Annotated in this window: 46 protein-coding genes (1 of these 46 running past the window's edge); 15 read left to right on the top strand and 31 right to left on the bottom strand. The window is 62.5% G+C overall.

Annotated features, from left to right (window positions below):
- Positions 1-47 precede the first annotated feature (47 nt).
- Complete coding sequence (locus HYE77_RS19225) at positions 48-578, bottom strand: bacterioferritin (RefSeq protein WP_003217418.1); 531 nt, start codon at positions 576-578, stop codon at positions 48-50.
- Between the two features lie 98 nt (positions 579-676).
- Positions 677-1,588 (bottom strand): LysR substrate-binding domain-containing protein, encoded by a 912-nt coding sequence (locus tag HYE77_RS19230; protein WP_177069136.1) that lies wholly within the window; start codon positions 1,586-1,588, stop codon positions 677-679.
- Between the two features lie 124 nt (positions 1,589-1,712).
- Here HYE77_RS19230 and HYE77_RS19235 point away from each other — a divergent pair, with 124 nt between their 5' ends.
- Both HYE77_RS19235 and HYE77_RS19240 read left to right on the top strand, forming a co-directional pair.
- Positions 1,713-2,354, top strand: coding sequence for an FMN-dependent NADH-azoreductase (locus HYE77_RS19235; RefSeq protein WP_087693121.1), 642 nt, complete (start codon positions 1,713-1,715; stop codon positions 2,352-2,354).
- A gap of 1 nt (position 2,355) precedes the next feature.
- The gene (locus HYE77_RS19240) at positions 2,356-2,661 is read left to right on the top strand and encodes a multidrug efflux SMR transporter (protein WP_003217412.1); all 306 of its coding nucleotides are present in this window, start codon (positions 2,356-2,358) and stop codon (positions 2,659-2,661) included.
- On the opposite strand, the gene HYE77_RS19245 is transcribed toward HYE77_RS19240, so the two are convergent.
- The gene (locus tag HYE77_RS19245) at positions 2,654-3,550 is read right to left on the bottom strand and encodes a DMT family transporter (protein ID WP_087693122.1); all 897 of its coding nucleotides are present in this window, start codon (positions 3,548-3,550) and stop codon (positions 2,654-2,656) included. The two genes, HYE77_RS19240 and HYE77_RS19245, sit on opposite strands and share 8 nt — an antisense overlap.
- Before the next feature lie 97 nt (positions 3,551-3,647).
- Here HYE77_RS19245 and HYE77_RS19250 point away from each other — a divergent pair, with 97 nt between their 5' ends.
- From HYE77_RS19250 to HYE77_RS19260, 3 genes are all read left to right on the top strand, one after another.
- On the top strand, positions 3,648-4,442 hold the full coding sequence (locus HYE77_RS19250; protein WP_177069137.1) for a helix-turn-helix transcriptional regulator: 795 nt from the start codon (positions 3,648-3,650) through the stop codon (positions 4,440-4,442).
- 63 nt (positions 4,443-4,505) lie between these two features.
- Positions 4,506-4,820, top strand: a complete 315-nt coding sequence (locus HYE77_RS19255) for a PsiF family protein (protein ID WP_177069138.1) — start codon at positions 4,506-4,508, stop codon at positions 4,818-4,820.
- 186 nt (positions 4,821-5,006) lie between these two features.
- Positions 5,007-6,020, top strand: coding sequence for an AI-2E family transporter (locus tag HYE77_RS19260; RefSeq protein ID WP_003217402.1), 1,014 nt, complete (start codon positions 5,007-5,009; stop codon positions 6,018-6,020).
- A 134-nt stretch (positions 6,021-6,154) separates the two neighbouring features.
- On the opposite strand, the gene HYE77_RS19265 is transcribed toward HYE77_RS19260, so the two are convergent.
- The gene (locus tag HYE77_RS19265; RefSeq protein ID WP_102605727.1) at positions 6,155-7,423 is read right to left on the bottom strand and encodes an Hsp70 family protein; all 1,269 of its coding nucleotides are present in this window, start codon (positions 7,421-7,423) and stop codon (positions 6,155-6,157) included.
- A 288-nt stretch (positions 7,424-7,711) separates the two neighbouring features.
- Here HYE77_RS19265 and HYE77_RS19270 point away from each other — a divergent pair, with 288 nt between their 5' ends.
- A complete protein-coding gene (locus tag HYE77_RS19270) occupies positions 7,712-8,659 on the top strand; it encodes a DnaJ C-terminal domain-containing protein (protein ID WP_003217399.1) in 948 nt (315 codons plus the stop codon).
- Positions 8,660-8,661: 2 nt separating this feature from the next.
- Positions 8,662-8,970, top strand: coding sequence for a chaperone modulator CbpM (locus HYE77_RS19275; RefSeq protein WP_003217397.1), 309 nt, complete (start codon positions 8,662-8,664; stop codon positions 8,968-8,970).
- 5 nt (positions 8,971-8,975) lie between these two features.
- On the opposite strand, the gene HYE77_RS19280 is transcribed toward HYE77_RS19275, so the two are convergent.
- On the bottom strand, positions 8,976-14,891 hold the full coding sequence (locus tag HYE77_RS19280) for an NEL-type E3 ubiquitin ligase domain-containing protein (RefSeq protein ID WP_177069139.1): 5,916 nt from the start codon (positions 14,889-14,891) through the stop codon (positions 8,976-8,978).
- 284 nt (positions 14,892-15,175) lie between these two features.
- On the opposite strand from HYE77_RS19280, the gene HYE77_RS19285 reads away from it, so the two are divergent.
- Entirely contained in the window at positions 15,176-20,335 is a 5,160-nt protein-coding gene (locus HYE77_RS19285) for a dermonecrotic toxin domain-containing protein (protein ID WP_177069140.1), read from the top strand.
- On the opposite strand, the gene ureC is transcribed toward HYE77_RS19285, so the two are convergent.
- From ureC to urtA, 11 genes are all read right to left on the bottom strand, one after another.
- Positions 20,332-22,032, bottom strand: a complete 1,701-nt coding sequence (gene ureC / locus HYE77_RS19290) for an urease subunit alpha (protein WP_003217391.1) — start codon at positions 22,030-22,032, stop codon at positions 20,332-20,334. The genes HYE77_RS19285 and ureC overlap by 4 nt on opposite strands.
- Before the next feature lie 128 nt (positions 22,033-22,160).
- Complete coding sequence (locus HYE77_RS19295; protein ID WP_003217389.1) at positions 22,161-22,469, bottom strand: urease subunit beta; 309 nt, start codon at positions 22,467-22,469, stop codon at positions 22,161-22,163.
- Positions 22,466-22,996 (bottom strand): N-acetyltransferase, encoded by a 531-nt coding sequence (locus HYE77_RS19300; RefSeq protein WP_063033356.1) that lies wholly within the window; start codon positions 22,994-22,996, stop codon positions 22,466-22,468. The genes HYE77_RS19295 and HYE77_RS19300 overlap by 4 nt, the downstream gene beginning before the upstream one ends.
- Positions 22,997-23,001: 5 nt before the next feature.
- A complete protein-coding gene (locus tag HYE77_RS19305) occupies positions 23,002-23,523 on the bottom strand; it encodes a GNAT family N-acetyltransferase (RefSeq protein ID WP_003217385.1) in 522 nt (173 codons plus the stop codon).
- 9 nt (positions 23,524-23,532) lie between these two features.
- On the bottom strand, positions 23,533-23,835 hold the full coding sequence (gene ureA, locus HYE77_RS19310; protein WP_003217383.1) for an urease subunit gamma: 303 nt from the start codon (positions 23,833-23,835) through the stop codon (positions 23,533-23,535).
- Between the two features lie 148 nt (positions 23,836-23,983).
- A complete protein-coding gene (locus tag HYE77_RS19315) occupies positions 23,984-24,823 on the bottom strand; it encodes an urease accessory protein UreD (RefSeq protein WP_177036418.1) in 840 nt (279 codons plus the stop codon).
- 30 nt (positions 24,824-24,853) lie between these two features.
- The gene (gene urtE, locus HYE77_RS19320) at positions 24,854-25,552 is read right to left on the bottom strand and encodes an urea ABC transporter ATP-binding subunit UrtE (RefSeq protein WP_003217380.1); all 699 of its coding nucleotides are present in this window, start codon (positions 25,550-25,552) and stop codon (positions 24,854-24,856) included.
- Between the two features lie 125 nt (positions 25,553-25,677).
- On the bottom strand, positions 25,678-26,538 hold the full coding sequence (urtD, locus tag HYE77_RS19325) for an urea ABC transporter ATP-binding protein UrtD (protein ID WP_003217378.1): 861 nt from the start codon (positions 26,536-26,538) through the stop codon (positions 25,678-25,680).
- Positions 26,535-27,614 (bottom strand): urea ABC transporter permease subunit UrtC, encoded by a 1,080-nt coding sequence (gene urtC / locus HYE77_RS19330; RefSeq protein WP_177069141.1) that lies wholly within the window; start codon positions 27,612-27,614, stop codon positions 26,535-26,537. The genes urtD and urtC overlap by 4 nt, the downstream gene beginning before the upstream one ends.
- Positions 27,614-29,116: an urea ABC transporter permease subunit UrtB gene (gene urtB, locus HYE77_RS19335; RefSeq protein WP_003217374.1), complete on the bottom strand. Its 1,503-nt coding sequence runs from the start codon at positions 29,114-29,116 to the stop codon at positions 27,614-27,616. The genes urtC and urtB overlap by 1 nt, the downstream gene beginning before the upstream one ends.
- Positions 29,117-29,250: 134 nt before the next feature.
- Positions 29,251-30,516: an urea ABC transporter substrate-binding protein gene (gene urtA / locus HYE77_RS19340; RefSeq protein ID WP_003217372.1), complete on the bottom strand. Its 1,266-nt coding sequence runs from the start codon at positions 30,514-30,516 to the stop codon at positions 29,251-29,253.
- Positions 30,517-30,813: 297 nt separating this feature from the next.
- Between urtA and HYE77_RS19345 the strand changes: the two genes are divergently transcribed.
- On the top strand, positions 30,814-36,735 hold the full coding sequence (locus HYE77_RS19345) for a hypothetical protein (protein ID WP_177069142.1): 5,922 nt from the start codon (positions 30,814-30,816) through the stop codon (positions 36,733-36,735).
- Here HYE77_RS19345 and HYE77_RS19350 read toward each other — a convergent pair.
- The 11 genes from HYE77_RS19350 to HYE77_RS19400 form a co-directional block, all read right to left on the bottom strand.
- On the bottom strand, positions 36,732-37,742 hold the full coding sequence (locus tag HYE77_RS19350; protein ID WP_102368000.1) for an iron ABC transporter permease: 1,011 nt from the start codon (positions 37,740-37,742) through the stop codon (positions 36,732-36,734). The two genes, HYE77_RS19345 and HYE77_RS19350, sit on opposite strands and share 4 nt — an antisense overlap.
- Positions 37,739-38,686, bottom strand: coding sequence for an ABC transporter substrate-binding protein (locus HYE77_RS19355; protein ID WP_177022480.1), 948 nt, complete (start codon positions 38,684-38,686; stop codon positions 37,739-37,741). The genes HYE77_RS19350 and HYE77_RS19355 overlap by 4 nt, the downstream gene beginning before the upstream one ends.
- Complete coding sequence (locus tag HYE77_RS19360) at positions 38,683-39,471, bottom strand: ABC transporter ATP-binding protein (RefSeq protein ID WP_003217364.1); 789 nt, start codon at positions 39,469-39,471, stop codon at positions 38,683-38,685. Before HYE77_RS19360 ends, HYE77_RS19355 begins: the two co-directional genes overlap by 4 nt.
- Before the next feature lie 139 nt (positions 39,472-39,610).
- Positions 39,611-41,716: a TonB-dependent siderophore receptor gene (locus tag HYE77_RS19365; protein WP_177069143.1), complete on the bottom strand. Its 2,106-nt coding sequence runs from the start codon at positions 41,714-41,716 to the stop codon at positions 39,611-39,613.
- A gap of 152 nt (positions 41,717-41,868) precedes the next feature.
- Positions 41,869-43,251: a PepSY domain-containing protein gene (locus tag HYE77_RS19370; protein WP_177039721.1), complete on the bottom strand. Its 1,383-nt coding sequence runs from the start codon at positions 43,249-43,251 to the stop codon at positions 41,869-41,871.
- Positions 43,252-43,367: 116 nt separating this feature from the next.
- Complete coding sequence (locus HYE77_RS19375; RefSeq protein ID WP_177069144.1) at positions 43,368-45,440, bottom strand: TonB-dependent copper receptor; 2,073 nt, start codon at positions 45,438-45,440, stop codon at positions 43,368-43,370.
- 93 nt (positions 45,441-45,533) lie between these two features.
- Complete coding sequence (locus HYE77_RS19380) at positions 45,534-45,905, bottom strand: DUF2946 domain-containing protein (RefSeq protein ID WP_003217356.1); 372 nt, start codon at positions 45,903-45,905, stop codon at positions 45,534-45,536.
- Between the two features lie 64 nt (positions 45,906-45,969).
- On the bottom strand, positions 45,970-46,452 hold the full coding sequence (locus tag HYE77_RS19385) for a copper chaperone PCu(A)C (protein ID WP_102606170.1): 483 nt from the start codon (positions 46,450-46,452) through the stop codon (positions 45,970-45,972).
- A gap of 46 nt (positions 46,453-46,498) precedes the next feature.
- Positions 46,499-46,894: a DUF2946 domain-containing protein gene (locus tag HYE77_RS19390; protein ID WP_102368005.1), complete on the bottom strand. Its 396-nt coding sequence runs from the start codon at positions 46,892-46,894 to the stop codon at positions 46,499-46,501.
- A gap of 97 nt (positions 46,895-46,991) precedes the next feature.
- Complete coding sequence (locus tag HYE77_RS19395; RefSeq protein WP_008439033.1) at positions 46,992-47,279, bottom strand: addiction module antidote protein; 288 nt, start codon at positions 47,277-47,279, stop codon at positions 46,992-46,994.
- On the bottom strand, positions 47,272-47,586 hold the full coding sequence (locus HYE77_RS19400; RefSeq protein WP_102368006.1) for a type II toxin-antitoxin system RelE/ParE family toxin: 315 nt from the start codon (positions 47,584-47,586) through the stop codon (positions 47,272-47,274). The genes HYE77_RS19395 and HYE77_RS19400 overlap by 8 nt, the downstream gene beginning before the upstream one ends.
- A gap of 644 nt (positions 47,587-48,230) precedes the next feature.
- Here HYE77_RS19400 and HYE77_RS19410 point away from each other — a divergent pair.
- Positions 48,231-48,482 carry a DUF6124 family protein gene (locus HYE77_RS19410; protein WP_087693137.1) on the top strand — a complete coding sequence of 84 codons (252 nt, stop codon included), beginning with the start codon at positions 48,231-48,233 and terminating at the stop codon, positions 48,480-48,482.
- 121 nt (positions 48,483-48,603) lie between these two features.
- Here the strand turns inward: HYE77_RS19410 and HYE77_RS19415 are convergent, their stop codons facing one another.
- Entirely contained in the window at positions 48,604-49,323 is a 720-nt protein-coding gene (locus HYE77_RS19415; RefSeq protein ID WP_177028632.1) for a cobalt-precorrin-6A reductase, read from the bottom strand.
- Positions 49,320-50,525 carry a precorrin-6y C5,15-methyltransferase (decarboxylating) subunit CbiE gene (gene cbiE, locus HYE77_RS19420; protein ID WP_177028631.1) on the bottom strand — a complete coding sequence of 402 codons (1,206 nt, stop codon included), beginning with the start codon at positions 50,523-50,525 and terminating at the stop codon, positions 49,320-49,322. Before cbiE ends, HYE77_RS19415 begins: the two co-directional genes overlap by 4 nt.
- A 95-nt stretch (positions 50,526-50,620) precedes the next feature.
- Here cbiE and cobG point away from each other — a divergent pair, with 95 nt between their 5' ends.
- The 5 genes from cobG (at position 50,621) to HYE77_RS19445 (ending at position 56,006) form a co-directional block, all read left to right on the top strand.
- Entirely contained in the window at positions 50,621-51,922 is a 1,302-nt protein-coding gene (gene cobG, locus HYE77_RS19425) for a precorrin-3B synthase (protein WP_023659365.1), read from the top strand.
- On the top strand, positions 51,915-52,541 hold the full coding sequence (locus HYE77_RS19430; protein ID WP_003217338.1) for a precorrin-8X methylmutase: 627 nt from the start codon (positions 51,915-51,917) through the stop codon (positions 52,539-52,541). The genes cobG and HYE77_RS19430 overlap by 8 nt, the downstream gene beginning before the upstream one ends.
- On the top strand, positions 52,541-53,272 hold the full coding sequence (locus HYE77_RS19435; RefSeq protein WP_003217336.1) for a precorrin-2 C(20)-methyltransferase: 732 nt from the start codon (positions 52,541-52,543) through the stop codon (positions 53,270-53,272). Before HYE77_RS19430 ends, HYE77_RS19435 begins: the two co-directional genes overlap by 1 nt.
- A complete protein-coding gene (cobJ, locus tag HYE77_RS19440) occupies positions 53,272-54,912 on the top strand; it encodes a precorrin-3B C(17)-methyltransferase (protein ID WP_134325665.1) in 1,641 nt (546 codons plus the stop codon). Before HYE77_RS19435 ends, cobJ begins: the two co-directional genes overlap by 1 nt.
- 302 nt (positions 54,913-55,214) lie before the next feature.
- Entirely contained in the window at positions 55,215-56,006 is a 792-nt protein-coding gene (locus HYE77_RS19445; protein ID WP_102606174.1) for a hypothetical protein, read from the top strand.
- 1 nt (position 56,007) lies between these two features.
- Here the strand turns inward: HYE77_RS19445 and HYE77_RS19450 are convergent, their stop codons facing one another.
- On the bottom strand, positions 56,008-56,604 hold the full coding sequence (locus tag HYE77_RS19450) for a MarC family protein (protein ID WP_177028630.1): 597 nt from the start codon (positions 56,602-56,604) through the stop codon (positions 56,008-56,010).
- A gap of 163 nt (positions 56,605-56,767) precedes the next feature.
- A protein-coding gene (locus HYE77_RS19455; RefSeq protein WP_177028629.1) for a hybrid sensor histidine kinase/response regulator crosses the window boundary here: on the bottom strand, positions 56,768-57,671 show its final stretch. The gene runs 1,871 nt beyond the window's last position; only the last 904 of its 2,775 coding nucleotides appear in the window; the start codon falls outside the window, past its right edge — the gene reads right to left on this strand; its stop codon occupies positions 56,768-56,770.

A 57,671-nucleotide genomic window follows, 5' to 3' on the forward strand; every position in this document is an offset into this window, starting at 1 on the left:
CGAGCAAGCCCGCTACCACATGGGTTTTGCGGTGTTAGCTGTGTTAGTTACAGGTCCTTCAGAATATCCGCCATGTCGTCGGCGTGTTCTTCTTCCTGGGCCAGGATGTCTTCGAAGATCCGGCGAGTGGTCGGGTCTTTGTCACCGATGTACTGGATGATTTCGCGATAGCTGTCTACCGCGATGCGCTCGGCCACCAGGTCTTCGTAGACCATCTCCTTCAGCGTATTGCCGGCCACGTACTGCGCGTGGGAATTCTTCGACAGCAGGTCGGGGTTGAACTCCGGCTCGCCACCCAACTGCACGATACGCTCGGCCAACTTGTCGGCGTGTTCGGCTTCCTGGGTGGCGTGCTCGAGGAACTCCTCGGCGGCGACATGCGCCTTGACGCCATTGGCCATGAAGTAGTGGCGCTTGTAGCGCAGCACGCACACCAGCTCGGTGGCCAGCGATTCGTTGAGCAGACGCAGGATTTCCTGGCGGTCGGCGTCATAACCTTCGGTCACGGCACCGTTTTCGACGTTCTTGCGGGCGCGGTCACGTAAAGTGGCTACGTCAGACAAATGTGAGTCAGTCATCTCATTCTCCTGGTACTAATCCGGTTTTGCGCCACGCTCTGCCGGCGTGATCGCTCCAAGTTGTGAGTCCCAGGCAACGCAAAAAGTTTTATCGGATTTTACAGAGCGTGCCCCGACAGCCGCGCTTCCTCCTGCAACCACTCAAAAAACGCCCGGACCGGCGGGTGCCGTTCCCGTCCCGGTACGCACAGGGCGCTGTAGCCGGCGCCGTTGACGCGGACCTGTGGCCGGTAAGGCACCAGCAACCCGCTGGCGACGCTTTCCGAGACCAGGATATTGCTCGCCAGCACCAGGCCCTGGCCGGCGATGGCCGCTTGCAGGGCGTAGTGTTCTTCGTCGTATTCGCGCAGCGGCGAAGCGGATTGCAACCAGTCTTCCCCGGCCTTTTCGCACCAGGCCTTCCAGCCCAGGGCGTACAGCCTGGAGTTATGCCAGCGCACGCTGATCAGGGTCGGGGTGCGCTCGCGCGCCAGGGCGACTTGTTCGGGGGAGCCATACACGGCGAAACATTCGTCGAACAGGCACAAACCGTAGAGGTTCGTGTAGTCGTCGATGCTGTAGCGGATCACCAGGTCGACGCTGGCATCCTGCTGTAAATCGACCACGGCGCAGTTGGTGTCCAGGCGCAGGCTGATATCCGGATGGGCGGCATAGAAGCGCCCGAGTCGCGGCACCAGCCACAGAGCGGCAAACGCCGGCGTAGTGGAGAGCGTGAGATTGCCGGCGCTGCGTTGCGGGCGCAGGGTGTCGACGCTTTGCGCGACGTCCAGCAAGGCGCCGTGCAGGCTGTGGAACAGGCGCTCGCCGCGTTCCGTCAGGCGCACCTGGCGCGGAAGGCGCTCGAACAGTGGCACGCCGAGCCAGGTTTCCAGGGAGCGAATCTGGTGGGATACCGCCGTCGGCGTGACCGACAACTCCTGGGCGGCGGCCTTGAAGCTCAACAGGCGCGAGGCCGATTCAAAGGCGCGCAGGGCGGTCAGGGGCAGCGAAGCAAACATGTGAGACTCCATGGATGAATTCAGTTCATCCAAAACAACTATTGCTCATTTGTGAGGGTGGCCGCTCGGCTCTAGATTTATGCGCAACAGAGGCAGCCATTCAGGTTGCCTGAGTCTAGCGTGTGAAGGCCTACAGATGAAAAAAATGCTTGCGATCCATTCCAGCCCCCGCGGCGAACGTTCCCACTCCCGGCGCCTTGCCGAGGTGTTCCTGGCTGCCTGGCACACCGCCAATCCCGACGCGCAGCTGACCCGCCGCGAAGTGGGCCGGGCGTCTATCCCCCACGTCAGCGAAGCGTTCATTGCCGCCAGCTTCCACCCGGAGCCGCAGGCGATGCCGTTGTCCATGCACGCCGATTTGCAACTGAGCAATGAGCTGGTAGCCGAGCTCGTCGAGCACGAACTGCTGGTGATTTCCGTACCGATGTACAACTTCGGGATTCCCAGCGGCCTCAAGGCCTGGATCGACCAGATCGTGCGCATGGGCCATACCGTGGACATCACCCAGGACAGCCAGGGCATCGCCCAGTACCAGCCGTTATTGTTGGGCAAAAAGGCCTTGATCATCACCAGTCGCGGCGGCAGCGGCTTTGGCCCGGGCGGGGAAAACGAGGCGATGAACCACGCCGATCCGCACTTGCGGACCGCGTTGGGGTTCATCGGCATTGAAGACGTCACGGTGATCGCCGCAGAAGGCGAAGAGTCCGACCCGAGCGTTTTCCGCCGTTCCTGCGATGCAGTCGAAGGGCAACTGCGCGACCTGGCCGGGAGCTTCTGAAGTGTCGTGGCTTTTCCTGCTGATCGCCGCCGGCTTTGAGGTGACCTTCGCCATGGGCATGAAGTACGCCGACGGCTTCACCCGGCTGTGGCCGTCGCTGGTCACCGTCGTCGCGGCCGTGGGCGGGATCTACTTCCTGACCCTGGCCATGCGTGAGTTGCCGGTGAGCGTGGCCTACCCGATCTGGACCGCCATTGGCTCACTGGGCACTGTGTTTCTCGGGTTCGCGTTGCTGGGGGAGAGCCTGACGCTGATCAAGCTGGTGTCGGTGGGCTTGATCGTCGCCGGAGTGGTGGGGCTCAAGTAGCTTCCTGCGCGCTGACATTGCTGCGAACCGGCGTCGTCCAGCGCTCCGACAAAATCACCCCGCCCAGGGTCAGCAAGCCGCCCACCAGGTGATACATCGCCAGTTGCTCTTTCAACACCACTGCGGCAATCAACGCGGTGATCAGCGGCAGCAGGTTGAAAAACAGCGTGGTGCGGCTTGGGCCGAGGGTCTTCACCGAATGCATCCAGGCCAGCGGCGCGAGCATCGAGGCCAGCAGGCAGGCGTACAGCACCAGCGGGATATTCGACCAGCCAAGGCCGGCCTTGTCGGAGAGCAGGAACAGCGGAAACAACACCACCACCGCCACCAGCACCTGCAGGTACAGCAACACCAGTGGCGGCAAGCGCAGCTGCCATTTTTTCAGCAGGGTGCTGTAGACCGCGTAGGCGAGGGTGGCCACCAGCATCATCGCGTCACCCATATTCAGCCCGTGTTGCAGCAGGGCGCTGAGACTACCGGCGGAAACCACCACTACCACGCCGGCAAACGACAGCACGGCACCGGTCAGGGCGCCGAAGGTCAGGCGCTGGCCAAGGCTGATGATTGCGGCAGTAAGAGCCATCAGTGGCATCAGCGAGAGGATGATGCCCATATTGGTGGCCGAGGTCAGGTTCGCGGCGTAATACGCCAGGCTCTGGTACACCGCCATGCCCAGCACGCCGAGGATGAAGATCTTGCCCAGGTTGGGACGAATCAGCGGCCAGTTGGCGATGACGGGTTTGAGCATGAACGGGGTAAACAGCAGGCCGGCCAGCAGCCAGCGGTAAAAACCGATCTCGGCAGGGAAAATCGTCCCCACCGCGAGTTTGTTGACCACGGTATTGCCGGCCCAGATAAAAATGGCCAGTAACGGATAAGCGTATTGCATCGAAAGGAACCAATTGCGTCTATGAGCGGTGATTATCCTTTGTCTGTATCGAAGCCTATACTTCGATCCAGCCATCCGACCTTTGTATCCAGACAACATGCTCAAGAAGTACATCAACCTTCCCGATTTTGACCAGTTGCCGGCCCCGGTGTATTTCCGTTATTCGGAATTCGAGGCTGACACCCATGCCAGTGCGCACCAGCATGCCTGGGGTTCCCTGGACTACTCGGCCCGTGGCGTGATGCGCTTTGAAGTGGCCGGCAGTCGCTTTATGTCGCCGCCGCAATATGCGGTATGGATCCCACCCAACACCCAGCACAGTTCCTACAACGCCCAGGCGATCGTTTACCGCTCGGTGTACCTGGCGCCCACGCTGTGCGAACAATTGCCGGCGCAGCCGTGCACCCTGACCATCAGCGATATCCTCAAGGCGATCCTCAGTGATTTCGCCGAGCGTGATGTCAACATTCCCGAGAACGACGCCGACGTGCGCCTGGCCCAGGTGCTGGTAGACCAGCTCAGGCAGGCGCCGGTGCACGATTGTTTCCTGCCGTATGCCAGCCATCCCGGGTTGCTCAGTGTGCTGGAGGGCATGCAGGCCGACCCTGGCGATAACCGCGCGCTGGCCCAGTGGGCGCAGCAGGTGCATGTCAGTGAGCGCACCCTGGCGCGGCTATTTGTGCGTGAGCTGGGGATGAGCTTCGGCGAATGGCGCCAACGCCTGCGGTTCCTGGCGTCGATCGAGGCGCTGGACAGCGCGCGCAGCGTCCAGGAAGTCGCGTTTGACCTGGGCTACAGCACGGCCTCGGCGTTTATCGCGATGTTCCAGCGCCAGGCCGGCTGCACGCCGGAGCAGTATCGCCGGACCCATATACGCGGCAGGAAGGTGTAACAGGGTTTGACTACACTGCTGGGGAGGCCGTGCCCCTCGGCACGGTAACAGGGAGAAAACTCCATGAAGATGCTGCGTATTCCGCTGTTGATGATGGGCCTGCTGCTGTGTTCCCAAGGCTTTGCCGCGACTGCCGCACAGACGGCTCAGCAACAAAAAATGACTACTTGCAACGCCGAAGCCAAGACCAGTGGCAAGACCGGAGATGATCGCAAGGCGTTCATGAGCAACTGCCTCAAGGCGGCCCCGGCGGCCAACGACGCCAAGACCCTGACCCCCCAGCAACAGAAGATGAAAGATTGCAACGCCACCGCGAAAAACCAGGCGCTGACCGGCGATGCGCGTAAAACCTTTATGAGCACCTGCCTGAAGAAATAATGATGCAGAACTCTGTGGGCGCTGGCTTGCCTAAGATTGCGACCTGACAGTCGATGCCTTTGTTGGCTGACCCACCGCCATCGCAGGCAAGCCAGCTCCCACATTGGACCGCGTTTAGACTTCTCGCTTGATTCACCCAACGCTGGCAGACTGCCCATCCTTTAACGCCGTTCGTTTTGAGGCTGTATGCCAACGTTTTCTCAGCGTCACGTGTTGTTGTTGGTCAGTTGCGTGCTGATTTTTGGCGGGCTGCTGCTGGTTTTGCCATTGAAGTTGCTGCCGAGCCTGCTGGCCGGGCTGCTGGTGTATGAGCTGGTCAACATGCTCACCCCGCAGTTGCAGCGGTTGATCGAAGGCCGGCGTGCGCGCTGGTTGGCGGTAGCCTTGCTGGGAACCTTAATCGTCAGCATCCTGACCCTGATCTTTGCCGGGGCCATCAGCTTCCTGCTGCACGAAGCGGAAAACCCGGGGGCCTCCCTCGATAAGTTCATGGGCGTGGTCGACCGTGCCCGCGGCCAGTTGCCGCCGTTCCTCGACGCCTACCTGCCGGCCAGCGCCGCCGAGTTCCGCGTGGCCATCGGCGAATGGCTGAGCAAACACCTCAGCGAACTGCAACTGGTGGGCAAAGACGCCGCGCACATGTTCGTGACCTTGTTGATCGGCATGGTGCTGGGGGCGATCATCGCCCTGCAACGGGTGCCGGACCTGACCAAGCGCAAACCCCTGGCGGCCGCGCTGTTTGATCGCCTGCACCTGCTGGTCCAGGCCTTTCGCAACATCGTTTTCGCGCAGATCAAGATCGCCGCGCTGAACACCGCGTTCACCGCGATCTTCCTCGCGGTGGTGCTGCCGCTGTGCGGGATCCACCTGCCGCTGACCAAGACCCTGATCGTGCTGACGTTCCTGCTGGGCCTGCTACCGGTGATCGGCAACCTGATGTCCAACACCCTGATCACCATCGTGGCCTTGTCGCTGTCGATCTGGGTGGCGGTGGCGGCGTTGGGCTACCTGATCGTGATCCACAAGGTCGAGTACTTCCTCAACGCGCGGATTGTCGGTGGGCAGATCAGTGCCAAGTCGTGGGAATTGTTGTTGGCGATGCTGGTGTTCGAAGCCGCGTTCGGCCTGCCGGGGGTGGTGGCGGGGCCGATTTATTATGCGTACTTGAAGAGTGAGTTGAAGCTGGCGGGGATGGTTTAGGCATTGATGTTGCCTGGACTGGCCCCTTCGCGAGCAAGCCCGCTCCCACATTTGACCGAGTTCCAACTTTGGAATGCAGCCGAATGTGGGAGCGGGCTTGCTCGCGAAGGGCGCGCCACGGTTTCAGCTAAAACTCAGTAGCCGTAGCGCTTGCTGGCCTCAATCGCCAGACCACTGCCAATACTGCCAAAGATGTTCCCTTCCACATGCTGCGCATTCGGCAGCATCGCCGAGATGCTGTGGCGCAGCGCCGGAATCCCGCTGGAACCCCCGGTAAAGAACACCGTGTCCACCTGGGCCACGTCCACCGAGGCGTCGTTGAGCAGTTGCGTCACCGCATTGCGCACCCGCTCCAGCAAGCCATCGATGGCCGACTCGAACAACGCCCGGCTCAATTCCACGCTCAACCCCGGCTCGACCCGGTCCAGCAGCACATGGCGGCTGTCCTGTTGGGTCAGCTGGATCTTGGTTTCTTCCACTTCCATCGCCAGCCAGTGCCCGGCGCGCTGCTCGATCAGGTTGAACAGGCGGTCGATGCCACCCGTGTCCTCGATGTCGTAGCGCATGCTGCCCAGCGCCAGCTTGGATTTCTGCGAGTACACCGAGTTGATGGTGTGCCAGGTCGCCAGGTTCATGTGGTGGCTGGTGGGCATATAAGCGCCGCTCTTCATGCGGCTGCCGTAGCCGAACAGCGGCATCATGCCGGCCAGCGAGAGCTGCTTGTCGAAGTCGGTACCGCCGATGTGCACACCGCCGGTGGCGAGGATGTCGTCGTGGCGGTTGTCGATCTGGCGGCGCTCGGGCGACAGGCGCACCAGGGAGAAGTCGGAGGTACCCCCGCCGATGTCGACAATCAGCACCAGCTCTTCTTTCTCGATGGTGGACTCGTAGTCGAAGGCCGCGGCAATCGGTTCGTACTGGAACGAGATGTCCTTGAAGCCGATCTTGCGGGCCACGTCCACCAGAGTGTTCTCGGCTTCCTGGTCGGCCATCGGGTCGTCGTCGACGAAAAATACCGGACGGCCCAGCACCACTTCTTCGAACTCACGCCCGGCGGTGGTCTCGGCGCGGCTCTTGAGTTGGCCGATAAACAGCGCCAGCAGGTCGGTGAACGGCATGGCCGTGCCCAATACACTGGTGTCGTGCTTGATCAGCTTGGAACCCAGCAGGCTCTTGAGCGAGCGCATCAGCCGGCCTTCGTAGTTTTCCAGGTACTCGTGCAGGGCCAGGCGACCGTAGACCGGGCGGCGTTCTTCGAAGTTGAAGAACACCACCGACGGCAGCGTGATCTTGTCGTCCTCCAGCGCGATAAGCGTTTCCATGCCGGGACGAATCCAGCCGACGGTGGAGTTGGACGTGCCGAAGTCGATACCGCAGGCACGGGCTGGGGATGGGTTTTTCATGTCAATCGGGTTCCGGTTGAAAAACGGCCGCGCAGTGTATGCCACCCGCGTGCAGATGCGTAGGCCGACTATCCGCTAAATACAACGCACTTGTTACCTTGAAAGCCCGGCCTTTGCCCCCAAATCCTCCCCATACGGTTGGTGGTTGCAGGATTCTGCCCGCAGCGCCGATAAACTTCTGACGCACCCTTCGGTCACAAGATTGAGATCGGTCAATCCAGACGCCGCAAACAGGCGCATGCTGTGACGCTGGCAGTGCGATATCGATAACGGACGGTGATACTCCCGATGGACTTCAAAGACTATTACAAGATTCTCGGCGTCGAGCCGACTGCCGACGACAAAACGATCAAGGCCGCCTATCGCAAGCTGGCGCGCAAATATCACCCGGACGTGAGCAAGGAAAAGGACGCCGAAGCCAAGTTCAAGGACGCGTCCGAAGCCTATGAAGCGCTGAAAAGCGCCGACAAACGCGCCGAATACGACGATCTGCGCAAATACGGCCAGCATGGCCAGCCGTTCCAGGGCCCGCCAGGCTGGCAGAGCCGTGGCGGCTACGGTGGCGGTGGCCAGGACACCGGCGACTTCTCGGACTTCTTCAGCTCGATCTTCGGTTCGCGCGGCAATGGTTTTGGTGGTGCCCAGGGCCGCAGTGCCGGGCGTCGAGGGCAAGATGTGGAAATGGAACTGCCGGTCTTCCTCGAAGAGACCCTGTCCAACGAGTCCAAGCAGGTCAACTTCCAGGTGCCGCAATACAACGCGGCCGGCCAACACGTCAGCAACACCACCAAGAGCCTGAACGTGAAGATCCCGGCCGGTGTGGCCGACGGCGAGCGCATCCGCCTCAAGGGCCAGGGCGCGCCGGGGATTGGCGGTGGTGCCAATGGTGATCTGTACTTGATCATCAAGTTCGCGCCACACCCTAAATTCGATGTGGAAGGTGAGAACCTGATCATCACCCTGCCACTGGCCCCGTGGGAGCTGGCGTTGGGCACGGAAGTGGCGGTGCCGACCCTCACCGGCAAGATCAACCTCAAGGTGCCGGCCGGCAGCCAGAACGGCCAGCGCATGCGCGCCAAGGGCCATGGCTTGTTGAACAAGGCCGGGCAGCGCGGTTACCTGTTTGTGCAACTCAAGGCGGTGATGCCGAAAAACACCGACGACGAGGTCAAGGCGTTGTGGCAGGAACTGGCACAAAAAGCCGCCTTCGATCCAAGAGAATCATGGAGTAGCTAACGATGAGCAGTCCCCGTTTGGTTCAAGTGAACATGGCAGAATTCTGTGAGGCCACCGACCTGTCGGTGGCCTACGTGATCGAAATCGTCGAGCACGGCATCGTTGAACCGGTGGGGACCAGTCCCGAGTCCTGGCGCTTCACCGATTATGAACTGGCCTTGGCCAAGCGCGCCTCGGCGCTGCAAAAGGACCTGGAGCTGGAATGGGAAGGCGTCGCCCTGGCGCTCGACCTGCTGGAGGAAGTCCAGCAACTGCGGGCCGAGAACCAGATGCTCAAGCAACGGCTGGGGCGGTTGGTGCAAACGCCCTGAATCCATCAGGTGATGCTGCAGCGCGCCTTGCACGGCACCCAGTCGCGCAGGGTCAGCGAGCGAATCAGTTGCGCCTCGTCCACGGCCAGTTGCAGTTGCACATTTTCAGCCTGGGTTGCGTATGCCTCATCACTGAGGGCGCCCGCATCGTGTTCCTCGGATAACGCATTCAAGCGCACGTCATGGGGCTCCCTCAGGACTCTGAACTCATCGTCATAATGGTTGCGAATAAAGGCCTGCCAGAATTCGCGGCCCAGCAGCGACTGTACGAGCTTCTTGGAGTTGTCCAGTTTTTCTATTGTGATGGCGGCATTATTCAGGATCTGCGGCGCTACCTGTCCCGTTGCGAGGTAGCGGGCATCGTTGGGCTGACCGGGCAGGCCGAGGCGGCGGGCCAGGCCCATGCGATAGGCCAGGCGAATTTCAATATCTTCCAGTTTTTCCAGGGCGGCGACTTTTTGTTCAGGGGTCATGGTCGACGTGCGAATCATGCCTTCTCGAACCCGAATGTCTGCGCTGGCTAATTTTTCCACCTCGTCCAGGCGAAAAAGACCTTTGGCCAAGGTGTAGAGTGCCGGTCCCGCCTCGCCATCGGCGGCATAGCGCGTGGCTTGCCACGTCAGCACCTTGGTCTCCATGTCACTGAACACCAGGGCCGACCGATCGCCGCAGCGCGGGTCACCCGCCAGGTTGAACAGCTCTTCACGCAAGCCATCGTCCCGGGCCGCATAGAGCAATTGCCACAGGCGCGATTGCAGGTCGGTATAGCGGCTGCGGTACTCCGCCGATTCTTTGAGGTTGTCGAGGATGTCGAGGAAGATCTGCGAACCGGGTTTCTCGGCAATCGACTCCCACAGGCTGCGTCGTGCGTCGATTTCCTCGGGTGACAGACCATCCATCCAGTGCTGGTATGCCGGCTCCGGTGTGTCGTCCACGATCTGTTCTTGAGGCGCGTGAACCTCGACTGTAGCGGGCTGTGGCGCCCGATAACGCATCGCGCCGGGCTGCCGGCCCGCTGCTGCCTCGCGGTGGAGCAAGGTTGCATTGCTCCAATACTCGACCAACTGCCTGCGGGCTTCGGTGCTCAGCGGGTTGCCGTCGATAAAGGTGACGTTGTTGACGTAGATGAATGCCTCGGCCTCCTCGGGCAGCGGGTTGACCAGGGACTCGGGCAACTGCGTGATGCGGTTCTGCGCCAGGTTAACGATGTCCAACGCCTGATGTGGCCCCAAGCCCTGCGGCCACTCGGTGATCCCGGTGTTTTTCAAATTCACCCTACGCAGGTTCGGCAGGGTTGCGAAGTTGGGGGTACGCGCCAGGGGGTTGCGGCTCAGATTGATGATCTTGAGTGAGGTGAGCCCCTCCAGCAGATCCACGTCGGCCTCGCTCAGGGAAAGTTGGTTGCTCCTGAGGTCCAGGCGGGTAAGCCGAGTCATCCGGGCAACGCTGGGCGGGATTGAACGCAACTCTCCGTACGACAGGTCGAGCCAACGGGTGTGACTGAAGTGGCCGAGAAACTCATCCAGGCCGTAAACGGATTGCATGCCCTGAAGCTTGATTGACCCAACGTGGCTGAAATCTGCTTCCAGCGCAGGCAAGTCGCCGACTCTCAAACCGAGTGCTTCAAGGGTGTAGCCGGCGGGAGAACCATCTTGGGCCAGCACTTTGGGAGTCATGCGCCGCCAGCACGCCTTGAGGTCTCGAGCGAATTGCTGGCGATGATTGGCATCCCCTGCACGCAGGTTTTCGCTGTCGGCAGCCACCAGGAACCGTTGTGTGGCCCAGGCGTTCAGTTGGGTGCTCAAGGTTTGCCACTCGCCTTCCAGGCGCGTCAGTTCAGCCGGCGCCCCGTCGCCTGCGTGCAATACGAATTGCTCGTTTTCCTCCTCGCTGTAGCCGGGAAACAGGTCCCTTATCCGCCGCATTTCGTCGGTGTGGCTCAAGGGTACTTCGAAGGCGCCAGGCTGGCCGCCGTTGCGCCAGCCCGGGCGAGTTTGTGCCAGGCGAGCGATGTACGCCCGCATCTGCTGATTGGCTTGTGGGGTGAATGGGTTGTCACGCAGGCGGGTCATGCGGTTGAAACGGATGCTGGCTTCCACTTTTTCGGGGGCTGGGTTGAGCAGGCTGTCGGGCACCGCGCTCAGGTGATTGCCGGACAGGTCGACTTCTCTCAGCTCCGGCAGTTCCAGCAGGCCTGCGGGCCACTGATTGATCCGGGTGTCACGCAGCTCCAGCTTTCGCAGTCGTAGCAGCGGGCTGAAATCCGGCAGGGTGCCCAAGGGGTTGTCGTTCAGGCACAGTTCTTCCAGGCGGCTCAGGCCGGCCAGTTGGCCGGCGCTGATTTCGCTCAGGCGGATGGCATTTTTCGACAGGTCCAGGTGCGTCAGCGCCTTTATGGCCGTGATTGCTTCGGGCAGTTCGGTCAGCGTGTGGCGTCCGATACCGCCGACTTGTTTGAGGGTCAAACGTTTCAGATTGGGGAAGTTGCCAAGGAACTGCCCGGGGCCGTCGCTGAAGCTCACGTAGTCGAGAACCAACTCCTCGACATGGCCAAAATCGGCGTTGAGTTTGGGCAGGTTCACCTGGGCGCTGATTTCCAGTCGGCGCCCGGTGTAGGCCCCGGCACGATCCACGGTCTGTCGGCGCCAGCAATCTCTCAACGCATCGGCCACTGACTGCTCCCGGCCTCCCGGGTTTACCTCAAATGGACGCCGGCTCGTATCTTCTCGGGCACTGCGATTCACCCAGTCCTTGAGTGCGCGTTTGAGGGCGGCGTATTGGTCTTCCCGGCGCGTCAACTCAGTGCGCGCATCGCTCCCGAGGGTCTCGATGAAGGCTGAGGCCTGCTCGTCGCTGAACCCCGGATACAGCTTGCGCACCCGCGTATGGGTGCTGCGCAATTGAGTAAGTTTGTGCAGCGGGGAGCCGCCCCGCAGGCGCAGGTCTCCTGCCAAGGGTTTGCGCAGCACCGGGTATTCCAGCAGCACCGAGCGCAGCTCGTCCCGGGCCAATGGCGTTTGCCGCACCCGTTGCTTCAAGGTGCCGGCGTCCCGTGCCGCCTCGCCAAGTGCTCGACGCTGGCCCTGTTCAAGGCGTGCCAGAACGGCGCCATACAGGTCGGTGGCGCCGAACGCTCCGTCTTCACCCATCGCCAGCACCAGCGGCGGTGCGTCGGCCTCTGGACCGACGGCGTCGATCAGTGGCCCCTGTTCGCTGCCCAAGCGGATTTCCACCCGCAGGCTCGGGTCCCAACCCGGCAAGCTGGGCAGGGTATGCAGGGCCAAGCGCAGGCTGTCCTGGCTCTGCAGGGTGTCGAGGAACAAGCCTTCATAGGCCCGTGCCATGCGCACTTGCTGCTGGCTTTCGCGCGCCAGGGCGGTGAGCCTTGGTGACAACTGCTGATGGCCACTCAGCGTGGTTAAATCCGCGTCCGTGGCGGTTTCCAGCAACTGCCTGGCAACCTCCGCCGGCAGGCCGGAAAACCTGTCCATGAGCTGCTGTACCGGGGGCGAGCGGTTCAGGTTATGGGCGCGATAATCCGCGTCGAACAGCGAGGTCCGACTGTCCCGGGCGGCCTGGGCAACTTCCCGGCGCCACAGCATCGTCTGTTCGTCCAGCACCCGGGGAGTCGGGTCGAGGACCGCCGGATAGGTCAAGCCTCGGTGCGCCACCACGCGCTCGGTGATCGCCGGGTCGGCCAGCGCATAATCCAGCGGGTCGTCACTGCCCATCTTCTCGATAAACGTCTCGATCCGCTGATGGATGCCAAAGCGCGCCAGGCTGTCGCTCAACAGGGCGGGCGGCGGTTGCAGGTCCACATGCAGTTGGCGCAGTTGATCGGCGCGAGTGCCACTGGCCAGGCGTGCCTGTTCCAGTTGTGCGTCGCTCAAGCCCCGGGTGCGACAACCCAGGCGGCGCATCAGCGCCGGGCCGTCCCAGGTCAGTGGTTCTTCGCCTTCATGCAGCCAGGCACCTGCGCCGTTATGCGCCACCTGCGGGGCATAAGCGTCGGAGCGTGTGGGGTGTTGTATGCGATAGGTGTCGCCGTCGGGCTCGGGTTTGACGGCATACAGTTGATCGTCGAGGGGCAGCAGCGGCTGCTGGTCGTGGCTGTGCAAGCCCAGGTCATCAAACGTGGCGTCCTTGGGCAATACGACGGGGCTGCGATAAGGCGTAAGGTCCGGCTTCCATAGCCGTAGCTCGCCACCTGGCAAACGAACCGGCTTGAGCCCTTGTACCAACGCGGGTGTAGGCGGTGCAGCGAGCTTTTGCAGGCCTTTCCCCGCGCCGGCCAGCAGCGCCATGGCGGCCAGGTTTTGGGCGACGTCGAACCAGTGCGCCTTGGCCGTATCACGGTCGCCTTCGCCCCAGTCGATCACACCTTCGAAGGTTTCGTAGAGCAATTGGCCCGCCATGGCGGCCAGCATGATTTCGCCGAGCACCGGGACGAACGCCAGTCCCAGGCCGAGCACGGTAGCGCCGGCCTCCAGCCAACGGGCGATTTTTTGCGCGCGCACCCGGGCGTCGACATCGGCGGTGGGCACTGCCTGGTCGCGCGCATCGCCGAGGGCCTTGTCGCGGCCATGCTCAAACAGGTTGGCCCACAGGTCGACGTTGTCAGCCCACAGGCCCTGTCTTGAGACCACCATCAGGTACAGGTCGGGAGCGCCCGTCTTCACCACCCTGCAGCCGGCTTTCGGGGGCGGAAGCGACTGGGGCATGACCGTCGTAGTCAATACCGGGAAGGCCAGTTGCAGCATCGTCTGGGTCACCGGCGAACGCGCTACTGCGTCGACGGCGGCGGTGGAGTCCGCAGCGGGTTCGGTAAACCGGTTGAAGAACGCCGGCTTGTCATGCTCATTGAGAAACTGGCTGAAAAAATGCTGGTAGCTCGTGGGCGTCGGGCGGTTGTTATTGCCGGATTCGCTTGGCGCTTTGTCGCGCGCCACCCACTGGCGGTTCAGTTCGGTTTTCAGCGCATCAAGGCTGTTGTAGCGCTTGAGCGGGTGCTCCGGATCGTGGGGCAGGTAGACGATGAAGTCGGTGGCATAGCGATATTTTTCCACCGGTGTAAACACCACGCTCCCCATGAGCGCGCGGTCCATCACGCTCAGGCAACTGAACCACACCGGCTTGCCGCCCAGCGTCGGGTTGCGTTCGCCGTCGACCACCTTGAGCACCATGGTGAAGTCATCCGGGAGAATGTCCTGCTTGAGCAGCGCCAGGTACGCCGCAGCCCTGAGGGCATCCTTCTGGCTGGTGATCACGGCGTCGCGCAACCGGGTGGCGGCCGTCTCGTCGGTGGGCAGTAATGTTTCCTTGAGGTGCGCCTGGTAGCGGGCACCCACGTCCAGCGTACGGCACAGCCTGATAAAGGCGGGTACGGTCAGCGCCGGGCTGATCCTGGGAGAGGCGCCTTCCCGGCCCGGGTATTGGGTGAACCCGGAGGCAGGATCGAATGCGCCGTCTTCACCTTCACTGGCTTCAAAGTTATGCAGGGCAGCCTGCACCAGCGACACCTCCAGTACTTTGTATTCGCCGGCCTTGATCCCCAGGGTGCCGAGCCTCAGCGGCTCATACAAACGAAGAGAGGTGCCTTCGACATCCACGGTGAGGTTGAATTGTTCTTTCAGCGCGCCGTTGAGCAGGCCTATGGCGAAGGGCTTGAGTGCCTGGACGTTGGCCAGGTGTTTATCCACCGCGTGTTGGGATTTGAAACTGGTTTCATTGAACGCCTTCAAGGTTCTTCGCTGCAGCGGCGACAAGCTGTCCATCCACTGCGCCTGTTCGAGCCTGGCCTGTTTCAACGCTTCTATGCGGTGGGCCGGCGCCTGTACCAGCCAGTCCGGAATGGCCTGGCGAATGAACGCACTGTTGTCGTCGGAAGATGAGAGGGGAGTAACGGAGGGGGCATCCTGCATGGGGGCATTCCTTTGGGTAAGCAAAGGAAAAAGGCTACTGAAAACCGCTGTGGATTAATAAGTCGAAAAGCCGCTGGATAGCACGCAATAGTTAACGCATCGGCCCCGGATTACCTATGGATCGACGACTTAATTACCCCATGGAAATCCCCCCGTGTGCATCAAGCCTGTCAGCGCTTTTTGAGTGTTCGTCCATGGGGGGCAATCCGTTCAAATAGCTACCGCCGAGTGCCGGGGGCGACTGATTAAGGTCATTGCCTTAATTTCCCTATCGGTACTCGTTTATGCCAGCACCTCAAGCCTCCACCTCGCTCCTGCCGGGCGGCGAAGGGCGTCACTATGCACAGATCAAAGCCGCCATCCCCGAAAGCCTGGTCAGCGCATCTCCTGCCCTGCGTGCAGCCATCACGCAGGCCAAGCCAGAGATCCCCGCCTGGTATGCGGCCACCACCCCGGCACAGAAGGCTGCGCTGCAAAACCTGTTGGAGGCGAGCATCAAGTCTCACACTGCACTGGAGCAAGCGACCGGCAAGGTGCAAGAGGTCAACGCCTTCGCCCGGCCATTGCTTGAAGCCACGTTGAAGGCCGCCGGGTTTGAGCTGGACGTCAACCAGGTGCATCTGCGCCTCTATGTACCGGTCGAAGGACTAGCGACAGGCTACCGGACCAAGACTTTGTCCCTGTTGCAAGCGGCCTTGAACAATTTTGAAGCGCGCGAGACCCGCGCCGGGTTCTTCGACAGTGCTTCAGGCTTTATCACCGCTCCCGGCGCGGATGGCCGTTTCGAGCGCCATACCACGACCCTGACGATCGAGACCTTCGCCCGGTTATGCCGCGACCTGGACCTGGGCAGGCTGTACCAGGAACACCTCACCACCTACCTGCTGCCCGTGCAAACCGTGTCCAGGAACCTGCTGCGTGAACGCTTTATCACCCGGCAAAAGGACGCCTTCAGAGCCGCCGCCTACGTGGCGTTGCTCAAAGGTGATATTCGCAGCGACGACTACGCGCTACTGCAGCGCATCGCCAATGGCGAGCGACGCATCAAGCACGAAGGCAAGCAGGTCTGGCACCGCTGGCCCAGTATCATGGAACTGCAAATGCACGGCTGCCTCATGATCGACCCGAGCGTGGAGCATGGGTATGGCACCTGGCTTATCGTCTACATCCCCGACCACCCCGAGCACCCCATCAAGCGCTACAAAACCTTTGCCGACTATGCAGAGGAAACGACCCGTGAGCTGACCGCTTACAGACCCGAGGACTATTGGGACAGCAGGGGTGTTCAGGTCACGGCCCACCAACAGTTTTTCTCACGGTTCATCGGGAAAAAATACCTGGCTTACTACTACGGGCGGTTCACCGAGAAACGCGTCGATGAACCGCAAAGGCGCGTGGCCCTGGGCCCTGATCCAGCGTGGCGACAGTACTACGCAAGAAAATCCCTTACCGAACTCCAGGCGATCAACGCCGTCATAAAGTCCCCGCGACATATCAGCCGCACGCCGCAGGACCAGCCAAACCTGAACCTCAACGCCCACCCGATCAAGGGGCTGTGGATCGACGTCGACCCTTGGGACGAGCTGTACGCCGACATGCGCAAGCGCGCACTCGACGATGGGTTGAGCATGGCGATACCCACCGCTCACACCGACGCGGCTGGCCACGACCGGCGGATGGCGCATCTGATGAACATCGGCCTGTTCACCTTGAACCTGGTGTCGATGTTCATTCCGCCCTTGGGTGCACTGATGGCGGTGGTCACGGCCGGGCAACTGCTGTACGAAGTACTGGAGGGCGTGGTTGAACTCGGCCAGGGTGACCGCGAGGCCGGCTGGGCGCATATCGCTGACGTGCTGGAAAATCTCGCGCAACTGGCGGTGGGCGGCGCTGCGTTGCATATCAGCCTGTCGCCGTTTATCGAAGGACTCAAGGCGGTCAGGCTGCCGTCGGGCAAGGCCCGCTTATGGAAGCCGGACCTTGCGCCCTATGCGCAGGACATCCGACTGCCGGCAGGCTCGGTTCCCGACCAGGCGGGACTACATACCGTCAATGGGCGCCAGGTCGTGTCGGTGGACGGCAATCGCTACGCCGTGACCGCGCAAGACGAACCGGGCGTGTACCGGGTCCAGCACCCCAGCAGGCCCGAGGCGTATGAGCCTCAGATCGTCAACAACGGTTCTGGCGCCTGGACCCATGAGGCCGATGAGCCCCTGACGTGGCAAGGTGCTCCGCTGATGCGGCGACTGAGCCATGTAATGGAAGGCCTGAGCGATACGCAGTTGGAGCAGGTGCGCAAGATCAGTGACACCGATGAAAGCGTGCTGCGCCGGCTGTACGTGGAAAGCGAGCCGACGCCGGCAATCACACTCGACACGGCGGTGCGCATGCGGGCTTACGGGCGTGCCGAAAGCTTGAGTGGGCAGATCCTTGCGGGGTCGATGTCGATGGACCTGGGTAGCTACGCCGCGTCGTTGATGGTGGAAATGACCGGCTGGCCGCCCGGCAGGACCATCGAAGTATTTGACGGCCAGGGCACCAGCAGGACAGCTGCGTTGTATGGCCAACCTCATGCGCCCGGGACGGAACTGATCAGCATCAGCCGCATCGACCTGTTCGGCGGCAAGCTGCCGGCGTTGATCGTCGAGAGTTTGCCCGAGGAGCAGCTTAAAAACCTGCTCGGCCAACACATGCCTTACGGGGCCGCGCTGCGTAGCCAGGCGTTGCAGGAGCGGCTGGGGATCTATGCCAAACAGTCCCTGCGGCGGGTGTTCGACAGCCTTTACCTCGGGCGGTCATCGCCTGGCAGCGCCGAACTGCAACTGTTCGCGCGCGACTTCAAAAGCCTGCCACCGGTCATGGTCGAGGAACTGCTGGAAGGTGCCAGCCCCTCGCAGAGGGCGAGCCTGGTCAACAATCGCAAGATTCCCCTGGAGCTGGCGCAGCAAGCGCGCCGGCAACTTGGGCATCTGCGCCTGGCCCGGGCCTACGAAGGGCTTTATCTGGACGAGTTGGCCAATGTTGACACCGAAGCGCTGGCGCTCAACACGCTGGAGCGCCTTCCTGGCTGGCGAAACGACTTGCGCATTGAGGTTCGCGAAGGCTCCCTGGCCGGAAGCCTGCGTGCCGGCTACGGCCCACCCGAGTCCGCGCACCGCAAGGTATTGGTGCACAGGGGCGATGGACGCTACGAGGCGTTTGACGCACGAGGGCAAAGCCTGCATGTCGTCGACAATCTGTACGGCGCCTTGCAACATGCCCTGCCAGACACCCACCGCCAGTCTCTGGGATTGCCAGGCATTGGGCAGGGGCCGGAGTTAAGAGGCAAAATCCAGGAACATGCCCTGTCGCGCGGTGCCTTGCGCAAGGTGCTGCAGATGCAACCCGCCCAACCGTTCTTCAAACCGCTATCGCAGTTGTCGGGCGGCAGGCGTGGGTACCCCTTGAGCGGGCGCGGCGGTTGGGCGTTTGAGCGGAGCCTGCAGGCACGCATTCGCAACTTGTACCCGGACATCACCGCCAACGAAATTGCCGAGTTGCGACCTCTCGGCGATCCACTCGATCTCACCTGGGTACAGGAACTCGAAAGCGAATTCAGCAACCTGACTCAGACGTTGCGAACCTGGCAGATTAGCGCTCGCGCAGGCGCGTCGACCAGTGGCCAGGCGGCAGATCGGATTTATCGGGCCAGGGGCCGGATCGTCAAGGCCATTGAGGCGGCCTGGCGCAGAACCGGGGTGCGGGATATCGACGGCAATGGTCGATACCTCGGCCAGGCCATCAAGTGGGATGGGGTCGAATTGCGCCAGCAGTTGCGCACCCTGCCGCCATTGCCGGCCGACTTTGATCACGTCAGTAAGCTGACCCTGCGCAGCATGGCCTTGACGAGTGACGACGTCGACGGGTTTGTTTCCAACTTTCGCAGCCTGCGCAGCTTGTCCGTGCAAGCCTGCCGGTTGACGCGGCTGCCGCCGGCCATTGCCGCCATGCCGCACCTGACCGAGTTGTATCTGGGAGGCAATGAAATAGTCCTGAGTCAGGAGAGCGTCATGGTCTTGGGCAAACTGAAACAGCTCAAGGAGCTGTCGCTTGAAAGCAATCCATTGGGTCTGGCGCCGGACGTGAGTCGCATGCCTGATTTGCGCCAGCTGTGGCTGGCTGAAACAGATTTGGAGGAGTGGCCTGCCAGCGTGTTTCGCCTGCCGCGCCCACGGCATTTCATTCTGGATTTGCGTGAGAACGCGCTTATCCGCGTACCGGTATTTGCGCCGGGTTCTGATAACGCCCGGATCATCGCGCGCACGACGCTCTCCCGAGAGCTACTGAGTACTAAAGCCGTGAGCGATTTCAGGTTATATATCGAGGCAGCCGGTAATGATCCGGATCGTCAGCTTCCACCCAAAGGCCGGGCCGATAGCAAACTCTGGAAAACGGGATTGACCGACGAGGAATGGGAATCCAAGCAGCAATTGTGGCAAAGGCTGGAGGATGCCTTCGGTTCTGAAGCTTTTTTCAACGAAATTCGCTACCTGTCCAAATCAGGGGATGCCGTAGTCGAGGGCAAGCGCTACCTGCCGGAGCTGACTGCGAAAGTATGGCGCATGCTGGAGGCCATGGGCGAAGACGCCGAGTTGCGAGAGGAGCTGTTCCGCATGGCACAGTTCCCCACGGCTTGCGTGGATGCGGGGGCGCAGTTGTTCAATGCCATGGGGGTTGAAGTGTTGTTGCGCTCGGCCTATGCCAATGAAGACGCGAATGCGGTGAGAAGCAGCGTGCTCAAGTTGGCCAGGGGCAAGTGGCGATTGGAGGAGTTGGGGCGGATCGCTCATGCGCGCGTGGCAGAATTGATCAGTCAAGGCGCCAGGTATACGGAGTATGACCAGGAGGGCATGTTGGTCTCTCATTACGACAACGCAGGCAATGAGATCCCGCCTATTGATGAGGTCGAGATCTACCTGGCCTACACCTCGCAGCTTTCCGCCCGCCTGGACTTGCCGTGGCAGGCCAGAACCATGCTGTACCGCGAAGAGTATGTGACGCCGGCCATGGTAGAGGCGGCGTACGAGCAGGTGACAGCGCTGGACCAGGGTGAGCAGTTGCGCAAGAACCTGATCGAGCAGCCGATGTGGAAGGAGTTTCTGGAGCGGGCCCACAAGGTGGAATACTTGAGAATCTTCCGGAAATCTGACGCGTTGCTCGACTACGAGGACGCGCAAGCGCAATGGGCCAGGGATGGCGGCTTGTCTGCCGAGGCCAAGAAGGACCTGAGCGACACCATCGCCAGGACCGCCGATATCCTCGGTCGGCCGCGCGGTAACAGCCTGCCGGGAACCGTCATGAGTCGGGCTGAATACGACACTTCGCTTGCCAGCATCACCAGCGAACTCAACTCATTGAACACGACACTGACCGACCAGGCGATCAGTGCCGTATTTGGGGCTTAGAACAAGAAGTACCGCTGCGCCATCGGCAACACATCCGCAGGCTCACACCACAGCAATACTCCATCGGCCTTGACCTGGTAGGTCTGCGGGTCAACCTCGATATCCGGCAGGTAATCGTTGTGGATCAAGTCGGTTTTCTGCACCGCGCGGCAACCCTTGACCACGGCGATCTGCTTCTTCAACCCCAACTGCTCCGGCAGGCCTGCCGCCAACGCCGCCTGGCTGATAAAGGTCAGGCTGGTGGCGTGCAGCGAGCTGCCGAAGCTGGCGAACATCGGGCGGTAGTGCACCGGTTGCGGCGTCGGGATCGAGGCGTTGGCGTCGCCCATCAGGCTTGAGGCAATCGCGCCGCCCTTGAGAATCAGCGTCGGCTTGATCCCGAAAAACGCCGGGCGCCACAGCACCAGGTCGGCCCACTTGCCCACTTCAATCGAGCCCACTTCGTGGCTGATGCCGTGGGTAATCGCCGGGTTGATGGTGTACTTGGCGATGTAGCGTTTGGCGCGGAAGTTGTCATTGCCTTCGCCGTCGCCAGGCAATCGCCCGCGCTGTTTTTTCATCTTGTCGGCGGTCTGCCAGGTACGTGTGATCACCTCGCCAACCCGCCCCATGGCCTGGCTGTCGGAGCTGATCATCGAGAACGCGCCGAGGTCATGAAGGATGTCTTCGGCGGCAATCGTTTCGCGGCGGATGCGGCTTTCGGCAAAGGCCACGTCTTCGGCAATGCTCGGGTCCAGGTGATGGCAGACCATCAACATGTCCAGGTGTTCGTCGATGGTGTTGCGGGTGAACGGCCGGGTTGGGTTGGTGGAGCTGGGCAGCACGTTGGGGAAGCCACAGGCCTTGATGATGTCTGGCGCGTGACCGCCACCGGCACCTTCGGTGTGGTAGGTGTGGATGGTGCGGCCCTTGAAGGCGGCGAGGGTGGTTTCGACAAAGCCGGATTCGTTGAGGGTGTCGCTGTGGATCGCCACCTGCACGTCGTACTCGTCGGCGACGCTCAGGCAGTTGTCGATGCTCGCCGGCGTGGTGCCCCAGTCCTCGTGCAGCTTCAAGCCAATGGCACCGGCCTTCACTTGTTCGATCAACGGCTCCGGCAGGCTGGCGTTGCCCTTGCCGGTGAAGCCGATGTTCATCGGGAACGAGTCAGAGGCCTGGAGCATGCGCGCCAGGTGCCATGGGCCGGAGGTGCAGGTGGTGGCGTTGGTGCCGGTGGCCGGCCCGGTGCCGCCGCCGATCATGGTGGTGACGCCGCTGGTCAGTGCTTCTTCGATTTGCTGCGGGCAAATGAAGTGGATGTGGGTATCGATGCCGCCGGCGGTGAGGATCATGCCCTCACCGGCAATCACTTCGGTGCTGGCGCCGACACAGATGGTCACGCCGGGCTGGATGTCCGGGTTGCCGGCCTTGCCGATGGCGGCGATGCGGCCGTTTTTCAGGCCGACGTCAGCCTTGACGATGCCCCAGTGGTCGATGATCAGCGCGTTGGTGATCAGGGTGTCGACCACCTCATGGGCGAGCAGTTGGCTCTGGCCCTGGCCATCACGGATCACCTTGCCGCCGCCGAACTTCACTTCTTCGCCGTAGACGGTGAAATCCTGTTCGACTTCGACGAACAGCTCGGTGTCGGCCAGGCGGACCTTGTCACCAACGGTGGGGCCGTACATGTCGGCGTAGGCTTGTCTGGAAATCTTCATGTGTTTAGTTCCTGATCGTTCCCACGCTCTGCGTGGGAATGTCGCCCTGGACGCTCTGCGTCCGCTCTTGAAGGTCGTGACGCGGAGCGTCACAGGATGCATGCCCACGCAGAGCGTGGGAACGATCATTAATCCAGGTCGCCCATGATGCGCCCGGCAAACCCGAACACCCGGCGTTTGCCACTCAGCTCAACCAGTTCCACTTCACGACTCTGCCCTGGCTCAAAGCGCACGGCGGTGCCGGCCGGGATGTTCAGGCGCATGCCACGGCTGGCGGCACGGTCGAACGTCAGTGCGTCGTTGGTCTCGAAAAAGTGATAGTGGGAGCCAACCTGGATCGGCCGGTCGCCGCTGTTGGCTACGCTCAGGGTGGCGGTGCGCCGGCCCACGTTGAGTTCGATGTCGCCAGGCTGGATCTGAAATTCGCCAGGAATCATGCAGGTTGCCCCAGGGTCTTGAAGTAGATGGCGGTCGGGGTGTAGCGCCCGTCCGGGCTTTGGCAGTAGTCGGGCAATTCACCGATCTTGGTATAACGCAGCGACTGGTAGAAGGCTTCGGCGCCGGAGCCGGCTTCGGTGTCCAGGTACAGCAGCCCGCGTTTGTACTGGCGGGCGCTCAGTTCCAGGGCGCTCATCAGTTGCTGGCCAAGGCCACGGCGCCGGGCCTCGCTGTGCACCAGCAGCTTCTGCACTTCGGCGCGGTTCAGGCCGTTGGCTTTCATGCACAGCGCCAATTGCACGCTGGCGATGACGTGTTCATCACGCACCACCACCCACAGCAGCAGGCTGCCATCGTTAAGACTGGCCTGCACGCCGTTGAGATAAGTGCCGGCCTGGGCTTCATCGAAGTCGGCCATGAAGCCCACCGATGCGCCGTGCTTCACGGCGTCCAGCAACAGCTCAATCAAACCCGGGCGGTAATGGGCAAAACTTTCGGCATTGACTCGACGCAGTTGGGCGTTCATCAGTGTCACTCCTTGGGCGGCACAGCGCCTGGGTTGAGCGTCAGTTGCATGAAGGTCAGGTCCAGCCAGCGGCCGAACTTGGTGCCGACCTGGGGCATCTGCCCGGTGGTGATGAAACCCAGGCGCTCATGCAGGCGGATCGAGGCCTGGTTGCCGCTTTCGATGGCGGCGACCATCACGTGTTTGTCGCAGGTTTTCGCCCGCTCGATCAGCACCTGCATCAGCTGGGGGCCGAGGCCTTTGCCGCGCTGGTCGTTGCGCACGTACACCGAGTGTTCGACGGTGTGGCGAAAGCCCTCAAAGGGCCGCCAGTCACCGAACGAGGCATAGCCGATGACCTGCTCGTCTTCGACGGCCACCAGGACCGGATAAAACTGCGACTGACGAGCGCTGAACCAGGCCTGGCGGTTGCCCAGGTCTACCGGTTGTTCGTTCCAGATCGCCGTGGTGTTGAGCACCGCGTCGTTGTAGATATCGCGAATCCCTGGCAAATCGGCGTGCACCGCATCACGAATCAAAAAGGACATGGTCGGGCCTCAGGCGATGGGTTGGTGGACGGTGACCAGCTTGGTGCCGTCGGGGAAGGTGGCTTCCACCTGGATGTCCGGGATCATTTCCGGGATGCCTTCCATCACCTGTTCGCGGGTGAGCAGGGTGGTGCCGAAGTGCATCAGCTCGGCCACGGTGCGGCCATCGCGGGCGCCTTCCATCAACGCGGCGGAGATGTAGGCGATGGTTTCCGGGTAGTTGAGCTTCACACCGCGCGCCAACCGCCGCTCGGCCACCAGGCCGGCGGTGAAGATCAGCAGTTTGTCTTTTTCCCGTGGGGTCAGGTCCATCGTTCAAGGTCCACTATGAAATACATTCGTAAAAACACCGGAGATCCAATGTGGGAGCGGGCTTGCTCGCGAATGCGGTGTGTCAGTGAATGCATCTTTGCCTGACCCACTGCATTCGCGAGCAAGCCCGCTCCCACATTTTTAATCTTCATGTGCTCCAGATTCTCGGTGATACAGCCTCGCGGCCCAGCACGGCCGGGCGCAGCAGGCGCCACAGTGCGATCAGCCAGGCTCGCGCCAGCAGCGCTTCACTGGCCAGGCAGCGGGCCACCAGCAGGCCGGGCAATTGGGTCAGGTCGCCGCGTACCGGGTGGGGCAGGGAGCGACATTGTTCGAGCAGTTCAGGGTCGATTTCGCCGGTCACCAGCAAGGTCGCAAACACCGGTTGCCCGTCCAGCCCGATGGGTGAGTCGAGCAAACCGTCGGCGCCCACAATGCGCTGGCGCTCATGCCAAATCAACTGGCCGTCGCGGCGGATATCCAGGTGCGACTGGAAGTGCCCGAGGTCGAAACGCTCGCCGCTGGCGGGGCGCCCGAGGGCGACCACGTCCCAGTAAAACAGCCGGGCATCGCCTTGCAGGTCGATGCGGGTGGTGAGTTCGGCTTGGGCGGCGCTGAACACGATGGTCTCCTGCGGCAGCCATTCCAGCGTCGCGCCCGCCTCAATCGTCAGCTCCAGTTTCTGATACGCCGGCCCGCCGGCGCGGTACCACTTGGCCGCGCCGGGGCTGGTCAGTTGCGCCCACGCACCTTCGGCGACATGGGCGCTGATATCGAGACGATCACCGCCGGCAATCCCGCCCGGCGGGTGCACGATGATGTGCTGGCACACCTCGGGGCCTTCGGCGTACAGATGCTTTTGCACCCGCAGCGGCCCGAGGTGGCGGCGCATCACCGGGCGCGTGGTGTCGCCGAAACGCGCGTAGCCGAGTTCCAGCTCGGCGTGCCAGCTTGGGGTGAACAGCGCGGTGGGGGCAGGTAGGGTCATGGTCAGTGCTTATCGTTAGGACGCTACAGATTAGATCGTAACGAGCCCGCGCACACCCTCGCTTTCCATATTTTCTCCACGCCCCTGCTGGACGATTTCGCCCCGGGACATCACCAGGTACTGGTCGGCCAGTTCCGCGGCAAAATCATAGAACTGCTCCACCAGCAGAATCGCCATGTCGCCGCGTGCCGCGAGCTTCTTGATCACCGCGCCGATCTCCTTGATCACCGACGGCTGGATGCCTTCGGTGGGTTCATCGAGGATCAACAGGCGCGGGCGGCTGGCCAGGGCCCGACCGATAGCCAGCTGCTGTTGCTGGCCGCCGGACAAGTCACCACCCCGGCGTTGCTTCATTTGCAGCAGCACCGGGAACAGCTCGTAGATGAAAGCGGGCACTTCCTTGGCTTCGGAGCCGGGGAAGCGTGACAGGCCCATCAGCAGGTTTTCTTCCACTGTCAGGCGGCCAAAAATCTCCCGGCCCTGGGGCACGTAAGCGATACCGGCGTGCACCCGCTGGTGCGGCTTGAAGCCGGTAATGGCGCGGCCTTCCCAGTTCACCGCACCTTCCTTGGCCGGCAGCAAACCCATCAGGCACTTGAGCAAGGTGGTCTTGCCCACGCCGTTGCGGCCCAGCAGGCAGGTGACTTCGCCGACTTTTACCTCAAAGGAAAGCCCGCGCAGGATGTGGCTACCGCCGTAGTACTGGTGCAGCTTGTCGACTTGCAGCATGTTCAGTTCCCCTTAATGATCGTTCCCACGCTGCGTGGGAATGCCGCAATGGACGCTCCGCGTCCGCCGTGTGACGCAGAGCGTCACCGGATGCGTTCCCACGCGGAGCGTGGGAACGATCAGGTTCAGCGGCCGAGGTAAACCTCGATCACCCGCTCATTTTCCTGCACCTGTTCCAGCGACCCTTCGGCCAGCACGCTGCCCTGGTGCAACACCGTCACGTGGTCGGCAATCGAGCCGACAAAGCCCATGTCGTGTTCCACCACCATCAGCGAATGCTTGCCCGCCAGGCGCTTGAACAGCTCGGCGGTGAACTCGGTTTCGGCATCGGTCATGCCCGCCACCGGTTCATCCAGCAGCAACAGTTGCGGGTCTTGCATCAGCAGCATGCCGATTTCCAGGAACTGTTTCTGGCCGTGGGACAGCAAGCCGGCCGGGCGATTGACTGAAGCGGTGAGTCGGATGGTGTCGAGCACTTCGCTGATGCGATCTTTCTGCTCACCACTCAAGCGTGCCCGCAGGCTGGCCCACACCGATTTGTCGGTCTTCTGCGCCAGCTCCAGGTTTTCAAACACGCTGAGGGCTTCGAATACCGTGGGCTTCTGGAACTTGCGACCGATGCCGGCCTGGGCGATCTGCACTTCGCTCATGCTCGTCAGGTCGAGGGTTTCGCCGAACCAGGCCTTGCCGTGGCTGGGCCGGGTCTTGCCGGTGATCACGTCCATCAGCGTGGTCTTGCCCGCGCCGTTGGGGCCGATGATGCAGCGCAATTCGCCGACGCCGATGTACAGGTTCAAGTCGTTCAACGCCTTGAAGCCGTCGAAGCTGACGCTGATGTCTTCCAGGGTCAGGATCGTGCCGTGGCGGGTGTTCAGGCCTTTGCCGGCGGCCTGACCGAGGCCAATGGCATCGCGGGCGCTGCCTTGGTCTTTGTTCGGTTCAAGAATGGGCTCGAGCATGAATTCCGCCGTCGCTGTAATTCTCATTGGTCGCCCCTCTTCTTCAGCAGGCCAATCACACCCTTGGGCAAATACAGGGTGACGATAATGAACAGCGCACCGAGGAAGAACAGCCAATACTCAGGAAACGCCACGGTGAACCAGCTCTTCATGCCGTTGACCACACCGGCGCCCAGCAGCGGGCCGATCAAGGTTCCACGCCCGCCGAGGGCCACCCACACAGCGGCCTCGATGGAGTTGGTCGGCGACATTTCGCTGGGGTTGATGATGCCCACTTGCGGCACATACAACGCGCCCGCCAAACCACACAGTACCGCGCTCAACACCCACACGAACAGCTTGAAGCCACGCGGGTCGTAACCGCAGAACATCAGGCGATTTTCCGCATCCCGCAGTGCCGTCAGCACCCGGCCGAACTTGCTCTGGGCCAGGCGCCAGCCGATGTACAGGCTCGCCACCAACAACACCACGGTGGCCACAAACAGCGCCGCTCGCGTGCCCGGCTCGGTGATGCCAAACCCGAGGATGCTGCGGAAATTGGTAAAGCCGTTATTGCCGCCAAACCCGGTCTCGTTGCGGAAGAACAACAGCATCCCGGCGAAGGTCAGGGCCTGGGTCATGATCGAGAAGTACACGCCCTTGATCCGTGAGCGGAAGGCGAAGAACCCGAACACCAGCGCCAGCAATCCCGGCGCCAACACCACCAGGCACATTGCCCAGAGGAAGTGGCTGGTGCCGGTCCAGTACCACGGCAACTCGGTCCACGACAAAAAGGTCATGAACGCCGGCAGCTCATCGACGGACGCCTGGCGCATCAGGTACATGCCCATGGCATAACCGCCCAGCGCAAAGAACAGGCCGTGCCCGAGGGACAACATCCCGGCATAACCCCACACCAGGTCCAGCGCCAGGGCGACGATGGCGTAGCACAGAATCTTGCCCACCAACGTCAGGGTATAGGCGGAAACGTGCAGCGGATTTTCCGGTGACAACAGCGAGAACAACGGCAGCGCCAGCAGCAGGATCAGTACCACTGCACCGACCGCGACGGTCACCTTGGGGCCGGCCTTTTGCGCGGCCGTAAGCATCAATGGCTGGTTCATCAGTCGATCACCCGTCCTTTCAGTGCGAAGAGTCCTTGCGGGCGTTTCTGGATGAACAGAATGATCAGCGCGAGGATCAGGATCTTGCCGAGCACGGCACCGATCTGCGGTTCAAGAATCTTGTTGGCTATCCCCAGGCCGAAGGCGGCCATGACGCTACCGGCCAACTGGCCGACACCGCCGAGTACCACCACCAGGAACGAGTCGATGATGTAGCTCTGGCCGAGGTCCGGGCCGACGTTGCCGATCTGGCTCAGGGCCACGCCACCGAGGCCCGCTATGCCGGAGCCGAGGCCAAAGGCGAGCATGTCCACGCGTCCGGTGGGCACGCCGCAGCAGGCGGCCATGTTGCGGTTCTGGGTGACGGCCCGCACGTTGAGGCCCAGGCGCGTCTTGTTCAGCAGCAGCCAAGTCAGCACCACCACGAACAGCGCGAAGGCGATGATCACGATGCGGTTGTACGGCAGCACCAGGTTGGGCAGCACCTGGATTCCCCCGGACAGCCACTCGGGGTTGGCCACTTCAACGTTCTGCGCACCGAACACCAGGCGCACCAGCTGGATCAGCATCAGGCTGATGCCCCAGGTGGCGAGCAGGGTTTCCAGCGGGCGGCCGTAGAGGTGACGAATCACCGTGCGCTCCAGGGCCATGCCGATGGCGGCGGTGACAAAAAACGCCACCGGCAGCGCGATCAGCGGGTAGAACTCGATGGCCTGGGGCACGTAGCGCTGCATCAGCAACTGCACCACATAGGTGGAGTAGGCGCCGAGCATCAGCATCTCGCCGTGGGCCATGTTGATCACCCCGAGCAGGCCGAAGGTGATCGCCAGGCCGAGCGCCGCCAGCAGCAGGATCGAGCCCAGGGACATGCCGCTGAAGGCCTGGCCGAGAATCTCGCCCACCATCAGTTTGCGTTTGACCTGGGCCAGGCTGGTCTCGGCGGCGGTGTGCACCGTGGCGTCGGCTTCGACGCCGGGAGCGAGCAGGGCTTCCAGGCGAGTGCGGGCCAGCGGGTCGCCGGTGCCGCCGAGCAAGCGCACGGCGGCCAGGCGCACGGCCGGGTCGGGGTCTACCAGTTGCAGGTTGGCCAGGGCGAGACTGAGGGCTGTGTGTACGTCATCATTGGTTTCGCCGGCGAGTTGCTGGTCGAGGAATTTCAGCTGCGCAGGTTGTGCACTTTTTTGCAGAGTCTGGGCGGCGGCAAGGCGCACCTTGGGGTCGGCAGCGAGCAATTCCTGGCTGGCTTGCACGTTGTCGATCAGGCCGCGCAGGCGGTTGTTCAGGCGTACGGTCTTGGTTTCCCCGTTGACGCTGATCTGGCCTTGTTGCAGGGCGTCCACCAGCTCGATGCGCGCCGGGTCAGGCTGGGCGGCCCAGTCCTGGAGCAGCTTGGCTTGTTGCATCGGGTTGGCGTTGATGAAGTCTTCGGCGTCGCTGGCGTGTGCGGCGAGGGGCAGCAACAGCAGGGCGGCGAGGATGAAGCGGTATAGGGCAGTGGGCATACAAAATGTCCTGATCATGCACGGACAATGTGGGAGCGGGCTTGCTCGCGAAAGCGCTGGCTCAGTTTCGGATGCGTCGACTGACACACCGCTTTCGCGAGCAAGCCCGCTCCCACATTTAGACCGAGTCGGTCTTAGTTGCTCTTGACGGCGTAATCCGGCTTTTTGTCATTGCCAGGGATATACGGGCTCCACGGCTGGGCACGAATCGGCTCCTGGGTCTGCCACACCACCGAGAACTGCCCGTCAGACTGGATCTCGCCGATCATCACCGGCTTGTGCAGGTGGTGGTTGGTCTTGTCCATGGTCAGGGTGAAACCGGACGGCGCGGCAAAGGTCTGCCCGGCCATGGCTTCACGCACTTTGTCGACGTCGGTGGACTTGGCTTTCTCCACCGCCTGCGCCCACATGTGGATGCCCACGTAGGTGGCTTCCATCGGGTCGTTGGTCACGGCTTTGTCCGCGCCCGGCAGGTTGTGGGCCTTGGCGTAGGCTTTCCAGTCTGCGACGAATTTCTTGTTCACCGGGTTCTCCACCGACTGGAAGTAGTTCCAGGCGGCGAGGTTGCCCACCAGCGGCTTGGTGTCGATGCCGCGCAGTTCTTCTTCACCCACGGAGAAGGCGACGACCGGTACGTCGGTAGCCTTCAGGCCCTGGTTGGCCAGCTCTTTGTAGAACGGCACGTTGGAGTCGCCGTTCACGGTGGAGATCACTGCGGTCTTGCCACCGGCGGAGAATTTTTTGATGTTGGCCACGATGGTCTGGTAATCGCTGTGGCCGAACGGGGTGTAGACCTCTTCGATGTCTTTATCCGCTACGCCTTTGGAGTGCAGGAACGAACGCAGAATCTTGTTGGTGGTGCGCGGGTACACGTAGTCGGTGCCCAGCAGGAAGAAGCGCTTGGCGCCGCCGCCTTCTTCGCTCATCAGGTATTCCACCGCCGGGATCGCCTGCTGGTTCGGCGCCGCACCGGTATAGAACACGTTCGGCGACATCTCTTCGCCTTCGTATTGCACCGGGTAGAACAGCAGGCCGTTGAGTTCTTCGAACACCGGCAATACCGATTTACGCGACACCGAGGTCCAGCAACCGAACACCACGGCGACCTTGTCCTGGGTCAGCAACTGGCGGCCCTTCTCAGCGAACAGCGGCCAGTTGGAAGCCGGGTCCACCACTACCGGTTCGAGCATCTTGCCGTTCACGCCGCCCTTGGCGTTGATCTCGTCGATGGTCATCAGCGCCATGTCTTTGAGCGAGGTCTCGGAGATCGCCATGGTCCCGGACAGCGAGTGCAGGATGCCGACCTTGATGGTCTCGGCGGCCTGTACCGTCCAGGTCATGCCCATCGCGGCGATGGATGCCGACAGTGTGAAAGCCTTGATCAAGCTGCGACGCTTCATTGTGCAATCTCCATGACTCAATGATGTGATGAGGGAGTGATTGCAAAGGCTGTGCCGGGGCGCGCAATCGTGGTGCGCGCGAGCCGTGACCGGGCTGTGGGGGTGGGCGATGCACCAATGCGGCGCCAATCAACGCAGGCTGTGCGTGCAGGCGCACCCTGATGGTGCCTGGCGCCCCGAGCCTTAACTATCTAATGCCTGCGTCCGGCCAAACCCTTGAAAGTGAAGCCCGCCTGGTGCCCCCGGCAACCCAGGGGCAGCGCCAGTTTTCTTAACTTCACTCAAGTGACGATGAACATGGACAGTACTCACATTCAAGACGATCAAGCGGCGAGCACGCGCAGGCCGGTTCCCCATCTGGGGCCGGCGTTCGTTACCGATCACGATGCCGCCCATTGGGCGCATCAACAGATCGGCAACCGGCGCGAGACGGTATTTGGCGGGCTGGTTTTCAAGCGTGATGACGGGATGTACCTGCCAAGCGTGCCGGTGGCCGGCACCGCCACTGCATTCGACTTCCAGAGCGACCTGCTCAAGGTCGATGCCAACAGGAATTTCCTGGCGTACGAGGGCCACAGCGTTCACGCCCTGTACAGTTCGCGCGGCGAGGATGGCACCCGACGCTCCGCGCAGATACAGCACTGGACAGGCGCGCAGCGCCGCCTGGATCGCAGCTTTTTCCCCATCAATATCCTGCGCATCATCATCCAGGTGCGCATGCTGTGCACCCGTTACTACCTGTCCGGGTTCTATGGCTCGCTCATCCAGTATGAAAGCAGCGGCTCTGCGACTGAGGCCAGCTTCTTGAACCAGTTGATGGCGGCCAAGCCTGCGGCCGATTTCGACGACTACATCGCCTTTATCAATGAGACGGCCAGGGCCGGCTACCTGCGGGTCATCGTTGCCAACGCCGAGCTGGGTGGAAAGCCTGGCCAACTGCTGGCGCCGTGGACCCTCAATCAAACCCTGTCGCAAATCGGGCAGGACGCACTGGTGCCTCTCGCCAGCCAAGTCAGCCGCCGGTGGCAGGACGCGGTGCGATCAGTCTTGCCGCCGCTGGGGTTTGCACGGCAGGAGAGTCTCTTTGGCTACCTGTACAAAAGCGCGTCGAACCAGTACGTGGCCGAATTTCCGTCGGATGAACTCAAGGCAGCGTTTGCGCTGACCAGTGGCAAGTTGTCACTGCCAAAAGTGCACAAGGCGGACAGTGAGTTTTTGACCTTCGGTATTTACTGCTCCCTATCACCGCAAGCGAAACCGACCGTGGCGAAAGAGTCGTGGCTGGCGGAAAACTTCTTCACGGCTTCTGCGTTGGCTGCCGTGGTGATGATGGCGGGGACCGACGACCTGGGCTTGCACTTTTACTTGCGCGCCAACGACGGCGCGCTGCTGATGTACCACTGCACCGGCTCGCAGGCGCAGTCCCAGCTGTTCGCCAATCGCGGCGCGGATCTCGACGGACGCTTGAAGGACGCTACCTTGAGCCCTTCCGAGTTTGTCCGGCAAGTGGCTGCCGTGGGCACGCTGACGGTGGTTGAGCCCGGACGGATATGGGACAAGGCCGGAGTGGTAGGACCGCAATGGAGGGCCTTCGCGAAAGTCCATGCGTCGCTGAGCCCTGCCTTCGTCACTGCCGATGATGTCGCACGCTACCTGCATTACAAGGTGGGTTCACCCCACGGCTCTTTTCTCCAGGCTTACATCTTCAAGCGCAGCGATGGGCTGTTTGTGGCCTCCAGGCTGTCAGACCCTGACAGGTGGCTGTCGTTGTGGGGCGGGGCATTGCCCACCGACAACGCTCTGACGCGGGTCGAGCTTGAAGGGCACCAAATGGTTGGCGAGTTCAATCGACCTGTCTACGACCTGGCCGAGGTGCGTGCCAACTATCCTCAAAAAACCTCGCGACAGCTGGCGTTCCTGATCAGTACACCGTCGACTCAAGCAATCGACATGACGCTGGTTTTTTCCGATCAGATCAAGGTGCTTTACACCAGCGGAACGAACGGTACGTTGATCAAATACGCTGTCAGCGGCTCTCGGGCCGAGCGTGAATTCGGCGAGTACCTGGCACAAGTTGAACGCGATGGCCAAGGTGTGGCCCGCGTACAAGGTTTTGACGGCACGCGTGAAGGGCTGATCAAAGAGCTGGTAAAACTCGGTGAGTTGACGGTGCTGCTGGCGGATGAGACCTGGTACAACGTTCAGGGCCGGGTCCCGGCCACCTGGGAGCCCGAAACGCCTTTCGCCGCCGCAGCCCCCATTGATATGCCCCTGAGCTGGGTTTTCACTGACCTGGCAACCGCCGCCCGTTATGCCCATGACCGTATGCAGGCAACGGCGGATGGCCGGCGAGTCGGTTGCATCCTCAAACACTCGAGTGCAGAGCAGTATGTGGTCAGCGAGCCTTGCGCACCGATACCCGCCGGCGAAACCCTTTTCGTGTTGGCGAATGTTTTTGGCAATGCCAGCCTGCCGCCAGGCTTCGCCCTGCGTGGCTGGTACTGCCGCAGCGCACCGGACGCCACCGGCATCGGCGCCGAACCCTGGTTGTACGAGGGCTTTATCGACACCACGGATTTTGCCCAGGGGATTGCCGCGCTGCGCATCCACCCCGAGAGCAATCTGGCCTTCTACCTCAGCACGGCGGACGGCGCTCAACTGGCCTATGACGCTTCCGGCTCGGCCGAGGAAAGCCAGCTCTACCAGGTGCTGCCCGATGGCCGGGTGACGGACAACGGGCTGGGGGATGAACTGCGGGCCGCCACCGTGACGCCCCACGAGATGATCCAAAAGGTCGCCGCCGCCGGGGCGCTGTCGGTGTTGCAACCGGGCACGTTGTGGGATGTGGCGGGGCTGGTCGCCGACACCTGGCGACCTTACGCCCTGGCACCCCGCCCGCAACTGAGCCGCGGGTTTCTCCAGGTAGAAGACGCGGCACGCTACGCCCACGGGCAAATCGGCAGCTGGCGTGAGGGCGAATACTGCGGCTATATCCTGCAGCGCCCGGACGGTCTCTACGTGGCCACTGAGCCATTGCCGGCCAGCGACGCCGGGCGCTTTGCCCTGGGCGTTGTCTACCCCCAGGACGTCAAGGGCCGCTCACTGCTCCCGCCCGGTCACATGCTGAAGGCCGTGTACGGTTCCAGCCGCGGGGTTTCGTTGCTGGAACCCGAGCGCCTGCAGCGCCCGGGCTGGTCGCGGGACGATGCCTGCCTGGAGGCGCAGATGTTCAGCGCCCTGGACGTGCACACGCTGATCCGCAATCGCCAACAGGTGTCCGTGGCCTACCTGTCGGGCGCCGAAGATTGTTTGCTGGCGTATGACCTGATCGACTCTGCCGCCCAGGCGAACCTGTTCAAGGCGCTCGACCCCTTGCCCCATCGCAGCCCAACGGCCCTCAACCTGGCCAGCGGCACGCTGACGGCGCGGGAGTGGATCAGCCAGGTGGCGGCGGCCGGCAGCGTGCGGGTGGTGCAGGCCAACCCGTTGTGGGGCGCGCCGGGGCTGATCGCCGAACACTGGCGGCTACGCCTGCCGATACCCCGGCGCGAACGTCCGGAGCAGATTGCCTATGGCGCGGTGTGCGCCAGTGCCGCTGACGCGGCTCGGGCACTGCACACGCGCCTGGACCATGAAGCACCGACGCAAACCGGTTTCGGTTTCATGCTCAAGCATCGCGATCAGGACGCCTTTGTCTGCTCCGAGCTTGTACCCGCCTGGGATAGGGCCGGGCTGTTCGCCTTGAGCGCCGTGTTTGCCGTGGATGACGAAGGCGAGTTCATTTACCCCGCGGGTTATCAACTGCACGCCTTGGTTTACCGGCGCAACTGGATGCCACAGGGGCTGACCACCGCCGAACACTGGCTGGCGCAGCATTTTATTTCGGCCGGGGATCTGGCCAGTGCCACCGTCGAGGCCAAGCGCCAACGGGAGACAGGCGCACTGACGGGCTTGCCGGTGTTTATCTCGACACTGGACCAGGCGCTGCTGCAGGTACAAACGCCGGTGGCATCGACGCTGTTCAACCCGGTCCGCCAGCCGTCGGGGGTCTATGAAGACGTGCAGACCTTGATGGCCAGCGGGCAGCTCTCGGCGGTCGGGTTTGTCAACGAAGTGGCGAAGTTGAGCTGGTTGAGCGTTTTGGTGCCGAGCGAATGCTGGGCGTTGGCGGGTAAGCTGGATGTCAGCCAGGCCCCATGGACCGCCTTCGCCAACTTTATGCGTCGCCCATTGAGCCCGCTGTTCAGCAACCAGGCCGATGCGGTGCGTTACGTCCACCAACAGCTGGGCACACAGCGCGACACGCTGCAAGGCGGGCTGGTGTTGCAGCGCAACGGCAAGTTTGTCGCGACCCTGGCGGTGCCGGTGTTGAGTGAAGACTTCGACCCGAACGTCATCCTGCCGGGCCTGGACGTCAGCCAGGCGCTGCTGGCCCCTGGTTGGAAAATGGTCGCGCGCTACCGGTCACGTGTCGCCCGGGTGCTGGAGTTCTGGTTACCCTCTGAAGAAAACGCGGTGTATCAAAACCTGTTCTCGACCAAAGTACTGGAGACCGCCCTGAAGTCGGGTCACCTGTGGACCCACGAATACCTGCTGACGCCCGACGGCTCACTCATCGGTTTCAGTACCCAGGACGCCGAGCGCAGCTTGCTGGATTCGGCCCGGCGCAACGAAGCGACGCAGTTGCTCAGCCACCTGGAAACCTCCCTGGCCCCCAACAGCCTGGCGTTGCACGACCCTTACAGCAATGCCGTCGAGCAGCAGATGCGCAGCGGCCGCAAGAGCCCCACCGAGCTGGTCAATCAGCTGGCGCGGGTGGGGACTTTGCAAGTACTGGAGGGCGGCCCGTTGTGGGGCACTGCCCAGCGTGTGCTGCCGGGCTGGATGCCCGGCCTGGCCTACGTTGCACCGCAGGCGGCGGTCCATGCCGTGGCGGATCGGCAGCTGGGCCCGGTGTTCAAGCATGCTGACGACGCGGCACGCCATGGTCATCAATACGCCCAGGGGCGCGCCGACTTGAGCTTTGGCGTGATTCTCAAGTCCTCCGACAATGGGCATTTTGTCGCCTGTGCGCCGGTCAAGGGCGACGACCTGGGCTTTGCCCTCGACCGGGCGTTCCTGCGCGGGCAGTTGCCGAGCGGGTACAGCCTGCAAGGCCTGTATCTGAGGCTGCCGCAGCGCGCTGCGCCCGAGTTGCCTCAGGCCGAAGGCTACGCGCAACTGATGGCTCCGGCCGTGGTGCTGGCGGCGCTGAGCTTTTTGCGGGTGGCACAGAGTGAGCGGTTCCTGGCGTTGTATGTGTCGTGTCCCGACGGCTCACTGTTTCGGTATCAGGCGGTGAGGATCGACCCGGACTGGGATTCCAGCCGCCGGCAGGCGGCGTATCTGAAACACCTCAACAGTCGTGGCAGCATCGACAGCCATGTGTTGAAACTGGTGGAGTCCGGCGAGCTGCGGGTACTCGACAGCAGCCCGTTCTGGGATGCCTTGTTGCCCCGGATAAAGCGCCTGGCCACGACACTGGCAGTGCGCGATACCCGCATGGCCCTGGGCCCGTTGTGCGCCCACCCGGACGATGCCGCGCGCCAGGTATGGCAACAGGTTGTGCCGCTGGAGCACCAGGCGCGGCTGGGAGCGGTGCTGGGCAACGGCGACAGCGACACCTTCATCGCCGTGCAACCGGTGGCAGACCCGGGCCCCTCGGTGGCCGTGGGACTGCGGCCGGACACACCGGCCTACAAGGCATTGTTCGAAGGCATCATGAACCTCGGCTACCCCGGCACATCGACCCGCTACCCGGAGGGCTACAAGGTGATGGGCGTCCAGCAGTTGTTCAAGCTCGACACCGAGCGCCAGCATCTGGCGGATCGCTACGAAGAAGGCCTGGCCCACAACTTCATTGCCCAGAAGGAAATTCGCGGGTTCATCGAGATGCTGCGCCAGGACAAGATCGCGGGGGCGCGGTACTACTTCACCCCGGTGCACGGCGCGTTGATTGTCTATGAGCCCAGCTATCACGCGGACGAAAGCCAGTTGCTGCGCGATGACTGGATCGACGAAGACACGGGTGTGGTGAAGGTCAAGCCCAGCGAGGTGATCCGCCAGTTGGCGACCTCGGGCAAGCTGACCATCCTGGAAACCGATCGCTTCTGGCAACCCCGCAGCCAGGTGGCGCGGCGCTTGTTGCATGCATTCAAGCAGGCCGACCAGGGGGGTTAACGCCGCCGCATCAGCCCGATAAAAAACAGCCCGCCAATGGCCGCCGTGGCCACGCCGATGGGCAGGTCTTCGGGGGCAATCATTGTGCGGGCCGCCACATCCACCCACACCAGGAACACACTGCCCAACAGCACGCACACCGGCAGCAAACGCCGGTGTTCGGCACCTACAAGGCGCCGGGCAATGTGCGGCACCATCAGCCCGACAAAGCCGATGGAGCCGCTGATGGACACCAGCACGCCGGTCATCAGCGAGGCGATCAGGAACACCTTGAGCCGCACATTGCGAGCGTTCAGGCCCAGGGTCACGGCGGTCTGCTCGCCAGCCATCAGCGCGTTCAACGGGCGAGCCATCCCCAGCAGCAACACCAGCCCCAGCAACACCGTGGCGAAAGGAATGGCCAGCAGTTCCCAGCGCGCCAACCCGAGGCCGCCGAGCATCCAGAACATCACCGCCGAGGCCGCGCGATGGTCGCCCATGAACAGCAGCAAATTGGCCACCGCCATCATCACGAACGACACCGCCACCCCGCACAGCAGCAGGCGGTCACTCTCCAGCCGACCGTTGCGACTGGCCACCGCCAGCACCACGATCATGCTCAGCAACGCACCGATGAACGCCGCGATGGGCAGGGTCAGCAAGCCGATCACTTCACCCACATGCAGCACCACGATCACCGCGCCGAGGGTGGCACCGGAGGTCACGCCCAGCAGGTGCGGATCCGCCAGCGGGTTGCGTGTGACGGCCTGCAACACCGCACCGATCAACGCCAGCCCGGCGCCTACCAACGCGCCGAGCAGCATGCGCGGCACGCGGATCAGCCACACGATATGTTCCTGCCCCGCGCTCCAGTCCATCTCGCCAACGCCGAAGGCTTTATGCAGCAGGATCCGCCACACCACGTCCACCGGTACCCGCGCCGAGCCGAACCCCAGCGAGACCACGCACGAGATCAGCAACAACGCGCCAAGGGCACTCAGCAGCAGGGCATAGCGACGGGTAATCATTCGCCGTGAAACCCCTTGGCCAGGGTTTCAACCGCCAGTACGTTGTCGATGCCCGGCGTGGCCTGCACGTAGGGGATCACGATAAAGCGCTGGTTCTTGATCGCGTCCACCGATTGCAGCGCCGGGTTGTTCAGCAGGAACTGCTCTTTTTGCTCGGCGGTGATTTCGCTGTAGTCGACGATCACGATGACCTGCGGGTTGCGCTCCACCACGGTTTCCCAGTTGACCCGGGTCCAGCTGGCGTCCACGTCATCGAGAATGTTGCGCCCGCCGGCGGCGTCGATCAGCGCCTGGGGCATGCCCAGGCGGCCGGAGGTCATGGCGCGGTCTTCGCCGCTGTCGTAGAGGAACACGCGGGGCTTGTCGGCCGGCAGGTTTTCCTGCACTTGGGCGACCTGTGCCTGCATCTGTGCGATCAAGGCATTCGCGCGGTCCTGCACATCGAAGATCTTGCCCAGGTTGCGCAGGTCGTTATAGGTGTCTTCCAGGGTGGCCGCCGGGCGCTTCATCACGAAGGCACAGGACTCGGTCAGCTCATACACGTTGATGCCCAACGGTTGCAGGGTTTGCGGGGTGAGGTCGCCACCGACGCGCATGCCGTAGTCCCAGCCGGCGAAGAAAAAGTCGACGTTGGCATTGAGCAGGGTTTCCACCGACGGGTATTTGCTCGCCAGTTCCGGCAGGCCGTCGAGAATCTGCGCCATTTCCGGGGTGACCGACTTCCAGCCGGTCACGCCGCTGTAGCCGGCCATGTGCGACTTGAGGCCTAGGGCGAGCATCATCTGGGTCATGTTGATGTCGTGGCTGACCGCGTGTTTTGGTGCCTCGGCGAAGGTCACTTCGCGGTTGCAGCTCTGGATTTTCAGCGGGTAATGGGTCGCTTCGGCGAACGCTTGAGCAGTGCCGAGCAGCAACGCGAGAGACAACAGGGAGCGCAGGATCATGGTTGGGTTATCCAGGTAATTCGGGGGTAGCCGGACAAGGGGTGAGTGTCGATCAATGCTTCAACGCCGAACACTTCGCGCAGCAATTCGGCGGTCAGCACTTCGTGAGGTGTGCCGCTGGCGACGATGCGCCCGTGGTTGATCACGTACAGCCGATCGCAGAACGCGGCGGCCAGGTTCAGGTCGTGAATGCTGGCCAGGGTGCCGATGTTCAGGCGCTTGACCAGTTGCAGCAATTGCAGTTGGTAGCGCGGGTCGAGGTGGTTGGTCGGTTCGTCGAGGATCAGCAGTTGCGGTTGCTGGGCCAGGGCGCGGGCGAGGATCACCCGCTGTTTTTCTCCGCCCGAGAGGGTGGCGAAGGCGTGGTCTTCAAAGCCCAGCAGGCCGACGTTATCGAGGGCCTGGCGGATCAGGTTCTGGTCTTCAAGCGTATCGCTGTCGAACAGGCCCTTGTGCGGTGTGCGGCCCATGGCGACCACTTCATCCACCCGCAGGCCGAAGGCGTCGGGAAACTCCTGGAGCACCACGGCAATGCGTTGCGCGCACCACTTCGAGGATTGCTTCCAGACGTTCTGGTGTTCCAGCAGCACCTCACCGTCAGCCGGTTTGCTGAACCGATAGGCGCAGCGCAGCAGGCTGGTCTTGCCGCTGCCGTTGGGCCCGATCAGCCCGACGAACTCACCGGCGTTCACGTGCAGGCTGGCGTCACGCAGTTGGAACTGGTGATGACAGTGCTCGTGGCCTGGTGGGGTCCAGGCGAGGGCGGTGAGGTTGAGTGAGGTCATCTTTACTCTCAGGTCCAACACAGGACAAATGTGGGAGCGGGCTTGCTCGCGAAAGCGGTGGATCAGTAACAGATACAGTGCCTGACACACCGCATTCGCGAGCAAGCCCGCTCCCACATTTGGACAGTGTTGCGTTCAGTTAGAAGGTGTAGTCCGCCGTCACGAAGAACGAGCGCGGCTCGCCCAGGATCCATTGCTGGCCGTCGTTGTATTGGCTGACGGCGTAAGTGCGGTCGAACAGGTTATTCAATTGCAGGCCCAATGTCGTGTTGCGCATGGCTTTCCATGAAACGCTGGCGTCGACCACGGTGTAGCTCGGCACTTCGCTGGTGTTGGCGGTGTTGGCGAAACGCGAGTCTACATAACGCACGCCCGCACCGGCACGCACGTCGTCAGTGATGGCCTTGCTCAGCCACAGGTTGGCGGTGCGACGCGGCACGTCGGTGGGGCGGTTACCGTCGCGGGACACGGACTGGCCGTTGACCACTTCGGAGAAGTCGTCGTACTGCGCCCGCACGATCGCAGCGTTGGCTTGCAGTTGCCAGGCATTGGGCAGTTGCAGGTCGAGGCTGGCTTCCAGGCCGTTGGAGGATTGCTGGCCGACTTGTTCCTTGAGGGTGGTGCCTGGAACGCTCACCAACAGTTTCTTTTTGACGATGTGGTAGGCCGCCAGGGTCCATTCACCACGGGAATCCCAGAACGCCTGCTTGAGGCCGATCTCGGTTTGCTTGGCGGTGGACAGGCCGAACTGCTGCTGGCTCGGGCTCAGGGTGATCAGGCTGCCAACGCCGTCAGTGCTGGTGGCGTATTGGCCGTAGACCGAGGTGTCCGGGGTGATCGCGTAGACCAGGCCGGCTTTCCAGTTGTTGCCGGTAAAGGTCTTGTTGGAGTCGCTGCCATCCACCAGGGAGTCACTGTCGATGTGCAGGTAATCGCGGCGCACGCCGGTGATCAGCGACAGTTTATCGTTCAGTTGCAGGCGGTTTTCGGCGAACGCAGCCAGCTGTTTGGTGGTGCTGACGGACTGCGGAATGAAGGGGCTGGCGCTTTCAAACGGCTGCGGTACCGGGTGGTTGATGTCCACCGGTTGGCCGGCGTTCGTCAGGTCATCGAACGGCGAGTTGCTGGCCAGGCGAAAGCGAATGCGGTTGTACTCCACCCCCGTCACCGTCTGGCTGTCGAGGCCGAACAGCGTGTGCTTGAAAGTGAAGGTCTGGCGGTCGCCCACCTGTTCCTGGTTGTGCTTGATGCCCAGGTAGCTCTGGCGCACCAGGCCGCCGTCGACGTAGTTGTAGCTCTCGGCGTTCTGCCAGCGCCGCTGGTTTTTCAGGTAGGACAGTTCATTGGTGGCGGTGACGTTGTCGTTGATCTGCCACTCGCTGGTCAGGCGCGTCCACTGGTCGTTGTAGTGCTGGATATCGTTGCTGACGTTGTAGTTCTTGTCCCGCAGGCCCTTGTGCAACTGGCCGTTGATCAGCGGTGTGCCGTAGTCGTTTTGCGGGGTCTGGTCGCCGTAGTCGGAGGCCAGGGTGAAGCTCAGGTTATCCGCCGCCTGCCAGCGCAGGGCACCGCTGACGAAGTCGCTGCCGGACTCGCCGCGGTCGATGAAACCGTTGCTGCGCAGGCGGTTGATGTTCAGGCGATAGCTCAGGGTGTCGGTCAGCGAGCCGCCGCTGTCGAGGGCTTGCTGCTGGCGGTCATAAGAACCGTAGCCCAGGCGGATATGGTTTTCGATCTCGCCCTCGAAGGGTTTCTTCGCGATGGTGTTGATCACCGCGCCGGTGGCGCCCTGGCCGTACATCACCGAGGCCGGGCCGCGCAGTACGTCCACCCGCTCAACGGACCAGGTGTCCACCGGGAAGGTGGAAGTGCCCGCGCCATCGAACATGCGCGCGCCGTCGTACAACTGCAGCACCGAGCTCTGGCCGGTGAACCCGCGTGCCGACAACGAGGTACCACCGTCGCCCGGCGTGCCGGTGCGGCTGATGCCGGTGGCCCGGGAAATCGCGTCCTGCACCGTGGCATCGCCCCGGGCGCGAATCTGCTCGCCGGTCTGGCTTTCAACGCTGCCCGGGGTTTGCAGGGCCGTGAGGTTCAGGCGTGAACCTGCGGTGGTCGGGGTTTGCAGGTCGACGCGCTCGTCGTCGACGGCGGGGGCTGAGACGGCACTGGCGGGAAGCGTCAGGGCCTGGGCAGTGTTTTGCAGGGCGAGCAGGCACAGGCCGGACGCAAGGTACTTGTTCATCGGACGATAAATCGCTTCTTCGAGACGGTACTCGCCGCAGGGCGCGGCGAGTGGGAGAACACATTAAGTGTTACAACATAACACTTTGTGCGGCGTGGGCGAAAGCCCGCGTAAGACTACATAACGCCTCTAGGTAGGGCATCTCGTCTGTTTCACGCTGAACCTGAGGCAGATTCACGTTGGCCAAACCACCGTGAAAGCACCAGGCGATCCAGTGCCCAGACCACGATCAGCGAGGCGCCCACCAGCGGAAAGACAATCGCCAGCCCGAGCATGATCACCATCGCGGTTTTCCATTTCGGCAGGTCATGGCGCAACGGTGGAACCCCCAGGCTGCCCTGTGGCCGACGCTTCCACCAGATCACCACACCGCTGACGGCGCTGAGCAGGATCATCAGGCAAATCAGCAGCACGATGATCTGATTGACCACGCCAAACATCTTGCCTTCGTGCAGCATCACGCCCGATTCGGTAACCCGCGCCACGCTGTTGTAGTGCTCCCAGCGCACATCGGCCAGGACCTTGCCGGAGTATTGGTCCACATGCAGGGTGGCGTCATTGCGCGGGTCGTTGGCGAACACCGCGAGGGTGAACACGCCTTCGGCAGTGGTGGGGAAGGTGATGCTGTAGCCGGGCTCGACCTTGCGTGAGTTGGCGAGGTCGACCACCTGTTGCAGGCGGATACTCGGGGCTGCCGGGCCCTGGCTCATGCCGGCGTGCTTCATGTGCTCGGCATGCTCGCCAGACATCGGCATCGGCGTGTTTTCCATGGCCCACGGCACGGTTTGTTGGCTCGCGGTGTTGAGGCTGCGGGCCTGCTGGTCGGACTGCGGCACGTTGTTCCACATGGCCGCCGGGAATTTATTCCACAGCTCGGCGTATTGCTTGCCCCAGAAGCCGGTCCAGGTCATGCCGCTGAGGAGCATCACCAGCAGAAACGCCGCGCCCCAGAAACCGGCGACCGCGTGCAAATCGCGCCAGAACAAGCGGCCGCGACTGCCCAGCCGTGGCCACAGAATGCCCGCCGCCGACTTGCCTCGCGGCCACCACAGATACACGCCCGAAATCACCAGCATCACACCCCAGCCGGCGGCCAGTTCCACCAGGCGATCGCCGACGGTGCCGATCATCAACTCACCATGCAGCGCACGGGCGATGGCTTGCAGGTTGTACTTGGCGTCCTGTTCGCCGAGCACGGTGCCGCGATACGGGTCGACGAATACAGTCACTTCGCGCCCGTCGTTGTGCATCACGAATTGCGCGCTGCTGGTGGCGTCGGCAGGTGGCAGGTACTTGCTGATTTTGCCTTGTGGATAGGCAGCCTGGGCACGTTGCAGTTGCTCGTCGGCACTCAGCGCGTGTTCGGCGCTTTGCACGGTCAGCAGGTTGCCGTACATCAGCGGGTCGAGTTGGGGTTTGAACAGGTAGATGATGCCGGTCAGGGCCAGCAGCACCATGAACGGCGCGACAAACAGCCCGGCGTAGAAATGCCAGCGCCAGGCCAGGTTGTAGAAGGAAATCTTCGGTGGGTTCATCAGGGTGCTCCGCAAAGGCTTGGATTTTTTGTGTTATCGAGGACGCCATCGCGGGCAAGCCCGCTCCCACAGGGGAATGCATTGCAACTGTGGGAGCTGGCTTGCCTGCGATGCGCTTAGAAGCTCATGTCCACCTTGGTCCAGAGCGTGCGCCCCGGTTCCTTGATGGCTTGCGGGTCATTGGCCGGGTAGCCGAACCCGGCGTTGCCGGCCAGGTTCAGGTGCTCGGCGTACGCCTTGCCGAACAGGTTGTCGACGCCCGTGCTGACCTTGAAATTCTTGTTGATGCGATACGCCGCGTTCAGCGAAAACACGCCAAACCCCGAGCTTTTGTCGAAGTCCTTGCCCACCACGTTGCCCTTGTTCTGGTCGATGCGGTTTTGCGCCGCGACCACCCGCCACAAGGCGCCGGCGCTCCAGTCGTCCTGGATGTAGGTGAGCCCGAAGCGCGCATCCAGCGGCGGGATCTGCGGCAGCGGTTTGCCGTCGCTGGTGTTCTTGCCCCAGGCGTAGGCGAAGGTGGCATCGGCCTTCCAGTTGGCGGTCAGCTTGTAGGCTGCGCCCAATTCACCGCCCATGATTCGCGCGTCCACATTGCGCGCCTGGGAGGTGGTGCCCATCATTCCCGGCTGGTAGTCGAACAGGATGAAATCACGCACCTGGCCGACGTAGCCCGAGGCCCAGGCGTCGAGATCGGCGGATTTGTATTGCAGGCCAAAATCCAGCTGGGTGGTTTTTTCAGGCTTCACACCGTCGAAGGCATTCACGGAACCGACCGACCCGGTGTCGGGAGAAAACAGCTCCCAGTAATCAGGGAAACGCTCCGAATGCCCAAGCCCTGCGTACAGGGTGGCAGGGCTGTCCGCCAGATCGTGCTCGTAGCGCACAAAGCCCGACGGCAGCGTATCGGCGCGGGTTTTACCGGCGGTGGGGTTGGGGCTGCTCATCATCCCGGAGCTGATGGTTTGCCGGAAATCCTTGGCCGAGGCGCGGTCGACGCGGGCGCCGGTGATCAGGCGGTCGCGGTCGGCGGCATACCAGGTCAGTTCGCCGAACACCCCGTAGTTGTGGAAGTTGGCGTCCTTGCTGCGGGGCAGGTCCTTGTAGGTGTCGACGCCCATGGCGCTGCGTTCGCGGTGTTCGTTGGTTTGCGCATCAATGCCGCTGATCAACTGCACATCGGCCCAGCGCCAGGTGGCCTTGATACGGGCGCCGAGGGTGCGGCGGTCGACGTTGGCCGCCATGGGCCCGGCCATCATCCCGGTGCCCGACGGGACGCGCAGGGTGTAGTTGTCCATCACGTGGTCGGCGTAGTTGTAGTAGACCTGCGCTTCGACCTTATCCAGCACCTCGCCGATGTTCGATTTCTCGAAGCGCAATCCGAGGCTCTCGCGCAAAAACTGCGAACCGTCCATGCCACGCCCGGCGTAGCGGGCTTCGCCATCGCCACGGCCGGCGGTGAGTTCCAGCAGGGTGTCGGCGTCCGGGGTCCAGCCCACGGCCACGTCGCCGTTCCACTTGTCGTAGCGCGAGGCGACGGTGTCGTTGTTGCCGTCCTTGTAGTCATCGGCGTGGGCCTGGTTGCCGATCACCCGCACATAACCCAGCGGCCCGCCGGCTGCTGCGTCGACGACTTTGTCGAAACGCCCGTTGGAGCCCGCCAGGATGCTGGCGTTGACCCGCGTGCCCAGCTCGCCGAATTGCTCGGGCTCGCGCTCGAACAGGACCGTGCCGGCTGAAGCGCCCGGGCCCCAGAGCACGGTTTGCGGGCCTTTGATCACGGTGAGCTTGTCGTAGGTTTCCGGTGAGATATAGGAGGTGGGCGCGTCCATCCGGCCGGGGCAGGCGCCGAGCATCATGCTGCCGTTGGTGAGGATGTTCAGGCGCGAACCGAACATGCCCCGCAGCACCGGGTCGCCGTTGGTGCCGCCGTTGCGCACCAGGGCGAAGCCGGGGATGGTCTTGAGGTAGTCGCCGCCATCGCTGGCGGGCACCGGTTGGCGCGGGTCTTTCGGGTTGGTGACGACGGTCAGTGGTGAGCTGGGGGCAATGGCGGTGATCACCGTCGGGCTCAGTTCGTTCTGGTCGGCAGGCTCGTCGGCGTGGACCTGAGGAACCAGCAGCGCGCCACACAGAACGGCGAAAACGGGAGTACATCCCAAACGGGTGTCAGCAGAAAACCTGGACATGAAAAATTCCATCATTCATTCGTAAACAACACGGCCAGCAGCCTGCGGCTGTCTGTCTAAAGTCGGCCGGGGTGAAGTAACGGTGTGAAGTGCTTACGCGATGATGGGCGGGGCGCGGCTGCGGGCGCCGGGGAACACGGTTTGCCGGGCATGGCCCAGGCGTGGGGCGGGGGTCAGGGCGTTGGCGGGCGGCGGGCTGCCGAGGGTGACAAACGACACGCTGCCAGGCAGCGCCGGGCAACTGAAGAGCAGGCTGCAATAGCCGCACTTTTCCCAGAGCACGTGGTGTTCGTCGGGTGCTTTGTGGTGATCGGTCGCAGGCTTGGCGGCGCCATGGCAGCTCGGCGCGTCCATGGACATTTCCATCGACATGCCGGCGTGATGATCCATCGGCATCGCTTGGGAAATCAGCGGACCGATAAAGATCATCAGCATGGCGAACAGGCTGATCCAGCTGCCGCGCATAAGGCCTACAGGCTTACGGCGGTGCGGGGACAACCTGGCGCGTGGGGCGCCCATCAAGGTTTATCTATTGGGCGTGCATGTGTTCGTGGCTGGCCATGGGCGGCTGCTTCTGCACTGACACTTCCACCTTCACTGGCCCGGCCTTTTCAAAGTTCAGGGTCAGCGGGAAATGCTGGCCGTCGCGCAAAACGCTGCGGTCCTTCAGGTCCAGCAGCATCACGTGGTAGGCCATGGGCGCGAACGCCAGGTCACCTTTGGCCGGCACCGCGACGCTGGTCACCTGCTGCATCTTCATCAGATCGCCCTGCATCACATGCTCATGCAGTTCGGCCTTGGCGGCCACGGGCGTGTCGACGCTGAGCAAGCGATCCGCATGCTCGCCCTGGTTATGAATCACGAAATACGCCGCGACGGTCGGCGCATTGGGCGGCAGTTCCTGGGACCAGGGTTCGCTGACCACCAGTTCGCCGACCTTGAAGTCTTCGGCATTGGCAGCAGCACACACCGGCAGCAACAACGCAGCCAGAAGCAGGGAAGATTTGAGCATGGCAGTTCTCCAGAACGGTTCTAAACGCAGTTCACTTGCGAAGAAATCAGACCGTTGGAGAGGCGCGGGGGTTAAGGCTCGGCCATTGCTGGCGCGGGGTGGGGGATTGCAATGACGGCGGCGGCAGGTCTTGCACCGCGTCGAATCTTGCGAAATACAGTGTTGGTGAATGCCCCGGCAACGCCACTAATGGCGCCGAGCCCGAGCAGCACCAGCAATGCTGCATGGTGGAGTGATCGTCCTGCTGCGGCGCCGGAATCTCCAGCTTGCCCAGGGCAATGGCCGTCAGCTTGTTGGCATTGGAGGAGCAGAAACTGCCCCACAGCAGTTGGTCGAGGGAATTGTTCGAGCGCTGCATCGCTCCGGCCATCGGCATGGCAAACGCATTGAACAGCACTGCAAAGCAGGCGATCCAGGCAATTGCAAAGCGTTGACGGGCCATGGCGGACAATCCGTAGGGTTAAGCGATCAGGTGGGTATTTAGCCTGATCGGGGAGGATAAGTAAAAAGGGGCGGTGTGGTTTGGTGTCGCAGTGCTATCAACCAGCTGTGGCGTGCAGCTTCAGGCCGAGCGCTTTCATGACCTTCATGATAGTCGCGAACTCGGGATTGCCAGTGCTGGAGAGGGCTTTATATAAACTTTCGCGTCCGAGGCCTGCGTCGCGGGCTACTTGAGTCATGCCTTGGGCGCGGGCGATGTTGTTGAGGGCTGAACGAATAAGCAGTCCGTCACCGGCATCCTCCTCGAAGCACGCTTCAAGATACTCAGCCATATCTTCAGGAGTCTTGAGGTGTTCCGCTATGTCGAAGTCTGTAAATTCAGTCATGGCTTACTCCTTTTTTTTCAAAGTCTGCTGCAATTTGCTTAGCGCGCTGGATATCGCGTTTCTGCGTTGATTTATCGCCGCCTATCAACAACAGGTAAACCACCTCCTCTCTACGAGTGAAATAAACCCGGTATCCAGGACCGTAGTGGATGCGCATTTCCGAAACGCCATTTCCTACTGTCTCACAGTCTCCGAAGTTGCCTGATTGTGCGTTATTCAACCTTGCCAGTACGCGTGCACGGGCCGGTTTATTGTTTAACGAATCAAGCCACTCCAGGAAATGCTTGGATTTCTTGAAGTGAATCATCTTGGATCGTATTCCTTGGGATACAGAATGACAAGTCACGATGCTCCGCAAAAGCAGTGCATCCCCATCGCAGACTCTGGTGCAAAACTGCGGGAGGGGAGCTTAGGGCGAGGGCTTTTGGCTGAACCAGCCGGCTGGTTCGGAGGGGGGTGTAAGGCGAATCAGTTTTTAAAGCGAGGTTGTCAAAAGGATGTCGATGATTGAGGCGCTTTCCTACGAGGTCATTGCACCTTGCGATACAGGCGACTCGGTCTTCCTGCTGGAACGAGGTGATGCTATCGCAGGCAAGCCAGCTCCCACAGTTTGGATTGTGTTCGATTCGAATGTGGAGGCCCTCCACAGAAATTTCCGACAGTGATTGGCGGTTGTCTCTAGGAAACTCAATCTCTAGTCTCCGAACACCACTGCAAACTCAGTGGTCGGGCGTCGCGGCCCGGATTTCTTCAGACGCAAAAGCGTCATCGTGTCCTTTCAGTTGGCGCTTTTTTATCGTCTACTGTGCGGCGCTATGGTGGCTGTGCGCGGGATACCTTCGGGTATGCCGGTGTTCTGGAGAGCCGGTCCGCGAACCCGCGTTCAGCTACCACCCCCATCGCATCGCGGCGATCAGTGGTAGCTCCTTTGTACTTCTCCGGAGCTTCACAATGATTAAACCTACCCCCAATCCCCCTTTTCGGCTGTTCACCGTAGCCGACGGAATCAGCACCGAAGACCTGTTGGTCAACCTCATTGAAACACTCGCCTCGGCCAACGCGCTGAGTTGCGACTTGGCGTTTAGCCTGGAAGGATCGAAGCGAGAGGAGTTGTTGGGCGTCGCTCAGTTGATCGAGCTGGCGGAGTTACTGGCTGATCGGGTGCACGATGCAGCCGGACAGACGGCTGCCGCGCGGAGCTAACAGCGCGACGCAGGTTAGTGTGGGAGCTGGCTTGCCTGCGATAGCATCGCCGCGGTGTATCTGAATGACCGTGTCGTTTGCATCGCAGGCAAGCCAGCTCCCACCTTTGTTTCGTGTTGCGTCATACAGACTGGAATGCTTCCAGTACCGAGTTGACTGTCGTGAATGCCCTATCCACCTGCGCCAACACCGGCCGCCTCAACACCAACACCGGCACCCCCCGCTCCCGTGCCACTTCCAGCTTCGGCTCGGTAGCCGTGCTGCCGCTGTTCTTGCTGATCAGCACATCAATCTGCCGCCGCTCAAACAGCGCCCGTTCATCCTCGATCAAAAACGGCCCACGGGCGCCAATCACTTCGCAGCGCTCATTGCCGGGGTACACATCCAGTGCGCGCAGTGTCCAGAACTGCTCGGCGGGGATTTCGTCGAGGTGTTGCAACGGTTCACGGCCCAGCGTGAACAGTGGTCGCTTGAAGGGTTTCAGAGCTTCAATCAACTCCGCCCAGTCACCGACTTCGCGCCAGTCATCATCCGCCTGTGGCTGCCACGCCGGGCGGCGCAGGGCCCAGCAGGGAATGCCGCATAAACCTGCGGCATGGGCGGCGTTGGCGCTGATCTGTGCGGCATACGGATGGGTCGCGTCCAGCACCAGCTCGATACCTTCATCGCGAATGAACTGCGCCAAACCTTCCGCGCCGCCATAGCCACCGACGCGCACCTGGCACGTAAGGTCGGTGGGAACGCGGCCAACACCCGCCAGGCTGTAGATATGCTCGGGCCCCAGTGTGCGGGCGATGGCCAGGGCTTCCGTCACGCCGCCCAACAGCAGGATGCGTTTCATAGCGGCTTGATCACTTCCAGCAGGGTGATCGGCAGCGCCTGGCGCCAGGTATCAAAGCCCCCCAGTGGCTGGGCCTGGGCCACATGAATGCGGGTCAGCTCGCCGCCGTGTTGTTCGCGCCAGGCCATCAGGGTCATTTCACTTTGCAGGGTCACGGCGTTGGCCACCAGCCGGCCGCCCGGGCGCAGGTGTTGCCAGCAAGTGTCGAGCACGCCGTCGCGGGTGACGCCGCCGCCGATGAAGATGGCGTCGGGCGCTTCCAGCTCGTTCAGGGCGTGGGGCGCGGTGCCGCGAATCAGTTGCAGGCCGGGTACGCCAAGGGCATCACGGTTATGTTCGATCAACAGTTGCCGGCCTTCATCGGCCTCGATGGCCAGGGCGCGGCAGCTGGGGTGGGCGCGCATCCATTCGATCCCGATGGAGCCGCTGCCCGCGCCCACGTCCCACAGCAGTTCACCGGGCATCGGCGCGAGGCGGGCGAGGGTCATGGCGCGCACGTCGCGCTTGGTCAGTTGGCCGTCGTGCCTGAAGGCCGAGTCCGGCAGCCCTGCCAGGCGTGACAGGCGCGCTGTGTTGGCGTCGGCCACGCAGTCGATGGCCAGCAGATTCAACGCGGCAATCGGTTCGCCAGGCCAATCCCGGGCGATGCCGTCGATGCGCCGCTCATCCGGCCCGCCGAGGTGTTCAAACACACTCAGGCGACTTGCGCCAAACCCGCGCTCGGCCAATTGTGTGGCAATCGCCGCCGGGCTCTGGCCGTCATTGCTCAGCACCAGCAAACGCACGCCGCTGGCCAGATGCGCATTCAGCGCCGCCATCGGCCGGGCAACCACCGACAGCGTCACAACCTCTTGCAACGGCCAGCCCAGACGCGCCGCCGCCAGGGACACGGAAGAGGGCGCCGGCAGGATCAGCAGCTCATTTGCGGGCACCTGCCGCGCCAGGCTCGCGCCTACGCCATAGAACATCGGGTCGCCGCTGGCCAGCACGCACACCGCTTCACCACGCCTGGCCAGCACCGGCTCCAGGGAGAACGGGCTGGGCCACACCTGGCGTTCGCCACGGATGCACACCGGCAACAAGTCCAGCTGGCGTTGCCCGCCAATAATGCGCGAGGCGCGCAACAGGGCGTGCCGGGCGTTTCTGCCCAGGCCCTTGAAGCCGTCTTCACCGATGCCTACTACCGTCAGCCAGGGCGACATATGAATTCCTTGAACGACATCCGACGGGCAGGCTTTTCATGCCGCCGGACAAAGCAGGCATAATACCGCGCCTTTACCCGTGAACCGGTAGCCCCGTGAAACCAATACCACCGTCCAATACCTTGCGCCCCTCGGCCTGTCCGGGGTTGCTGCGTATTGTCCAGGCGTTGGATGGCGGGATTTGCCGCATCAAACTGGCGGGCGGTTCGATCCGCGCCGAGCAGGCGTTTGCCGTGGCCGACGCCGCCCAGGCCCATGCCGGTGGGGTGATCGAGGCGACCAACCGCGCCAACCTGCAGATTCGCGGGATTGGCGCCGAACAGGATGCGTTGATCGCCGCCTTGCTGGCCGCCGACCTGGGCCCCAAGCGTGCCGCCGGTGATGATGTGCGCAACCTGATGCTGAGCCCCAGTGCCGGCATTGACCGCGAGATGCTGTTCGATACCCGACCGTTGGCCGACCAGATCCTCACCACCCTGGAAACCCACCCGCGTTTCCATGAGCTGTCGGCCAAGTTCGCCGTGCAACTGGACGGCGGTGAAGCCCTGGCGATGCTCGAGCATCATCACGACCTGTGGCTATCAGCCTTCGATGCCAATGGCAACACGCTGTTGGCATTCGGCCTGGCAGGCTGCCCGGCGCGGGATGCGCCCTTGGCGGCGGTACCTTTGGCACAAGGGCATGCACTGGTGGTGGCGGTGCTGGAGCGGTTCCTTGAGCTGGCCCGGCCTGATCAAACCCGCATGCGCCACCTGCTGGCTGAAACCGCTGTGGATAACTTTTTGCGGCAGCTGAATATGCCATTGCAGCCGGTTGATGGCTTTTCAAGGCACTCCAACCCCGCGCCGCTGCACCTGGGAAGTTATCCACAGCGCCAAAAAAACCAGGTCTACGTCGCCGCCGTCGCACCCTTGGGCCGCCTGGATTCGGCGATGCTCAGGGGCGCTGCGCAACTGGCCGTCGACCATGGCGACGCCACCTTGCGTGTCACGCCATGGCAAGGCCTGCTGCTGCCCAATATCCAGGATGCGGCGGCTGTCACCGAACGCCTCGAACAGCTTGGCTTTTTGTGTTCGGTGGACCAACCCCTCGCACGGATGATCGCCTGCACCGGCGCCGGCGGTTGCGCCAAAGGCCTGTCCGACACCAAGGCCGACGCCGTGCAACTGGCCGCGCTTGCGCCCGGCCACAGCGTGCACCTGTCCGGCTGCCCGCGTTCCTGCGCGGCCGCACACACCGCGCCGGTCACCCTGCTGGCGGTAAGCCCCGGCCACTACGACCTCTATTTTCGCGACGCAGGCCTGCCCGGTTTCGGCCGCCTGCACGCGCGCACTCTTTCTATTGAAGCGGCGGGCGCCTTGTTGCGCGCTCACCCACGGAGCAACACCGATGATTGATTACATCCGCGACGGTCAGGAGATCTATCGCAACTCCTTCGCGATCATTCGCGCAGAAGCCCGGCTTGATCGCATCCCTGCCGACCTGGAAAAACTCGCGGTGCGGGTGATTCATGCCTGCGGCATGGTCGACGCCATCGACGGCCTGCAATTTTCCGAAGGTGCCGGCAAGGCCGGGCGCGAAGCCCTGGCCGCTGGCGCGCCGATCCTGTGTGATGCGCGGATGGTCTCCGAAGGCGTGACCCGTACGCGCCTGCCGGCCAACAATCAGGTGATCTGCACCCTGCGCGACGACAGCGTGCCGGAGTTGGCCCGCGAGTTGGGCAACACCCGTTCCGCCGCCGCCCTGGAGCTGTGGCGCCCGCACCTGGAAGGCAGTGTGGTGGTGATCGGCAATGCGCCGACAGCGCTGTTTTACCTGCTGGAAATGCTCGACGCCGGCGCGCCAAAACCTGCACTGATCCTCGGGTTCCCGGTGGGCTTTGTCGGCGCCGCCGAATCCAAGGCGATGCTGGCGGCAGACAGCCGCGGCGTACCGTTTGTGATCATGCAGGGCCGCCTGGGCGGCAGTGCGATGGCCGCCGCCGCGGTCAACGCCTTGGCCACGGAGGTCGAATGATGCCGGCACGCGGACGTTTGATCGGCCTGGGCGTAGGCCCCGGCGATCCGGAACTGATTACCCTCAAAGCCCTGCGCCTGCTGCGCGAATCGCCGGTGGTGGCGTACTTCGTGGCCAAGGGCAAGAAGGGCAACGCTTTCGGCATCATCGAAGACCATTTGGTGCCCCAGCAAACCCTGATGCCGCTGGTGTACCCGGTGACCACTGAAGTGTTGCCGGCGCCGCTGTCCTACGAGCAAGTGATCAGCGATTTCTACGACACCGCCAGTGTCGACGTTGCGGCACACCTGGACGCGGGGCGCGATGTGGCGGTGATCTGTGAAGGCGACCCGTTCTTCTACGGCTCCTACATGTATTTGCACGACCGCCTGGCCGAGCGCTACGAAGCCCAGGTGATCCCGGGTGTGTGCTCGATGCTCGGTGGCGCCTCTGTACTGGGCGCACCGTTGGTGTACCGCAACCAGAGCCTGTCGGTGCTTTCCGGCGTGCTGCCCCATGACGAACTCAAGCGTCGCCTGGCGGATGCCGACGCGGCGGTGATCATGAAGCTGGGGCGCAACTTCACCAAGGTGCGTCAGGTACTGGAAGAATTGGGATTGGCGAGCCGGGCGTTGTACGTCGAGCGCGCGACCATGGCCAATCAGAAAATCGTCGCCCTGGATCAGGTCGATCCGACGTCCTCGCCGTATTTCTCGTTGATCATCGTTCCTGGTGAAAGGTGGCAAGGCTGATGACGGCTCCCGCGATTGTCATCCTGGGGCAGGGCAGCCTCGCCACGGCCCGCGCTATCCAGCAGGTGTATCCCGACGCACTGATCCACGGCCTGGCCGGGCGGGTCGAGGGCGCAGATCAGGCCTATAACGAATTCGGCGCCAGCGTGCGCCAGTTGTATCAACAGGGCACGCCGATCATCGCCCTGTGCGCCGCCGGGATTGTGATCCGCACCCTGGCGCCGCTGTTGCTGGAGAAGGGCATCGAGCCAGCTGTGCTGGCCGTCGCCGAAGACGGCAGCGCGGTGGTGCCGTTGCTCGGTGGCCTCGGTGGTGTAAACGTGATGGCGCGGGAAATCGCCGCTGCCCTGGACGTTGCCGCCGCGATCACCACCAGTGGCGAGCTGCGTTTTGGTACCTGCCTGCTTAACCCGCCCCATGGTTATCAGCTGGGGGATCTGGAACTGGGCAAACGCTTTGTCTCGGATTTGCTGGCTGGCGAATCAGTACGCATTGAAGGCGCGGCGCCGTGGCTGGATCAGGCCAACTTGCCCCAGGATCAACAGGCGCGCCTGGCGATTCACGTCGGCAGTGCCGAGCGCACACCTGCGGCCAATGAGTTGCTGATTTATCCGAAGACGGTGTTGGTTACCTGCCAGCCGGGGCCGCAACTGGCCGGGCGAATTCGTGCGGCGTTGCAGGATGCCGGGCTCGCCGTGCAGTCCCTGGCTTGCCTGCTGGCGGCTGAAACGGAGATGGCCGATTCGTCATTGCACGAAGCGGCGTTGGAGCTGGGCGTGCCATTGCGCTTCGCCGATCTGGCGCCTCAGGCGGACATCGCGATCACGGTGGCCGAGGCCCCTCTGGACCTGTCCCTGATCGGTCGTCCCCGTGGCCGCCTCGCGGTGATCGGTCTGGGCCCCGGCGCTGCCGAACTGATGGTACCGGCAGTAAAAGCCGAGCTGGCCCGCTGTACCGACGTGCTGGGTTACGAAACCTATGTGCGCATGGCCGGGCCGTTCCGCGCGGACCAGATCCAGCATTGCACCGACAATCGCGAAGAGATGCAGCGCGCGCGTCATGCCTTTGAGCTGGCGGCGCAGGGGCGTTCGGTGGTGGTGGTGTCTTCGGGTGACCCCGGTGTATTTGCCATGGCCGCTGCGGTGATCGAAGCCTTGCACGAGTCCGGCGACCCGGCCTGGCATCAGGTCGACCTGGAGATTTTGCCGGGCGTGTCGGCATCCCTCGCCACGGCGGCCCAGGCAGGTGCACCGCTGGGGCATGACTTCTGTGTGATGTCACTGTCGGACAACCTCAAACCCTGGTCGATCATCGAGAAGCGCCTGGACCTGGCGTCCCAGGCCGACCTGGCGCTGGCGTTCTATAACCCGATCTCCCGTGCGCGGCCCTGGCAGTTGGGACGCGCCCTGGAAATCGTCGCGCAGCACCGCACGCCTGAAACACCGGTGGTCTTGGGCCGTGACATCGGTCGCCCGGGCCAGACCCTGCGAGTCACCACCCTGGGGCAACTGACGCCGGAGCAGGTGGACATGCGCACCATGGTGCTGATCGGTTCGTCCACCACCTGCGTCTTTGCGCGGGCAGGTGGTGGCGAGTGGGTCTACACGCCACGTTGGTACGGCGAGAAACCCGCCTCCTGAAAACAACGGCGGCCCCGCCATGGGGCCGCCTTGAAACGTCAGTCATTGATGCCGGAAAGATCTGCTTGCCGAGGTTTTTTTGCATCGGCTCAAGTCATACCTTTCTCTACGGCTTGAAGAAAAGCACGGCGCTTTTGTGTGCCGCCGCCTCATCCCCAGCGTTTACTCAGCTGCGCCGCCTGCAGTGATTTTTCCTGCGGGTCGTGGCGCGTCCCGTGGTCAATTTCCAGCAGCTCAAAATCCCCGGCAAGTCGACTAGTGTTGGCGTTGAGCCCCATGTTGGGGGTTATGGAGAAATGGCTATGGAGCGAAACAACAAACGGATCAACAGCGCAAAAAGGAGGAAGCTGATTGCCGCTTACCGGCTTCCGGGCGCGCCCGGCCTGGCGTCGGGGTTGAGCGCGCCGGTGAAGCCCGAGGCGGATGATGAGCTGGACGCGGCGGTGGTGAACAACAGCGTCATGTCGTTTGTGCAAGGCATGACCAGCCTCAACAAGGAGTACACCCGCAAAAGCTATTTGCTGGCGAGCAGCTACGTCAGCGATGTGCTGCGGGTCGCCCGGGGCACAGAGGCCTGGTACAACGAATTCATCAAGGTCATGAGCAGCCTCGGCTGGATGCCGGTCAGGAGCAGTTTCGAGCGGGTGTACACCTCTCGCAAGGGGCTGTCGGTACAGCTGGCGGCGCTGAACCTGATGGCGGCCACCGTGGCCTCGACGTTTCTGTCGGGGCCGCTGATCAGTGTATTGCCCAAACGGGTGGCGGAGGCGGTTGAAGCCTTGAAGCAGCTCCCGGCCTCATTTGAGTTATTCAAGCGAAATACCACCACGCGTGACGGTGGCGATTTCGGCTTGGCGTCCTGCTCGGAAATCGCCGGGGAAGTTTCGATGGTGCTGGTGACGTACAGCTCCCACGGCGTCAGCAAGCAACTGGGCATACCGTTTCTGGAGTGGGACAGTGCATCCGTCGAGGCCTTCAGTGGCCGCACGTGCCTGGTGCTGAACAGCTCGGTGGTCAACGAAGACACGATTCAACTGCTGCGGGACAGCGCAGGGGACAAGGTCCGCCTGGCTATCGCCAACTACAGGATTTGATCTACGGCACCAGGTAACCGCGTACACCGGTGAAGATGATTTGTGCGGCCAGGGCGCACACGAACAGCCCCATCAACCGGCTGACAATCTGCAAGCCCTGGTCGCCGAGGATGCGTTCGATACGGTTGGACAGGTACAGCACCACGCCCACCGTCAGGCTGGCCAGGGCGATACTGAGGATCGCGGTGATCTTGTCGTCCCAGTGCGGCTGGCTGACGCCCATCACCAGCAGCGCACCGATGGTGCCGGGGCCGACGGTCAGGGGAATGGTCAGCGGCACGATGGTCACGTCCTGCTGCACGTTGTCGGTCTGCGCCGCTGACTTGCCCTGGGCCATGCCCAGGGCCGAGATGAACAGCACACTGCCGGCGCCGATGCGGAAGGCGTCGACGGTGATGCCGAACACACTGAAAATCACCCGGCCGAACAGGTAGAGCAACACGCTGGATACCAAGGTGGCGAGGGCCACCTTCCAGGCCAGGCGCCGCCGCTCCTTGCTGGAGTAACCGCGAGTCAGGCTGATAAAGCAGGAGAGCACGAAGAAGGGGCTGTAGAGCACCAGCATCTTCAGGTAAACGCTGAATAGCACATGGAGCATGGGCGCGGCTCGCGGCGGGGACGAGTGGGGAGTCTATCAGGCGCCACGGAACAAATGTGGGAGCTGGCTTGCCTGCGATGACGGTGTATCAGCCAAAAAATCAGGTGTCTGATGCACCGCTATCGCAGGCAAGCCAGCTCCCACAGGGAGAGCGTATTTCAGGTCAGGTAGGTGCGTGCTCTGGCCGCTGTTGGCGCTGTGCCACCCAGTACTCCACCAGCTCGCGCAATTGCGACAACTCCACCGGCTTGGCCATGTGCCCGTCCATCCCGGCCTGGCGTGCACGCTCTTTATGTTCCGAAAGAATGTGCGCGGTGAGTGCCACGATTGGCGTACGAATCCGCTGGTTGCTGACTTCCCACGCGCGCAGTTGCTGGGTGGCGGAGAAGCCGTCGAGGATCGGCATTTCACAGTCCATCAACACCAGGTCGTAGCGCTGGGCCTTCATTGCCTGCAGGGCTTCTTCGCCGTTGCTGGCGGTGTCCGGCAGCAGGTTGAGCTTGCCGAGCATGCCGCGAATCACCTTGGTGGAGATGCTGTTGTCCTCCGCCACCAGGATCCGGAAATCACTTGGCACGGTCACCGGGGCCGGCGCGCTGATCGCCGGCTGGCGTGGTTGCACGGAGCCCTTGCTGCGCTGGGTCAATTCATCGGCAAGGGTGGTCTTGAGGGTATAGCCGGCCACGGGTTTGGCGAGGATGCGCTTGATCCCGCAGTTGCGCGCGATGATCTTGCTCGGCGCATTGCTGATGCCGGTGAGCATGATCAGCAGGATGTCGTGGTTCAGGCTCGGGTCTTCCTTGATCTTCGCCGCCAGTTGCATGCCGGTCATGCCGGGCATGTTCTGGTCCAGCAGCACCACGTCAAAATAGTCCCGCAGGTGCGCCTTGGTGCGCAGCAGCGCCAGGGCTTCCTTGCCCGAAGGCACGGCACTCACGTTCAGGCCCCAGGCCGTGCATTGCTGCACCAGCACTTTGCGGCAGGTGTCGTTGTCGTCCACCACCAGCACGCGCGCGCCCTTGAGCGGGCCGTCGAGGTCGGAGGTCGGGTGCTCCAGGCGTTCCGGG

Origin of the sequence: Pseudomonas sp. IPO3774, assembly GCF_013386835.1 — a bacterium.
Lineage (GTDB): Bacteria > Pseudomonadota > Gammaproteobacteria > Pseudomonadales > Pseudomonadaceae > Aquipseudomonas.

Bases quoted from the DNA above. Each gene is read 5' to 3' on its own strand.
- HYE77_RS19445 (WP_102606174.1), top strand. From the start codon at position 55,215: ATGGAGCGAAACAACAAACGGATCAACAGCGCAAAAAGGAGGAAGCTG.
- HYE77_RS19315 (WP_177036418.1), bottom strand. From the start codon at position 24,823: ATGACCCTACCTGCCCCCACCGCGCTGTTCACCCCAAGCTGGCACGCC.
- HYE77_RS19250 (WP_177069137.1), top strand. From the start codon at position 3,648: ATGCTCAAGAAGTACATCAACCTTCCCGATTTTGACCAGTTGCCGGCC.
- HYE77_RS19285 (WP_177069140.1), top strand. From the start codon at position 15,176: ATGCCAGCACCTCAAGCCTCCACCTCGCTCCTGCCGGGCGGCGAAGGG.
- HYE77_RS19390 (WP_102368005.1), bottom strand. From the start codon at position 46,894: ATGGCCCGTCAACGCTTTGCAATTGCCTGGATCGCCTGCTTTGCAGTG.
- HYE77_RS19230 (WP_177069136.1), bottom strand. From the start codon at position 1,588: ATGGAGTCTCACATGTTTGCTTCGCTGCCCCTGACCGCCCTGCGCGCC.
- HYE77_RS19450 (WP_177028630.1), bottom strand. From the start codon at position 56,604: ATGCTCCATGTGCTATTCAGCGTTTACCTGAAGATGCTGGTGCTCTAC.
- HYE77_RS19270 (WP_003217399.1), top strand. From the start codon at position 7,712: ATGGACTTCAAAGACTATTACAAGATTCTCGGCGTCGAGCCGACTGCC.
- HYE77_RS19430 (WP_003217338.1), top strand. From the start codon at position 51,915: ATGATTGATTACATCCGCGACGGTCAGGAGATCTATCGCAACTCCTTC.
- HYE77_RS19265 (WP_102605727.1), bottom strand. From the start codon at position 7,423: ATGAAAAACCCATCCCCAGCCCGTGCCTGCGGTATCGACTTCGGCACG.
- ureA (WP_003217383.1), bottom strand. From the start codon at position 23,835: ATGGACCTGACCCCACGGGAAAAAGACAAACTGCTGATCTTCACCGCC.
- HYE77_RS19275 (WP_003217397.1), top strand. From the start codon at position 8,662: ATGAGCAGTCCCCGTTTGGTTCAAGTGAACATGGCAGAATTCTGTGAG.
- HYE77_RS19360 (WP_003217364.1), bottom strand. From the start codon at position 39,471: ATGACCTCACTCAACCTCACCGCCCTCGCCTGGACCCCACCAGGCCAC.
- HYE77_RS19435 (WP_003217336.1), top strand. From the start codon at position 52,541: ATGCCGGCACGCGGACGTTTGATCGGCCTGGGCGTAGGCCCCGGCGAT.
- HYE77_RS19300 (WP_063033356.1), bottom strand. From the start codon at position 22,996: ATGAACGCCCAACTGCGTCGAGTCAATGCCGAAAGTTTTGCCCATTAC.
- HYE77_RS19375 (WP_177069144.1), bottom strand. From the start codon at position 45,440: ATGTCCAGGTTTTCTGCTGACACCCGTTTGGGATGTACTCCCGTTTTC.
- HYE77_RS19350 (WP_102368000.1), bottom strand. From the start codon at position 37,742: ATGATTACCCGTCGCTATGCCCTGCTGCTGAGTGCCCTTGGCGCGTTG.
- HYE77_RS19245 (WP_087693122.1), bottom strand. From the start codon at position 3,550: ATGCAATACGCTTATCCGTTACTGGCCATTTTTATCTGGGCCGGCAAT.
- HYE77_RS19410 (WP_087693137.1), top strand. From the start codon at position 48,231: ATGATTAAACCTACCCCCAATCCCCCTTTTCGGCTGTTCACCGTAGCC.
- HYE77_RS19255 (WP_177069138.1), top strand. From the start codon at position 4,506: ATGAAGATGCTGCGTATTCCGCTGTTGATGATGGGCCTGCTGCTGTGT.
- HYE77_RS19400 (WP_102368006.1), bottom strand. From the start codon at position 47,586: ATGATTCACTTCAAGAAATCCAAGCATTTCCTGGAGTGGCTTGATTCG.
- urtE (WP_003217380.1), bottom strand. From the start codon at position 25,552: ATGCTGCAAGTCGACAAGCTGCACCAGTACTACGGCGGTAGCCACATC.
- cbiE (WP_177028631.1), bottom strand. From the start codon at position 50,525: ATGTCGCCCTGGCTGACGGTAGTAGGCATCGGTGAAGACGGCTTCAAG.
- HYE77_RS19345 (WP_177069142.1), top strand. From the start codon at position 30,814: ATGGACAGTACTCACATTCAAGACGATCAAGCGGCGAGCACGCGCAGG.
- HYE77_RS19385 (WP_102606170.1), bottom strand. From the start codon at position 46,452: ATGCTCAAATCTTCCCTGCTTCTGGCTGCGTTGTTGCTGCCGGTGTGT.
- HYE77_RS19380 (WP_003217356.1), bottom strand. From the start codon at position 45,905: ATGCGCGGCAGCTGGATCAGCCTGTTCGCCATGCTGATGATCTTTATC.
- cobJ (WP_134325665.1), top strand. From the start codon at position 53,272: ATGACGGCTCCCGCGATTGTCATCCTGGGGCAGGGCAGCCTCGCCACG.
- HYE77_RS19395 (WP_008439033.1), bottom strand. From the start codon at position 47,279: ATGACTGAATTTACAGACTTCGACATAGCGGAACACCTCAAGACTCCT.
- urtD (WP_003217378.1), bottom strand. From the start codon at position 26,538: ATGAGAATTACAGCGACGGCGGAATTCATGCTCGAGCCCATTCTTGAA.
- HYE77_RS19305 (WP_003217385.1), bottom strand. From the start codon at position 23,523: ATGTCCTTTTTGATTCGTGATGCGGTGCACGCCGATTTGCCAGGGATT.
- urtB (WP_003217374.1), bottom strand. From the start codon at position 29,116: ATGCCCACTGCCCTATACCGCTTCATCCTCGCCGCCCTGCTGTTGCTG.
- HYE77_RS19295 (WP_003217389.1), bottom strand. From the start codon at position 22,469: ATGATTCCTGGCGAATTTCAGATCCAGCCTGGCGACATCGAACTCAAC.
- HYE77_RS19280 (WP_177069139.1), bottom strand. From the start codon at position 14,891: ATGCAGGATGCCCCCTCCGTTACTCCCCTCTCATCTTCCGACGACAAC.
- HYE77_RS19370 (WP_177039721.1), bottom strand. From the start codon at position 43,251: ATGAACCCACCGAAGATTTCCTTCTACAACCTGGCCTGGCGCTGGCAT.
- HYE77_RS19365 (WP_177069143.1), bottom strand. From the start codon at position 41,716: ATGAACAAGTACCTTGCGTCCGGCCTGTGCCTGCTCGCCCTGCAAAAC.
- HYE77_RS19355 (WP_177022480.1), bottom strand. From the start codon at position 38,686: ATGATCCTGCGCTCCCTGTTGTCTCTCGCGTTGCTGCTCGGCACTGCT.
- HYE77_RS19225 (WP_003217418.1), bottom strand. From the start codon at position 578: ATGACTGACTCACATTTGTCTGACGTAGCCACTTTACGTGACCGCGCC.
- urtC (WP_177069141.1), bottom strand. From the start codon at position 27,614: ATGAACCAGCCATTGATGCTTACGGCCGCGCAAAAGGCCGGCCCCAAG.
- ureC (WP_003217391.1), bottom strand. From the start codon at position 22,032: ATGAAGATTTCCAGACAAGCCTACGCCGACATGTACGGCCCCACCGTT.
- HYE77_RS19260 (WP_003217402.1), top strand. From the start codon at position 5,007: ATGCCAACGTTTTCTCAGCGTCACGTGTTGTTGTTGGTCAGTTGCGTG.
- HYE77_RS19235 (WP_087693121.1), top strand. From the start codon at position 1,713: ATGAAAAAAATGCTTGCGATCCATTCCAGCCCCCGCGGCGAACGTTCC.
- HYE77_RS19415 (WP_177028632.1), bottom strand. From the start codon at position 49,323: ATGAAACGCATCCTGCTGTTGGGCGGCGTGACGGAAGCCCTGGCCATC.
- urtA (WP_003217372.1), bottom strand. From the start codon at position 30,516: ATGAAGCGTCGCAGCTTGATCAAGGCTTTCACACTGTCGGCATCCATC.